This window comes from Bdellovibrio bacteriovorus (assembly GCF_002208115.1).
In the GTDB taxonomy this organism is placed as follows: domain Bacteria; phylum Bdellovibrionota; class Bdellovibrionia; order Bdellovibrionales; family Bdellovibrionaceae; genus Bdellovibrio; species Bdellovibrio bacteriovorus_C.
Window position 1 is genome coordinate 340,801 of record NZ_CP020946.1, and the last position, 55,697, is coordinate 396,497.

At 50.4% G+C, this 55,697-nt stretch carries 61 protein-coding genes and 1 riboswitch (2 of these 62 only partly in view); of the genes, 34 read left to right on the forward strand and 27 right to left on the reverse strand.

The features are described 5' to 3' along the window. From B9G79_RS01745 to B9G79_RS01765, 5 genes are all read right to left on the reverse strand, one after another. A protein-coding gene (locus tag B9G79_RS01745) for a hypothetical protein (protein ID WP_088564023.1) crosses the window boundary here: on the reverse strand, positions 1-784 show its 5' portion. It extends 149 nt beyond the left edge of the window; 784 of the gene's 933 nt are visible here — the first part of the coding sequence; it begins with the start codon at positions 782-784; its stop codon lies off the left edge, out of view. A gap of 101 nt (positions 785-885) precedes the next feature. Further along, complete coding sequence (locus tag B9G79_RS01750) at positions 886-2,259, reverse strand: HAD-IG family 5'-nucleotidase (RefSeq protein WP_088564024.1); 1,374 nt, start codon at positions 2,257-2,259, stop codon at positions 886-888. Positions 2,260-2,270: 11 nt separating this feature from the next. Further along, a complete protein-coding gene (locus B9G79_RS01755; RefSeq protein ID WP_232468983.1) occupies positions 2,271-2,672 on the reverse strand; it encodes a rhodanese-like domain-containing protein in 402 nt (133 codons plus the stop codon). 84 nt (positions 2,673-2,756) lie between these two features. Further along, a complete protein-coding gene (locus B9G79_RS01760; RefSeq protein ID WP_088566740.1) occupies positions 2,757-3,713 on the reverse strand; it encodes a hypothetical protein in 957 nt (318 codons plus the stop codon). Positions 3,714-3,833: 120 nt separating this feature from the next. Further along, positions 3,834-5,822, reverse strand: a complete 1,989-nt coding sequence (locus B9G79_RS01765; RefSeq protein ID WP_088564026.1) for a M13 family metallopeptidase — start codon at positions 5,820-5,822, stop codon at positions 3,834-3,836. Positions 5,823-5,840: 18 nt separating this feature from the next. Here B9G79_RS01765 and pif1 point away from each other — a divergent pair, with 18 nt between their 5' ends. From pif1 to B9G79_RS01800, 7 genes are all read left to right on the forward strand, one after another. Further along, positions 5,841-7,160, forward strand: coding sequence for an ATP-dependent DNA helicase Pif1 (pif1, locus tag B9G79_RS01770; protein ID WP_088564027.1), 1,320 nt, complete (start codon positions 5,841-5,843; stop codon positions 7,158-7,160). Between the two features lie 226 nt (positions 7,161-7,386). Then, on the forward strand, positions 7,387-8,301 hold the full coding sequence (locus tag B9G79_RS01775; protein WP_232468985.1) for a hypothetical protein: 915 nt from the start codon (positions 7,387-7,389) through the stop codon (positions 8,299-8,301). A gap of 345 nt (positions 8,302-8,646) precedes the next feature. Further along, entirely contained in the window at positions 8,647-9,705 is a 1,059-nt protein-coding gene (gene hppD, locus B9G79_RS01780) for a 4-hydroxyphenylpyruvate dioxygenase (RefSeq protein WP_088564028.1), read from the forward strand. Positions 9,706-9,713: 8 nt separating this feature from the next. Then, complete coding sequence (ribD, locus tag B9G79_RS01785; RefSeq protein ID WP_088564029.1) at positions 9,714-10,898, forward strand: bifunctional diaminohydroxyphosphoribosylaminopyrimidine deaminase/5-amino-6-(5-phosphoribosylamino)uracil reductase RibD; 1,185 nt, start codon at positions 9,714-9,716, stop codon at positions 10,896-10,898. Between the two features lie 43 nt (positions 10,899-10,941). Further along, a complete protein-coding gene (locus tag B9G79_RS18125) occupies positions 10,942-11,388 on the forward strand; it encodes a PspC domain-containing protein (RefSeq protein ID WP_157678706.1) in 447 nt (148 codons plus the stop codon). Positions 11,389-11,393: 5 nt separating this feature from the next. After that, positions 11,394-11,813, forward strand: coding sequence for a hypothetical protein (locus B9G79_RS01795; RefSeq protein WP_088564030.1), 420 nt, complete (start codon positions 11,394-11,396; stop codon positions 11,811-11,813). Next, positions 11,813-12,058 carry a hypothetical protein gene (locus B9G79_RS01800; protein WP_088564031.1) on the forward strand — a complete coding sequence of 82 codons (246 nt, stop codon included), beginning with the start codon at positions 11,813-11,815 and terminating at the stop codon, positions 12,056-12,058. Before B9G79_RS01795 ends, B9G79_RS01800 begins: the two co-directional genes overlap by 1 nt. 13 nt (positions 12,059-12,071) lie before the next feature. On the opposite strand, the gene B9G79_RS01805 is transcribed toward B9G79_RS01800, so the two are convergent. From B9G79_RS01805 to rfaD, 4 genes are all read right to left on the reverse strand, one after another. After that, positions 12,072-13,388, reverse strand: a complete 1,317-nt coding sequence (locus B9G79_RS01805) for an alkaline phosphatase D family protein (protein ID WP_232468987.1) — start codon at positions 13,386-13,388, stop codon at positions 12,072-12,074. 73 nt (positions 13,389-13,461) lie between these two features. Further along, positions 13,462-14,247: an RNA methyltransferase gene (locus tag B9G79_RS01810; RefSeq protein ID WP_088564033.1), complete on the reverse strand. Its 786-nt coding sequence runs from the start codon at positions 14,245-14,247 to the stop codon at positions 13,462-13,464. Between the two features lies 1 nt (position 14,248). Next, positions 14,249-15,991, reverse strand: coding sequence for an aromatic amino acid hydroxylase (locus tag B9G79_RS01815; protein ID WP_088564034.1), 1,743 nt, complete (start codon positions 15,989-15,991; stop codon positions 14,249-14,251). 13 nt (positions 15,992-16,004) lie between these two features. After that, a complete protein-coding gene (gene rfaD / locus B9G79_RS01820) occupies positions 16,005-16,973 on the reverse strand; it encodes an ADP-glyceromanno-heptose 6-epimerase (RefSeq protein WP_088564035.1) in 969 nt (322 codons plus the stop codon). Between the two features lie 212 nt (positions 16,974-17,185). Between rfaD and B9G79_RS01825 the strand changes: the two genes are divergently transcribed. The 3 genes from B9G79_RS01825 (at position 17,186) to B9G79_RS01835 (ending at position 19,838) form a co-directional block, all read left to right on the forward strand. Next, positions 17,186-18,706 (forward strand): S41 family peptidase, encoded by a 1,521-nt coding sequence (locus B9G79_RS01825; protein WP_088564036.1) that lies wholly within the window; start codon positions 17,186-17,188, stop codon positions 18,704-18,706. Beyond that, on the forward strand, positions 18,703-19,347 hold the full coding sequence (locus tag B9G79_RS01830; RefSeq protein WP_088564037.1) for an alpha/beta hydrolase: 645 nt from the start codon (positions 18,703-18,705) through the stop codon (positions 19,345-19,347). The genes B9G79_RS01825 and B9G79_RS01830 overlap by 4 nt, the downstream gene beginning before the upstream one ends. An 80-nt stretch (positions 19,348-19,427) precedes the next feature. Beyond that, positions 19,428-19,838 (forward strand): bacteriohemerythrin, encoded by a 411-nt coding sequence (locus B9G79_RS01835; protein ID WP_088564038.1) that lies wholly within the window; start codon positions 19,428-19,430, stop codon positions 19,836-19,838. Between the two features lie 42 nt (positions 19,839-19,880). Here B9G79_RS01835 and B9G79_RS01840 read toward each other — a convergent pair whose 3' ends face one another. After that, positions 19,881-21,737, reverse strand: coding sequence for a protein adenylyltransferase SelO family protein (locus tag B9G79_RS01840; RefSeq protein ID WP_088564039.1), 1,857 nt, complete (start codon positions 21,735-21,737; stop codon positions 19,881-19,883). A 124-nt stretch (positions 21,738-21,861) separates the two neighbouring features. Between B9G79_RS01840 and B9G79_RS01845 the strand changes: the two genes are divergently transcribed. Next, a complete protein-coding gene (locus B9G79_RS01845) occupies positions 21,862-22,488 on the forward strand; it encodes a hypothetical protein (RefSeq protein WP_088564040.1) in 627 nt (208 codons plus the stop codon). Positions 22,489-22,508: 20 nt separating this feature from the next. On the opposite strand, the gene B9G79_RS01850 is transcribed toward B9G79_RS01845, so the two are convergent. Next, entirely contained in the window at positions 22,509-23,045 is a 537-nt protein-coding gene (locus tag B9G79_RS01850) for a putative glycolipid-binding domain-containing protein (protein WP_088564041.1), read from the reverse strand. 135 nt (positions 23,046-23,180) lie between these two features. Here B9G79_RS01850 and B9G79_RS01855 point away from each other — a divergent pair, with 135 nt between their 5' ends. Both B9G79_RS01855 and B9G79_RS01860 read left to right on the forward strand, forming a co-directional pair. Continuing rightward, on the forward strand, positions 23,181-25,697 hold the full coding sequence (locus B9G79_RS01855; RefSeq protein ID WP_088564042.1) for a response regulator: 2,517 nt from the start codon (positions 23,181-23,183) through the stop codon (positions 25,695-25,697). A 1-nt stretch (position 25,698) separates the two neighbouring features. After that, positions 25,699-26,388, forward strand: coding sequence for a response regulator (locus B9G79_RS01860; protein WP_088564043.1), 690 nt, complete (start codon positions 25,699-25,701; stop codon positions 26,386-26,388). Here the strand turns inward: B9G79_RS01860 and B9G79_RS01865 are convergent. Together B9G79_RS01865 and B9G79_RS01870 are read right to left on the reverse strand one after the other, a co-directional pair. Next, entirely contained in the window at positions 26,385-27,548 is a 1,164-nt protein-coding gene (locus B9G79_RS01865) for a hypothetical protein (protein ID WP_088564044.1), read from the reverse strand. The two genes, B9G79_RS01860 and B9G79_RS01865, sit on opposite strands and share 4 nt — an antisense overlap. Before the next feature lie 2 nt (positions 27,549-27,550). After that, a complete protein-coding gene (locus B9G79_RS01870; RefSeq protein ID WP_088564045.1) occupies positions 27,551-28,078 on the reverse strand; it encodes a peroxiredoxin in 528 nt (175 codons plus the stop codon). A gap of 60 nt (positions 28,079-28,138) precedes the next feature. On the opposite strand from B9G79_RS01870, the gene B9G79_RS01875 reads away from it, so the two are divergent. After that, positions 28,139-28,906 (forward strand): exodeoxyribonuclease III, encoded by a 768-nt coding sequence (locus B9G79_RS01875; RefSeq protein ID WP_232468989.1) that lies wholly within the window; start codon positions 28,139-28,141, stop codon positions 28,904-28,906. A 16-nt stretch (positions 28,907-28,922) separates the two neighbouring features. Continuing rightward, positions 28,923-29,504 carry an FxsA family protein gene (locus B9G79_RS01880; RefSeq protein ID WP_088564047.1) on the forward strand — a complete coding sequence of 194 codons (582 nt, stop codon included), beginning with the start codon at positions 28,923-28,925 and terminating at the stop codon, positions 29,502-29,504. Between the two features lie 451 nt (positions 29,505-29,955). Here B9G79_RS01880 and B9G79_RS01885 read toward each other — a convergent pair whose 3' ends face one another. Then, entirely contained in the window at positions 29,956-31,248 is a 1,293-nt protein-coding gene (locus B9G79_RS01885; RefSeq protein WP_232468990.1) for a penicillin-binding transpeptidase domain-containing protein, read from the reverse strand. Positions 31,249-31,384: 136 nt separating this feature from the next. Between B9G79_RS01885 and B9G79_RS01890 the strand changes: the two genes are divergently transcribed. The 6 genes from B9G79_RS01890 to B9G79_RS01915 all read left to right on the forward strand — a co-directional run bounded on the left by B9G79_RS01890 (position 31,385) and on the right by B9G79_RS01915 (position 36,127). Further along, the gene (locus B9G79_RS01890; protein WP_011165850.1) at positions 31,385-31,993 is read left to right on the forward strand and encodes a TetR/AcrR family transcriptional regulator; all 609 of its coding nucleotides are present in this window, start codon (positions 31,385-31,387) and stop codon (positions 31,991-31,993) included. A gap of 89 nt (positions 31,994-32,082) precedes the next feature. Further along, positions 32,083-32,427 carry a hypothetical protein gene (locus tag B9G79_RS01895; RefSeq protein ID WP_088564049.1) on the forward strand — a complete coding sequence of 115 codons (345 nt, stop codon included), beginning with the start codon at positions 32,083-32,085 and terminating at the stop codon, positions 32,425-32,427. 464 nt (positions 32,428-32,891) lie between these two features. Next, entirely contained in the window at positions 32,892-33,263 is a 372-nt protein-coding gene (locus B9G79_RS01900; RefSeq protein WP_088564050.1) for a TraR/DksA family transcriptional regulator, read from the forward strand. A gap of 187 nt (positions 33,264-33,450) precedes the next feature. Continuing rightward, on the forward strand, positions 33,451-33,894 hold the full coding sequence (locus B9G79_RS01905; protein ID WP_088564051.1) for a hypothetical protein: 444 nt from the start codon (positions 33,451-33,453) through the stop codon (positions 33,892-33,894). A 339-nt stretch (positions 33,895-34,233) separates the two neighbouring features. Continuing rightward, the gene (locus tag B9G79_RS01910; RefSeq protein WP_088564052.1) at positions 34,234-35,172 is read left to right on the forward strand and encodes a hypothetical protein; all 939 of its coding nucleotides are present in this window, start codon (positions 34,234-34,236) and stop codon (positions 35,170-35,172) included. 31 nt (positions 35,173-35,203) lie between these two features. Then, entirely contained in the window at positions 35,204-36,127 is a 924-nt protein-coding gene (locus B9G79_RS01915) for a hypothetical protein (protein WP_088564053.1), read from the forward strand. Positions 36,128-36,200: 73 nt separating this feature from the next. Here the strand turns inward: B9G79_RS01915 and B9G79_RS01920 are convergent, their stop codons facing one another. Both B9G79_RS01920 and B9G79_RS01925 read right to left on the reverse strand, forming a co-directional pair. Continuing rightward, a complete protein-coding gene (locus B9G79_RS01920; RefSeq protein ID WP_088564054.1) occupies positions 36,201-36,698 on the reverse strand; it encodes a GAF domain-containing protein in 498 nt (165 codons plus the stop codon). 2 nt (positions 36,699-36,700) lie between these two features. After that, entirely contained in the window at positions 36,701-37,558 is an 858-nt protein-coding gene (locus B9G79_RS01925) for a LysR family transcriptional regulator (RefSeq protein WP_088566741.1), read from the reverse strand. A 122-nt stretch (positions 37,559-37,680) separates the two neighbouring features. On the opposite strand from B9G79_RS01925, the gene B9G79_RS01930 reads away from it, so the two are divergent. Continuing rightward, a complete protein-coding gene (locus B9G79_RS01930) occupies positions 37,681-38,379 on the forward strand; it encodes a pirin family protein (protein WP_088564055.1) in 699 nt (232 codons plus the stop codon). A 74-nt stretch (positions 38,380-38,453) separates the two neighbouring features. Here B9G79_RS01930 and B9G79_RS01935 read toward each other — a convergent pair whose 3' ends face one another. Further along, positions 38,454-38,840: a hypothetical protein gene (locus B9G79_RS01935; RefSeq protein WP_232468992.1), complete on the reverse strand. Its 387-nt coding sequence runs from the start codon at positions 38,838-38,840 to the stop codon at positions 38,454-38,456. A gap of 142 nt (positions 38,841-38,982) precedes the next feature. After that, positions 38,983-39,270, reverse strand: a complete 288-nt coding sequence (locus B9G79_RS01940; protein WP_088564056.1) for a hypothetical protein — start codon at positions 39,268-39,270, stop codon at positions 38,983-38,985. Between the two features lie 309 nt (positions 39,271-39,579). Here B9G79_RS01940 and B9G79_RS01945 point away from each other — a divergent pair, with 309 nt between their 5' ends. Then, complete coding sequence (locus B9G79_RS01945) at positions 39,580-40,044, forward strand: FHA domain-containing protein (RefSeq protein WP_088564057.1); 465 nt, start codon at positions 39,580-39,582, stop codon at positions 40,042-40,044. A 133-nt stretch (positions 40,045-40,177) separates the two neighbouring features. Then, positions 40,178-40,612 (forward strand): hypothetical protein, encoded by a 435-nt coding sequence (locus tag B9G79_RS01950; RefSeq protein ID WP_088564058.1) that lies wholly within the window; start codon positions 40,178-40,180, stop codon positions 40,610-40,612. A 17-nt stretch (positions 40,613-40,629) separates the two neighbouring features. Here the strand turns inward: B9G79_RS01950 and lexA are convergent, their stop codons facing one another. The 4 genes from lexA to B9G79_RS01970 form a co-directional block, all read right to left on the reverse strand. Then, entirely contained in the window at positions 40,630-41,346 is a 717-nt protein-coding gene (lexA, locus tag B9G79_RS01955) for a transcriptional repressor LexA (protein WP_226988073.1), read from the reverse strand. 122 nt (positions 41,347-41,468) lie between these two features. Continuing rightward, entirely contained in the window at positions 41,469-42,137 is a 669-nt protein-coding gene (locus B9G79_RS01960; protein ID WP_088564059.1) for a general secretion pathway protein GspD, read from the reverse strand. A gap of 57 nt (positions 42,138-42,194) precedes the next feature. Then, positions 42,195-42,536: a hypothetical protein gene (locus B9G79_RS01965; protein WP_088564060.1), complete on the reverse strand. Its 342-nt coding sequence runs from the start codon at positions 42,534-42,536 to the stop codon at positions 42,195-42,197. 103 nt (positions 42,537-42,639) lie between these two features. Next, positions 42,640-42,861 carry a hypothetical protein gene (locus tag B9G79_RS01970; protein ID WP_148278880.1) on the reverse strand — a complete coding sequence of 74 codons (222 nt, stop codon included), beginning with the start codon at positions 42,859-42,861 and terminating at the stop codon, positions 42,640-42,642. A 172-nt stretch (positions 42,862-43,033) separates the two neighbouring features. On the opposite strand from B9G79_RS01970, the gene B9G79_RS01975 reads away from it, so the two are divergent. Beyond that, positions 43,034-43,924, forward strand: coding sequence for a M14 family zinc carboxypeptidase (locus tag B9G79_RS01975; protein WP_088564061.1), 891 nt, complete (start codon positions 43,034-43,036; stop codon positions 43,922-43,924). A 12-nt stretch (positions 43,925-43,936) separates the two neighbouring features. Here the strand turns inward: B9G79_RS01975 and B9G79_RS01980 are convergent, their stop codons facing one another. After that, entirely contained in the window at positions 43,937-44,806 is an 870-nt protein-coding gene (locus B9G79_RS01980) for an endonuclease I family protein (protein ID WP_088566743.1), read from the reverse strand. Further along, positions 44,799-44,896, reverse strand: a riboswitch (purine riboswitch). (Overlaps the previous gene by 8 nt.) Before the next feature lie 134 nt (positions 44,897-45,030). Further along, positions 45,031-45,561 carry a hypothetical protein gene (locus B9G79_RS01985; protein ID WP_088564062.1) on the reverse strand — a complete coding sequence of 177 codons (531 nt, stop codon included), beginning with the start codon at positions 45,559-45,561 and terminating at the stop codon, positions 45,031-45,033. A gap of 179 nt (positions 45,562-45,740) precedes the next feature. Between B9G79_RS01985 and B9G79_RS01990 the strand changes: the two genes are divergently transcribed. Continuing rightward, positions 45,741-46,142 carry a hypothetical protein gene (locus B9G79_RS01990; protein WP_226988072.1) on the forward strand — a complete coding sequence of 134 codons (402 nt, stop codon included), beginning with the start codon at positions 45,741-45,743 and terminating at the stop codon, positions 46,140-46,142. Between the two features lie 11 nt (positions 46,143-46,153). On the opposite strand, the gene B9G79_RS01995 is transcribed toward B9G79_RS01990, so the two are convergent. The 3 genes from B9G79_RS01995 to B9G79_RS02010 form a co-directional block, all read right to left on the reverse strand. Continuing rightward, positions 46,154-46,519 carry an AgmX/PglI C-terminal domain-containing protein gene (locus B9G79_RS01995; protein ID WP_157678708.1) on the reverse strand — a complete coding sequence of 122 codons (366 nt, stop codon included), beginning with the start codon at positions 46,517-46,519 and terminating at the stop codon, positions 46,154-46,156. A gap of 358 nt (positions 46,520-46,877) precedes the next feature. Then, a complete protein-coding gene (locus B9G79_RS02005; RefSeq protein ID WP_011165832.1) occupies positions 46,878-47,834 on the reverse strand; it encodes an aldo/keto reductase family protein in 957 nt (318 codons plus the stop codon). Positions 47,835-47,863: 29 nt separating this feature from the next. Beyond that, positions 47,864-48,265 carry a hypothetical protein gene (locus B9G79_RS02010; RefSeq protein ID WP_011165831.1) on the reverse strand — a complete coding sequence of 134 codons (402 nt, stop codon included), beginning with the start codon at positions 48,263-48,265 and terminating at the stop codon, positions 47,864-47,866. 148 nt (positions 48,266-48,413) lie between these two features. On the opposite strand from B9G79_RS02010, the gene ung reads away from it, so the two are divergent. The 8 genes from ung to B9G79_RS02050 form a co-directional block, all read left to right on the forward strand. Continuing rightward, positions 48,414-49,103 (forward strand): uracil-DNA glycosylase, encoded by a 690-nt coding sequence (gene ung / locus B9G79_RS02015; RefSeq protein WP_088564065.1) that lies wholly within the window; start codon positions 48,414-48,416, stop codon positions 49,101-49,103. Between the two features lie 132 nt (positions 49,104-49,235). After that, positions 49,236-49,547 carry a hypothetical protein gene (locus tag B9G79_RS02020; protein WP_038448588.1) on the forward strand — a complete coding sequence of 104 codons (312 nt, stop codon included), beginning with the start codon at positions 49,236-49,238 and terminating at the stop codon, positions 49,545-49,547. A 41-nt stretch (positions 49,548-49,588) separates the two neighbouring features. Then, on the forward strand, positions 49,589-50,005 hold the full coding sequence (locus B9G79_RS02025; protein ID WP_011165828.1) for a hypothetical protein: 417 nt from the start codon (positions 49,589-49,591) through the stop codon (positions 50,003-50,005). Further along, complete coding sequence (locus B9G79_RS02030; protein WP_088564066.1) at positions 50,005-51,057, forward strand: 3-dehydroquinate synthase family protein; 1,053 nt, start codon at positions 50,005-50,007, stop codon at positions 51,055-51,057. The genes B9G79_RS02025 and B9G79_RS02030 overlap by 1 nt, the downstream gene beginning before the upstream one ends. Further along, positions 51,050-52,225, forward strand: a complete 1,176-nt coding sequence (locus B9G79_RS02035) for a 3-phosphoshikimate 1-carboxyvinyltransferase (protein ID WP_232468994.1) — start codon at positions 51,050-51,052, stop codon at positions 52,223-52,225. The genes B9G79_RS02030 and B9G79_RS02035 overlap by 8 nt, the downstream gene beginning before the upstream one ends. Further along, a complete protein-coding gene (locus B9G79_RS02040; RefSeq protein WP_088564068.1) occupies positions 52,222-54,048 on the forward strand; it encodes a shikimate kinase in 1,827 nt (608 codons plus the stop codon). Before B9G79_RS02035 ends, B9G79_RS02040 begins: the two co-directional genes overlap by 4 nt. Continuing rightward, positions 54,045-55,070, forward strand: coding sequence for a chorismate synthase (gene aroC, locus B9G79_RS02045; protein ID WP_088564069.1), 1,026 nt, complete (start codon positions 54,045-54,047; stop codon positions 55,068-55,070). Before B9G79_RS02040 ends, aroC begins: the two co-directional genes overlap by 4 nt. Positions 55,071-55,117: 47 nt before the next feature. Next, a protein-coding gene (locus tag B9G79_RS02050; protein ID WP_088564070.1) for a 1,4-dihydroxy-2-naphthoyl-CoA synthase crosses the window boundary here: on the forward strand, positions 55,118-55,697 show its 5' portion. 320 nt of this gene lie beyond the right edge of the window; only the first 580 of its 900 coding nucleotides appear in the window; it begins with the start codon at positions 55,118-55,120; the stop codon falls past the right edge of the window.

Here is a 55,697-nt window from a genome sequence, read left to right on the forward strand (position 1 = left end):
CGCTGCTGCCGGAAACGGTCATATAGTCCTGCAAAGGTCCGCTGGATGTCTGGGATCGGCTGATAACTTCACCGCTGTCCTTTTTGGAAAGAATGACCAGGGCATAGGCATCTTCCTTATTGGGCTGTCTAAGGCGGACGTCCCAGGTGATGAGCCAGTCTGACTTGTGTGTTTTGCGATCAAAGAAGGTGATCTCTCCATTGTAAACACCCTGGATGCCGCTGGAGTTTTTGGTTGAAAGGGGGGAGCTGGCAGTCAGCGTCGCAAACAGGTCTTTGATCTCCATTTTTTTCAGTTCTTCCAGCGCGAGGTTTTCGTCACGGACTTCAAGAAGTGTTTTTTCGTGGCTGATCCACTCGTTGCCGGTCTTTGAGGTGGCCACAGTTTGCGCCGCAGTCGGAGCGGCATCGGTGGGAACCGGGCTTGAGGTCATCGCAGCGGCAGCCGGTGTTTGGGCAGGCGCTGTGGGAATAATGCATGCGCCCTCCAGCATTGTCGGGCTTGTGGATTTAAACGCCAGCTTTACGCCCAGTTCGGCCAAAAAGACGGTGACGATCTTTCCCAGAATCTCGTCCGCCTTCTTGTAGCGCTCTTCGAGAGTTTTCAGATTCTGGTATTCTTCAAAGTCCTTCTGAGTCAGTGCAATCAGTTCGGATTTGACCTGATCGGCGATGACCGCCGATGCCGTCGAAGTCGGTGCGGTGGAGCGCCCGAGAGAAAACGAAACAACTGCGACGGCAGCAACAACCAGGACAATCAGAATCTGCGACGAATTTTTCTTCATTTGGAAATGGTACTTTGGGGCGTGGGCAAAGAAAATAAAAAAGCCATCCCCGAAGGGATGGCTTTGACGCGGCAGGGACCTGAATTAGAACCAGGAACCTTTTAGAAGATTTCGTGAGCCAGTGGGCGGCGAGGCGCACGGAAGTAGGTTCTTGGCGACAGATCCAGCAGATCGCTCAGCTTCTGCATGTAAACGCAGGCATAGCGGTCTAGTTGGTAGGCGAAGTAACTTTCTTCGTTGCCGGCTCTCATCAGTTGACCCCAGTTGGAGTTGTACATGGCCTGCTGCTTTTTGATCAGTTGGCTGATCTGGGCGTCGATCTCAGAAATAGTCTTCTGCAAAGTTTCGATCTGAGGTTCATTGGCCGCCACGGATTTTTCAATCTTGCGGGTCATGATGTCCGTCAGTTCATCTTCGAGAGGTTCTTTCTTTTTCATCAGGGTTTCGATTTCCTGATTGATCGGTTCAGCCTGCTTGTTGTTTTCAACTTCAACGTCAAGTTCCTCGATAACCATCGCGGTTCTCCAGTTGCAGTCCTTTTTCAAGCGCAGGATATCACCGTAGATATGGTCACCCACGTAAAGGATGTCATCCCCCGCCAGATCCAGATCGGCCGTGAATTTCTTCGCGTTACCGCCCTGATAGATCCCCGGAGTCAGCTTGCCTTCCATGTTGGTCATAGTGCCATCGGCCGGATTCACGCGCAGGTACTTCTGGTTTTCGTAGAAGAACTTCGGTTTGGAAGCAAACGTGATCACGAACTCAAACAGATCTTCCCAGGACTTGTGCTCTTTCAGGAATGGCTGAATCGCATAGTCCAAAAGCAGTTTCGTGTAGTGGAAGTCAGAGTTCGTCAACACGAAGATCTTTTTCCCGTGACGACGGAATTTTTCCAGCGTGTGCACCAGGGTTGGATCTTTGATGATGAAATGATCCAGGTTCTGTTTCACAACGTCTTTCAGGGAACCGTCGCGGTGAGCTTCATCCAAAGCATCCAGCACGTCGTCAGCAATCTGCGCGTATTCCGGATACTTGTTGGTTGTGTCCGAGTCTTTCAGTTCCACGATCTGAGCTATCAGATTCGCCAAAGAGATCGAGAAAGACGTGTCCACCGCCAGGTAGTCGGAATTGGACAGGTCAATGTAAGTGGACTTGTAAAGCTTCTGGTGGCTTTTGAAATCCAGCGGCTTCAGACCGTGATAGCTGGCACGAATCGCCGTGTAGCGGTTCAGCTTCAGCAGATTTCCCATCTTGCGGTCGATAACCAGGCCACGGATGGCGAAGTTATAGTCGAACACCAGCTTGCGCAAAGTTTCAGGATAACCGCGTTTGACCAGTTTATCGATCATCGTGGTGTGGGACAGGCGCTCAAAGTTTTCGCTGTTATAACGAACCAGTGTGTGGTCCATGTCCACGCCGATGTAGCGGATTTTTTTCAGATTCAATGTTCTGTTAACAAATACTTTTCCAGGCATATTTTCTTTTCTTACTTAGTAACAGGGAGCTGCAGATCATTCCAAAGAAGCATGCCCCCTTGCATGTTGTATACTTCTTCAAAGCCGTTCATCTTGGCAAAGGCTGTGGCCTTGGCAGAGCGACCGCCACTGCGGCAGATAAAGACCACAGTTTTGTCTTTGGGCAGGGAGCCCAGTTGCTCAGGGAGAGTGTCCAGTACCATCAGGGAGGAGCCTTCAACGTGACCCAGTTCGCCGATATATTCTTCAGGCTGGCGCACGTCGATCATCACCACGTTTGCCTTGTTCTGCAGAAGCTCCGCAGGGCCAATATCGTAGATTCCCTCAAAATGAGGATTTTCAGTTTTTGAAGTAAAGTTGACGAATTTCATTGTAACGTCTTCCTCCGGCATCAGAGCCAAGACTCTAACCATAGCACCTGCCGGAAAATACAGCAAGAACCAGTCAGGCTCGGCGCGCAGCAGATTTAGGTCCTAAGTTGTTTTAGGACCTGTAAATCAATTGGAAGCAGATGGCAGGATGGGAGTGGCCGCAGAGACACAGCGGAAACCCAGATGATTGGCGGTGTAAGACGCACTGTTGTCCAGATCGATCGAGAAAATCCCGGACTGTGTGCCATTGTAAAGACTGCCCCCGCGGGCGACGGCCCCACCCGGACTGCTGATCCAGGCAAACCCCATCCCGCAGAAGTCGTTGGTGTTGGGGTCGGCGCATTGCAGACTGGCGGCCGGGGCAAACAAGGTGGTGAAAGAATCCGCCAGCGTGATCAGTTCCGAGATATAAACATTCGAAGTGGCCGCACCAGCAGAATAGTCATCTTTGGTCCATTCCCACGAGTTCCCGGCGAAATCCCACAGGACTTTTCCGGTCGAAAGCTGGTGAGTGCGACGGTTTTCGTGCCAAAGCGTGGGACTGCAGACCGCATCCAGAGACGCAAGACTGTCGGGATTGGTGTCTTCATCCAAATCCAGGCCATAGCAAGGATGATCATCACCGCCCGCAGCCAGTAAGCCCCCGAAATCGTCGTTGAAGTGCCCCCGGTTCAAAGCGCCCGAAGTGACGGCCCCGGAATTCCAGTTGGTGGATACCGACGCCAGATTCTGCGCCAGTTGGTTCCACTGCGCATTGGAAATCAAGTCAAAATCCGCACCCAAAGCCTGGCAGGCCGCGACGGCATCGTCCCGGTCAATCGCACCCCACGGAGCCCCGCCAGCCTGCGAAGTTGCCACGGAACCCACGTCCTTCATTTCATACTTGGCAACACAAAAACCCGGAGGAGGAGAGCCCGCCGGCGCCGGAACATAGACATAGTTCTCCGGACAGGAATAAAGAGTTTCCTCGATCACGGCATCTTCGTCCGTGCTGCCGTCTTCTTTTTTCAAGTCCAGTGTGCAGGCGGAAAGCAGCAGGGAAAGCAGAGGTAAAATGGCGTATGGGAATATACGTTCAGTCATGCAGGACTCTTCGGTGTCCATTAAAGATTCGTAAAGAGCTATGCGATGAGTCTTCGTGAAATTCCGCGAGATAACGGATGGATCGTCTCAGACCGAAACGATCCGGAAACGTCTCTTGATTTACCAGATTTGCACTCGGTCTTTTTCCGGAAGAGTCATGGGATCTCCAGGCTTGCATTGGAAGGTTTCCGCAAATGCCGGCTGTTGTTTCACCTGTTCGTTGATGCGTGCCGGACCTGAAGAGTGCGGATCGGTTTTACGCAACAACTTGGCGTTGTCGGGGCGAATCACTTCGCACCACAGGCGTCCGTAAGCAACGAAGAAGTCCTTCTTGTCTTTTTCACTGCCTTTGCCGTCAGGGAATGCGGCGTTGTAGGCAAAAGTCAGCCCGACAAGGTCGGCCACGTTTTCGCCCAAAGTCAGTTTGCCGTCATGATCGGCCTTGTTGAACTGGTCAATCATCTTCTGGCCGCGCAGATTAAACTCCATGATGTCCTTGGTGGTCATCCAGGTGCGCAGGCGCCCCTGGGAATCATATTTGGAGCCGCTGTCATCAATACTATGGCCCAGTTCATGACCGACAACCGCACCCACGGCCCCCAGATTTTCAATCACCGAGCCGTCTTTGTCATAGAACGGGAACTGCAAAATTCCGATCGGCAGCACGAACTTGTTTTCGTTGGAGCTGTAGTAAGCGTTCACGGTTAGTGGGCTCATGCCCCAGGCGTCCATGTTGGCGGGTTCGCGCATTTCCTGCATGGATTTTTCCCAGCGGGCCTCGCGGTAAGTACGCAGGTTTTGAATGGCCTGTCTGCTGGAATACTTTTTCACCGGCAGGAAATCCCATTCGCGGTCGTTGTGGGGTTTAACCAGTTGCAGGCGCGCTGTGCGGATCTTTGCCAAGGCTTCTTTTCTGCCTTCCTTGGAAAGCCAGGTGTTTTTTTCCAGGCCCTGCAGGATGCTGGCGCGAATGCGTGATGCCACTTCGTTGACTTTGCTTTCGTCAAAATTCGGGAACACTTTTTCAATCAGAACCGCGTCGATTTCTTTCGAGAACAAACGGGTGGCCTCTGAAGTGCAGCGTTCCTGACGGACCGGGCGCTGGGCCGGGCCACCGAAGAACTTCTTTTCAAAGGCAAACTGTGAAGCAAAGAACTTCGGATAACCATCATCCATAATTCCGCTGAGTGCGCCATACAGATACGCATCTTTCCAGACTTGCAGATCCCGTTTTGGCAGTTCGGCATTCAGAAAGTCCAAAGATTCCGGAATCGGGGTGTTGACGGCCAGTTTTTCCGGCACGTATTTGAACAAAACATCCAGCTTCAGGTTCGGATACTTTTTCACCAGATCTTTTTGGGAGGCGACACGTTTTTCGCTCCAGCGCTGGTGACGAACTGCTGTTACCGGGAAGACTTTGATGAAATCCTGCTCCATGGCGATCTGGGCCTGGGCTTTTTTCACGGCCTCAGCTTTTTTGATTTTCGGATCGACGGACTGGAAAAAAAGCACCAGTTGCTTTTCATAGTCGGCCATCAGGTCCTTTTGCTCATAGTACTTGTGATCTGGAAGCTCCATCAGGCTTGAGTACAGCATGGCGTCGATCTCTTTGGGATTATCCAGATTGTTCGTCGGCCACAGACGGATCAGACCTCCCAGTCCGCGCGGCATTTGGGCGTGGGTGTAAAGAATGAATTCCTCTGTGGACTTGATTTGATCCAGCTCGGCTTTCAGTTTTTTTACTTCGGCTTTTTCATCCTTCGCCTTGGCGGTGGAATCCATGCACGCCAGATAGTAATCGCGAACCTGGGAGGTGCGTGCATCCAGATTTTTCTGGTGTGGAAGTTCTTTCATGAACTTCATCTGGGTTTCAAGCAGACGTTCACGGGAATCACTGAAGGCAAACAGGTGACGGCTGCGATCCTCGCGCAATTTGAAAGCGGATTCGGCTTTGGAGCAAACATACTGATGGAAGTTGTGGCACGGGCTGATCTCTGAATTCAGGGGAAATTCACGTTTGACCGGAATTTCGGAAGTGGATTTGGGAGCGGGTTTTGTGGCCTGCGCCATCAGAGGGGTCATCAGCAGGGGGAAGAGAAGTTTCAGCATCAACAACAGTCCTTTGTTATGAATTCGGAATCCAAATGCTATCGTTTTTATATTTGCTTCGCAAGACTGGGAAGTGGCATGATCGCAGGACCTATGCCTGTGCACGAAATCGAACTTTCCCCCGAACAAGCCTCTGCTTTGGATCTTTTAAGATCCGGAGAGAATGTTTTTTTGACGGGTGGGGCGGGCAGCGGAAAAAGCTTTCTGATTCGTCAGTTCATGCGTGAACTGGATCCGAAGGAAATGCCGATCCTGGCCAGCACCGGTGCCGCCGCCGTATTGTTGGGTGGTCGGACTTTTCACAGCTTCTTCGGCCTGGGTATTATGGAAGGTGGCGCAGATGCCACTTACGAACGGGCCAGCAAAGACAAACGCCTGATGTCCCGCCTGCGCAAGGTCGAAGGAGTGATCATTGATGAAATTTCAATGATTCCCGGTCAGGCCCTGATGATCGCCGAAGCTTTGTCGCAAAGAGCCCGGGAATCCAAGCTTCCCTGGGGTGGCCTGCGTGTGATCGCGGTGGGGGATTTTGCGCAACTGCCGCCCGTGACACAGACGGGGCAGCGCGACTGGTGTTTTCTGAACGGCGTCTGGGAAGCCAGTGGTTTTCAGACGGTGATGCTTTCGCATAATCAGCGGGTTTCAGACAATTTGTTTTTGGATGTGCTCAGCGACGTTCGTCACGGCAAGGTCACGGAACGTGTTCGTGAATTTCTGAATGAACATGTTCAGGATCACGACGAGGACGATCCGGGCACACGCCTGTTCCCGCGCAAGATCAACGCTGAAAAATTCAATGAACGAAAGCTTGCCGAAATTGACGAAACAGAAGTGGTGATTGAATCCATTTACAGCGGATCCGAACGTCACATCGAGACTTTGAAGAAGGCGTCGCCGATCGCGGAAAAGTTGATTTTAAAAATCGGTTGTCAGGTGATGTTCCTGCAAAACGATCCGCAGCGCCGCTGGGTCAATGGAACTCGCGGGACTGTCGTGGATATCACGGCGGATCAGATCACCGTACGCAAGGATCGCGGTCGCGAAGTTCAGGTCAGCAAATCCTCTTTTGCCATTCAGGATGCCGAAGGCAATATCATGGCGCAGGTCGAACAGTTCCCCCTGACGCTGGCGTACGCCACCACCATTCACAAAAGCCAGGGCGCCACGCTGGATGATCTGTGGTGTGATCTCAGTCAGTTGTGGGAGCCGGGGCAGGCGTATGTGGCGCTCAGTCGCCTTCGCAGCGCCAAGGGCCTGCACCTGATTGGGTGGAATCCGCGATCAATCATCGTCGATCCAAAAGTTTTGCAGTTTTATAAGCAGTTTGAAGGTCTTTAATGTTTTTGAAAGTAGTGCTTTTCACCTGGGTTTTCTCGGTAGCGTCTTCTGCATTTGCAATTTATTTTCCATTGCCAGCGGGGCATCGTGAGGCCTTTATGGGCAATGCCGGTGGTGCGATGGAGTCATCTCCGGGAAATGCATTGTACAATCCTGCGGGACTGGGTTTCGCTCTACGAATAAGTTGTCACTGTCGGTCAGTGGGACCGCGCTAACCAGTCATCAGATGAAAAACAGCAGCAGTGACTTGAGTCCCAGCGACTATTCTGTGCGCCCCTTGCTGGCTTCCGGAATTTATCCGATGGAGTGGGGGACCGGAGCTGTGTTTGTGGCAAGCCCGATGATGTTGAGCCTGGATGGTTTGTTGAATACGCAGGGTGGTTCCTACAATTCGTCCACACTGACCAGTTTGGACAGTCAGCTTTTGAAGGTCGGGGCCGCATTTGGCGCAGCCATCAACGACAGCATTTCATGGGGGATTTCTTCTGGCTTGCAGCTAGGGGACTCCAGAACTCACAGTTACAATAAGGTAAGTACGGGGGGAAATCTTTATGCCACCATATTTACCGAGACGGAAAACAAAAATAAAGGCCTCTTCATTTTGCCGGGGATCCAGATAAAGCCTGTGGCGAACTGGACGCTGGGTTTATCTGCTCAGTTCATACCTGTGATGCTGGAATCAAAGGCGGTGGATTATACGGCTGTTCACTATGTGGCGACTCCGAACACGGTGAATGAAGAGACGGTTTCTTATGAGCCGGTGAAGCAGTCCCCTTACTATCTGCGTTTGGCCAATGGCTTTAATCTGCTTGCTGGGAATGACGTGTTTGTTGATGTGACTTATACTTCCGAATCCTCGTTGAGGGACGCAGAGGGAGTTGTCGAGAATGAAGAGTCGTTCGTTGTCTATTCTGTTGGCTGGAGAAACAAAAGTTTTGAAAGCTGGCAGCCTATGGCGGGTTACAGTCATACTTCAATCAACAACAGTACAAATCATCTGACCAGTGCCGGAGTTGCGATTGTGCGTGGCCGAAGTGAGCTGATTCTGGGTGGCTATTACATGGCTTCGGTACCGAACGAGGATAATGTATTTGAGTATTCGAGCTACGGATTTATGTTCTCAAGCAACGTAGCTTACTAAAGAATCCACATCAGTTCGCGAAGCATGCCGATGGCGATGATGATTCCCAGTGTTTGTAAGACCAACACTATGTAGAACCAGGCAGGTTGTTTTTTCGATGGTGCTTTCGACATCAGCCCTCTTCATAATCCTCATCGGGTTTAGTTCAGAATGTGTAAACCAGATGAGGTTGAGATTTCATCACTGTAATCCCTCTGTGAACATCGCCTTTATGTCTGATCCAGCCCCTGGGTTGGGGGCGTAAAATTGATCTAAGTGTTTGATATACCTAAATTTATTCATGCTTGAATAATGCTTAATTTGGGGCTACTGTCAGCGCATCGTATATAAGTTGTAGGAGGAGCCATGGCTCAAGTTACCGAGAAAAATCCGGTGGGTCTGAACGGGGTCGATTTTATCGAATACTCCGGTCCTGATGCCCACTTTTTCGAACAAGTGTTCAAGCGCTATGCTTTTAAAGAAGTTGGCCAAGTTCATGGCAAAAACATCAAGCTTTTCCGTCAAGGCGACATCAATTTTATCCTGAACTGCGAACCTCAGACATTCGCTACGGACTTTGCAAAACTTCACGGGCCGTGCGTGAATGCAACCGGCTTCCGTGTTTTTGATGCGGATCAGGCCTTCAAAACGGCTGTGGCTCGCGGTGCGCGCCCCTACGACGGCAACGAACACCAAAAAGGCGCGACTCCTTTCCCGGCAATCTACGGCATTGGTGACTCTTTGATCTATTTCATGGATCAGAAGAACCAGGACAAGCTTTACAATGAAATTTTCCAGGTGAAACCTGAAGACAAAGCGCCCGTGGGCGTGGGTTTCACAGTTGTCGATCACTTCACCAACAACGTACCAAAAGGTGAAATGGACAAATGGCAGCGTTTCTATGAAGACGTTTTCGGCTTCTATGAGGCGAAATTCTTCGATATCCGCGGCAGCAAGACGGGCCTTCTGTCCCGTGCGATGAGATCTCCGTGCGGCAAATTCTCTGTGCCTATCAATGAGCCGACTGAAGAAAAATCCCAGATTCAGGAATACCTGGATGAATATAAAGGTTCCGGCATTCAGCACATCGCTTTGCTGACCAATGATATCAATTATTCTTTGGAGTCTTTGAAGAGCAGCGACATTCAGTTCCTGACGCCGCCTCCGCACACGTACTATGAAATGATTCCTGAGCGTGTACCGGGTGTGACGGAAGATATCAGCCGTCTTGAAAAGAATGCGATCCTGGTGGATGGCGACAAAACAGGAAAATATCTGTTGCAGATCTTCACGAAAAACACTTTCGGTCCGATCTTCTATGAACTGATTCAGCGTAAAGGCCACGATGGTTTCGGCGACGGAAACTTCCAGGCTTTGTTCGATGCTATCGAGCGCGATCAGCGTGACCGCGGTTATTTGACATAGGTGATTTGATGGAACTGATTCGTTCTTTGTCCCTGCCTGCCATTGGAACCAAGCTCACGGCTGAAGAAGCCATGAGCCTTGCCATCAGCGAGGCCTATAAGGGAGCAACGCGAGTCAGTCCCAACCCGCTGGTGGGTGCGGTGGTTCTGGATGCTCAAGGAGGATTTTTATCCGCCGGTCATCATGAATTTTACGGCGGCCCCCATGCGGAAGTGAATGCTCTGAAAAATCTTTCGCCGGAACAGCTTAAAGGCGCTCATGCCTTTGTTACGCTGGAGCCTTGTGCGCACGAAGGGAAAACCCCTTCCTGCGCCAAGATGATGGCAAAACTTCCACTGAAAAAAGTGACCTTTGGTTTGATCGATCCCAACCCGCTGGTGGCGGGGCAGGGCGCGGAAATTCTGCGCCAGGCGGGGATTGAAGCCGAGGTGTTTTCTTCGCCTCATCCGGCCCTGGATGCGAAAATCAAAACAGAGCTTGAAGAAGTCTGCGAAGCGTTCCTGTGGAACTTCCGCAAAAAGAAAGTCTTCGTTTCTTTGAAGATGGCTTCCAGCCTTGACGGGCAGGTGGCGCTTCGTTCGGGTGAAAGCCAGTGGATCACCGGTCCTGAATCCCGGGAATACGTTCACTACATCCGCGCCTGCCATGATGGAATCCTGGTGGGTAAAGGCACCATTGATTTTGATAATCCGTCTTTGAACATTCGTCACCCGCAGATCACGAAAAAGAACAAGGTCATCGTGGTCGATGGGGAAGCTGAGCTGCTGCCGAAATTCACCAATCTGAAACTTTCCGAAGTGCATGCCTCTGAGGATGTGATCTGGTGTGTGGCCGAAGAGCTGCGTGAAAAGGTTGAAAAACTGCGCGGCACTTTGGCGAAATCCCCGGACGTGGTTTACGTAAAAACCCGCGTGGGTGGCGATCTGGATCTGGAAGACCTTTTGGCGCAGCTTTATAAAAAAGGTCTTCGATCGGTGATGGTTGAAGGGGGCGCATTCACGGCCAGCTCCTTTGTTAGTTACCACCTTGTAAATCGACTTTATATGTTCCAGGCTCCTATCATCATGGGCTCTGGAGGCTCTCGGTCCTGGACGGAAAGCGTTCGTATTTCCACCATGACGGATAAGATCCACTTGAAGAACCCTCGTTATCTGACTTTCGGTAACGATTTCATGATCACGGGGACCTTATAGGTACAGCTTACTTTTCAAAGGCAGGGGTGCTAAAACCCTCCCTTTGCTTGAAGCAGTATTGATGGAGGCCGAAGTGACCGAACAAAACACACAGAAACTGGACTATCGTTGGGTTCGATCCGATAAAGGCGCCTTGGCTGGCGTTTGTAAGGGTTTGGGCGACGCTTTGGGTATCGAAACTTGGATACTGCGCGTCATTTGGCTGGTTGCGGTTCTCTGGTTTGGCAGTGGGATCGTGTTTTATTTGATCCTGGCAGTTTGCTTGCCCCGTGTCGACAGACTGGACCAAGCTCTAGATAGAAAGCTTCTTGGCGTGTGTGCTAGAATAGCTAAACGGTACCACATCGAGGTGGGAGTAGTAAGAACGGGATTTGTTCTGTTCTCGCTGGTCACTTTCGGTGCTGCGATCCTGGGTTACGGCCTTTGTTACTTTCTTATTCCCAAGGCTGACGAACCCGCAAGTCGCTCAAAGAGCGCAGGAGTATTTTAATATTTATGGGTGATGACAGTAGTAGGTCGATCGTAAAATCCCTGAAAAACGAATGGTCTTTGTTTTTGGAAGCTTTCCAGGGCGAAGACGCTGATGAAACTAAACCGTCGCAAGACGCCTTTGCCACGGGCCAACTGGAAGTTCTGGATCTGGAGCAGATCCGCGAAATGACCAAGGCTCTGGTCGAGGACCGCAAAAAGCTCAATCAAAAATTGGAGTCCCTGTCCAAAGAGATCGACCTGAATTCGGCGAAGCTGGAAAGCCTGCGCCTGGTTGGTGGTGAAGAGGACGAAACCATGTCCCGTATCAACGAACTGCATGATCTGGGTCAGAGCATGGCGCAAGCACTGCAGAAACTAGACAAGCAGCTTCGTAGTATCCGTGAACAGGAAGACAAACTGAATGAGGAGCTTCTGACATCCTAATGGGATGGTGGTTGCTTCTTCCTTTTATCGCTTCGGCTGACTTTGCCTTCACCGGCAAAGTCGTGAGCCTGCAAAAAAATCCCCTGAAAAACAACTATCTGGTGCGTATGGAAAGTGTCGATAATCCCTTGGAGGTCGACAAGGGCCCAGAGTACCTGTGTCTGCATAAGGCCATGAAGTCGCAAGACCCGGTGCTGTTCACCTTTGATGCGCGTCTTTTTAAAATTCGCACCTGCAAGCTTTGATCGTTTTCGTCTGCTATCTTTGCACTGTGCCGGCGTGACTGATCAGCAGTTTGCCGGTTCGTCCAAGGCAGTACAGGTCCGTCGACAAACCGTTTTTGACGGTCTCAGTTTTCATAATCATAAAATTATGCTTCCAGGTGTGAGTCAGTCTTCGCGGGTTTCGCATGTACCAGGCCGTGGGATAATTAATACTGTGCATGGCGCTGGAGGTGAATTCAAAGGTTCGATACCCCAGAAGCTGAGGTTCAATTTTTAAAACTTCACTGAAGTGCACATCCCCTGAGGCAAAGACCACGGGGGCTTCCAACCGGCGAAGTTTTCCGGTCAGATCAGAAAGGTTGCGCATGTATTCTTTCTGAAACGAATCGTTGCCGATATAGGATGAAAAATACTGACTGCCGTTCATCAGCCAGGAAGGTTTGTCATTCTCACCTAAAGTTTCAAGCAGCCATTCCTGCTGATCCGATCCCCACATCATGCCGCCGGTTCGGGGTTCATCGCGGAAGAAGCGGTCATCCATAAGAAAGAATCTTTGTCCAAATCCGGTCAGCACCGAACCGACCCCATGACCCTTGCGATAGCCAGCGACAGGTGTAGAGCCGAAGAAGCATTCAAAGATCCGTCGGGAGACATGCTTCATGGCATAGTGGCGATTTTCATTGTTTCGGCCATAGTCATGATCATCCCAGGTGGCCAAGGTTGGAATCAGCCGCGGTTGTCGGAAATGCGCCAGAGTCGTGCGCGTTTCGCAGTGGCGGCGCCACAGGTCTTTTTCCGTCCCGTCACTGCCCAGGTCGCAGTACACCGAGTCCCCCAGCACAAACACCAGTTCGGGAAGTTCGGCAAACATCCGGTCCCACATATTGCTGTTCTGGCTGTGATAGATGTCACAGGAACAACTGATCATTGCAAAGCGCAGATTTGTCTTTCGATTTAAAGGTAAACTTTTAAAGATCCGTTCGTCCAACACAGTGCCGCGGTCCTTATCGATGACCTGCAGGCGGTACAATTGGTCGGCCTGCAGTTTTTCCGCGATCAGCTTGTCGATGCCGTATCCGGAATGCTTGCGGTGCTCTTCATCCCATTTACGCACGGGAAGATCGCGCCCTTGCGAGTCTTTCACTCGGTAAGCGTAAGGATTTTTTCCTTCCGTCAGGATGGTGAACTGAGCCGAGATTTCGTTGGTCATGTTCTGGCAGATGGGAATTCGGCCGGTGTAAAGATCGGATTGATATTCATTGCCCGCCAGCGCAAGCCCCGCGGGGAGGCTTGTGTATATCAGCATGGATTTCGTGGCATTTTCCAGGAACTCGCGGCGTGACGTGCTCATCACATTATCATCGCGGTAAGAGTTCCTGCTTGGGGAGGCCTCTGTTCAAAAAACAGAGATGACAGATTTGTTACTAACGATCGCGGTTCTGGAATTCCTTCCATTCACGCAGTTTGCGAATGCTTTGTTGCAAAACGGTTTCCAGAATCACCAGTTCTTTTTTGGTCGGCGTGTTTTGCAAAAGCATACGACGAAGAACGGTGAAGACATTGATCTTTCTTTGGCGGGTCAGATCAAAGCCCATTTCTTCAAGCCAGGTTTTCAAAGTGGCCTCGGGATCAATGCCCTCGATGCCTTGGGGGGCGCGGCGAACTTTTCCGCCGTCCAGTTTCGTACGTTGTCCACCCCAGGTGCGGCGCAGACTGTACATGCCAAGCAGTGTGGCTTGCGCCAGATTCAAACTCCAGTTGTCACCAAATGTCGGGATGCAGGCGCAGAAGTTGGCGTGCTCAAGGTCTTCTCCGGCAAGTCCCCAGTCTTCGGGGCCGAAGACCAAGTGAACGACGTAAGGCACGTCACTTTCCACCTGGAACTGAGGGGCTTTGTCGGCGATGTCCTTAAGAACTTCATCGACATCACGCACTTGACGGCCTTTGCCATCGCGGGCGGTGAAGGCGACTTTGATGCTTTCGGGTTCTTGTTTCAGGAACTCGTCCCAGGAAGCATAAGTCGTGCGGTTTTGCAGGCCGGTTTGGCCGGTGGCCGCCGCTTGCTGGGCTTCATAGGTGATTTCGCACTTGGGATCAATCAGGATCAGCTTTTCAATCCCCATGTTGGACATAGCCCTTGAAGTGGCGCCGATGTTTCTTTCATAGATAGTGCGAACCAGAACAATACGAATCTCAAAAGGACGTTTCATTTTACAGGGCTCCAGCCAATACCAGGCCGTCAGAAATCAGGCCGTGGGTTTTTTCATCCTTCTTGGACAGAGTCGCCAGATCGTCTTCGATCTGTTTTTTTAGTTTCGATTCAGGGTGACGAGATAAAACAAGTTCCAAAGACTCCATCAGCAGCAGCCAGTCGGTCGGCATCAGGGTTTTGTGAATTGTCAGAACTTTTTCCAAAGCGTCAGTCAAGGCAGGCCCCTGAAATTTGTCTTCGCGGATCTTGCGAACCTGACCGTACAGGCTTTGTCTTTGCAGTTCTTCGTTGGAATACTTCGGGGCCGGAACACGTTTGGCCACGAAGTCAGTGGTTTCACCATAAGCTTCGCGATCTGCAGGCCCGCCAAACACTGACGGGACCGTGGATCCCACGGCCATGTCAAAGGTGCCCCACTCTGGAGCAAACAGCACGCGGCCGTTGAATTCCGCTTTGGCATCGGTCAAAGCCAGGACCAGGGTCTTTCCGTCTTTTTGCAGAACGGACTGAACCTTGCCGGTCACAACGACGCCAGAAACAAATTCAAGGCGCGTTTCTTTGCCCGCAACCACATTCAGTTCAGCCCACTGGCTGGCTGTGAATGTGGAAGGGCACTGATTTGGATACGCTTTCAGGAAGCCCACCGGAGTTCCGAATCCATGGGCATGATACTTTTGATCATGGCCGGGAAGTTCGTGATCCTGATAGGACAACTGCGAAGGCCCTTGCAAACGCAAATAAGCCAGGGCGCCGTTACTGTCGGTGATCGCTTCCACGATCTGACCGGAAATCTGCAGGCCGGAATTCAGCTCGGCCGTGTTCACGGACTGAGCTTCGATAGCTTTGTTTAAGCCCTTCAGGCCGCCGATACGGAAGGCCATCTGGTTCGCCATTTCATCCAGCACTCGCACCAAAGTTTTGAAATCCTTCGCCACGAACAATTGCGGCTGCGGTTCAGTAATGTCATAGGAAGTTTTAATGCAGTCCACAGTCAGAGGGATCTTTTTCACCTTCTGACTTAGGCACCACTTGGATTCACCGACACTGGAAAGCAAGCCCGCACCAAAGATCTTTGGATTGTCGAGCTCACCAATCAAACCGTATTCCGCCGTCCACCAGTTCATGCGGGACAGTTCAGACGCTTCTGAGATATGGCTGATGCTTTTACCAACCTTGTCCAGATGTTCTTCCGCCGCCTTGACCTGTTCAGGTGTGGAGGCCGGGTTTTCCTTGATGTCAGAAAGGTCACGGATGGCTTCGTAAAGATCCAGATCCTCTTTGCTGATGATGGCTTTCTTCGCGACCTGAGCATACTGGCGCAGGTAATCGGAAAACTCCGGATGAATTAGAATCGGGGCGTGACCCGCAGCTTCGTGAACAATGTCCGGGGCCGGGGTGTATAGCAAATGATCCAGGGTGCGCATGTCCGAAGCAATTGGCAGCACCCCAAGGGATTGCAGCTCCATGAAGGCTGCCGGCGGGATAAAGCCACTGACCGGCAATGCGCGCCAGCCGAATTCCTGGATTTTTTTACTGACGTCCTCAATGCGCGGAATGCGTTCGATATCGATGCCGGTTTTCTTCAAACCTTCGACGTAACATTCATGAGCATGTTTGGACAAAAAGGCCTTCAGTTGGCGCAAAACATAGCGCCACACAGCCTGATCAACGGGAGTGTACTTTTCGTAGTGTTGTTCTACGACGTATTTTCTTAAGTGTGGCGGTAGAAAGTCCGTCTCCATAGTGGTCTGCCTCTTACAGGTCTTTGTCGTCTTTGGACAGATAGTTCTGAATATAATCAGCGACGGCTTTTTCCAAAGGCCATTTCGCCGGGCTCATGCCCGCAGCCAGCCACTTGTCGGTTTTAGCTTCGGTGAAGTATTGATACTGGCCGCGGATGTTTTCAGGCATCTCAAGCCAGTTGATTTTCATGTCTTTCCCCATGGCCTTGAACACACCACTGGCCAGATCCAGCCACGTGCGTGGTTTTCCGAAGCCCATGTTGTAAACGCCATTCTTTGGTTTCTTGTCCATCAGCTCGGCCATCCAGCCGGTGACGTCCTTCACATAAACGAAGTCACGCATGAATTCGCCGTCTTTATAGTTCGGGTCTGCGGATTTGAACAGTCCCAACGCGCCGGTGTCCTTGATCTGATTGTAGGCTTTAAAGGCCACGCTGGACATGGCGCCTTTGTGGTATTCATTCGGACCAAAGACGTTGAAGAACTTAAGTCCATACCAGTGTGGAGGAGTTTTTGTCTGCTTCACCGCCCAGCGGTCAAATAGAACTTTGGATTCACCGTACAGATTCAGCGGACGCAGTTTTTCAGGATCGGTGGTGTCGTCAAAGCCCAGTTCACCTGCTCCGTAAGTTGCAGCACTGGAGGCATAGATCATGGATTTGCCATGTTCTGCGCACCATTCAAAGATTCTTTGTGTGTAGTAAGTGTTGTTCTCCCACAGGAACTCTTTGTTGGTTTCTGTCGTGGAAGAGCAGGCGCCCATATGGATGATCCAGGTGACTTTCTTTTTTGCTTCCTCGGTTTCAAGGAACGGCCACAAGTCATCCTTCAAAAGGAACTTGGTGATTTTTTGTTTGCGAAGAAGATTGCGTTCGGAAAGACCGACCGAGTCCACCGCGACGATATCGGTAAGACCTTTTTGGTTCAGTTCCCACACCATCACACTGCCAATAAAACCGTTTGCGCCTGTTACAATAATCATAGTGATTTTAAGGTATTACAGGGGGTCGAAAAGCTCAAGGCCGGGGGCGTTGTTCAGGGCCTGTGCGAACAGGAAATTTCTTCCAAAATGGGGGTGAAAAACGGCACCTAGAGCCGATTAATTCGATCTGGGCGGGCACGGTGGTTGCTCTCTAGGAGCGGGTCGGGAGGGCCGAAGTGCTCAGTTCACCACGTTTTTTCATAATCTCATTGATGGTTTTGGTCTTGGGGGCCAGCCTGTATCTTGTGCGTCTTTCAGGTAAAGACGTCAGCAAGGTGAAGTCCGGTGAAGACTATTGGGCCGAGACCGGCTTGGGGCCGGCAGCCCTGGAAGACCTGCTTCAGGATCAGACCTGTGGCAGTTCCGAACGCTACTTCCTGGCTTGTGCCAATGCCATTCTGACAGTTGCCAATCGCTACAATCTGAGCCTGAATTTGCAAGGGGAGCTGGTCCCAGTTCACGAAGCCTTGTCTGCCGACATGAGCTCTGAGAAAAAACAGTTGGAACCGTGGAAAGAATATTTCACTTCACACACTGCCAAAGCCACACAGATCTCTTTCCTGAAAGCATGGGAACAACTGAAGGCTGAATATATCAAACCCAAACAAAGCTCCATGATGGTGGGCCTGGGGTTGAATGGTTTTATCTCGGTCTTCCGTGATCCACACACTTACTTTATGCCGGTCAATCAGTTCCAGGAAGTGATCTCCAGAGCCGACAGTCGTTCGGTCACTTTGGGAATCACGTTGGGCAGCCACAAAGGCCAGTACGTTGTGCGCAAGCTGACCGAAGGCAGTCCCGCGAAAGCTTCCGGCATTCAAAAAGGGGATGTGCTGATTTCCATCAACGGCACCCCTGTTAAAGGTCTGATGCAGCCGCGCGTTTCTGAATTGTTGAAAGGTGAAGTCGGCGATGTGGTTCGCATCCGTGTTGAGCGTGATGGCGAAACCTTGAAGTTCCGCCTGCGCCGCCAGGAAATCACTGTGGCCACGGTTTCCACCCGAGTGATCGAAGGCATCAAGCCTATTGCGGTGATTGGTATCAACAAGTTTGCCCGTGGCGCCTGTGAAAAGGTGAAAGAGTCGCTTGAGATCGTCAAACGTTCCCACGTGCGTGGTTTGTTATTGGATTTGCGTGACAATCCAGGCGGTCAGATGGAAGAAGCCGCTTGTATTGCGAGTCTTTTTGTAGGACCTGAAAATAAGATCTTCGAAGTTCGTTATCTGGATCCAAGCAAAAAGGCTGAAGTCTTCTATGGTGGCGAGGAAAAGCATTTTGATATGCCAATGGCTGTACTGGTGAATGCAGCCTCTGCCAGTGCTTCTGAAATCGTGGCCGGGGCTTTGCGTGACCTCAATCGCGCCGTGCTGGTGGGTGAAAGAACTTTCGGAAAAGGTTCTTTCCAAGAGGGTGAATACTGGTCCCAGAACAAGAAGATCGCTTTGTTTGAAACCAAAGGCTTCTACTACCTGCCATCGGGCCGCTCCCCACAGATGAAGGGGCTGGAGCCGGATGTGGCGGTGAATTTTGAAGAGATCTCTGTCGTGCGCGAGGCGGAGCAGTTCATCAATCCGCTGCGGGCACCGGAACGTCAGGTGCGTGCGATGGCGCAATCCATGTCCAGCAGTGAATGTCTGGACTTGGAAGACGGTTCTCCTTCTGATGATTTACAACTGACAAAAGCTCGTCAGGTTCTTTTCTGTACAAAGGCTGTGGCGAGGGCGGGGCTATGATTACGACGACACTTTTTAAACACAAATTTATTCCGGCAAAAAGAAAATCCGAGTACCTGATGATCGTGCTGCACGGTCGTGGTGACAGTATCAAGCCGTTCTTTTCATTTGATGAAGAACTAAATCTGCCTGAAATGAATTATCTGCTGCTGAATGCGCCCCGCAAGTTTCTGGATGGCTACACCTGGTATGGAGAACCTCCGTATCAGGCCAACGGCGTGATGAAGATCCGTGAAAAGCTTTTTGATCTTTTAAACGATCTTGAAAATCAGGGTTGGGACAGTGAAAAGATCTTCCTGTTTGGCTTTTCGCAAGGCTGCCTGATCAGTGCGGATGTTGGTTTGAACTATCCCAAGAAGCTGGCCGGTGTGGTCGGTATCAGCGGCTATTTCAACTTCTATCCCCGTTGGAGAAACAATCTTTCGTTGGATGCGAAGAAAACCCCGTGGCTTTTCACCCACGGTCACCAGGATGATATTCTGCCTCTGGAAGAGACCAAGTACGGTGTCGACAAACTGAAGGACGCGGGTCTGAAAGTGGAGTGGGTTGAAATGGACAAAGACCATTCCCTGAAAGATGAAGAGTATCCCATTATAAGACGCTGGGTTCGCGACCAGCTTTCTGATTTAAGAAAAAATTGAACAACATGACGGCCATCATGCAGAAGTAAATCCACCCCACCGAGAAGTTGGATGTAACCAACAACTTCTCGAGGTGAAAGATGGCTGAATCATTCTTTAAATGGGACCAGGAGCGACTAACCACACATGTGGACGCCATGGACCATGAACATCAAAAACTAATCCAAATCATGAACCGTCTGTATGAGCGTAACGAAGCCAAGGCCTCCAAGGCCGAACTTACGTCCATCGTGCGTGAACTGGCCAGTTGGACCGTGACTCACTTTGACCACGAGGAAAAGTTCTTCGACACCCTGGCGTATTCACAGGCCGCCGTTCACAAGAAGATCCACCGGGATCTGATCGAGCGTCTGAAGGGGCACCAGGCAGAATTTGAAAAAACCGGGGTGCTGACACCAGCCTTCTTCCAGTTCCTGAAAACCTGGCTGACCGCGCACATTATGGGGATTGACACCAAGTACGGTGAAATCGCCGCCAAGAAGTCGGCTTAAAAGGCAGAAAACAAAAAGGCACCCGGTGGGTGCCTTTTTGTTTTAGATGGATTCCTTGTGTTCTTCCACCAGACTGAGCAGCCGGGCATAAAGATCCATTTTGACCGCCGGGGTCTGTTGCAGTTCCTTATAGAAACGGCCTGTTGGAATTTCCGGCATTCCGTTTTGTTCAAAGACCAGCTTGTCGATGATCTTCTGGATCTGCTCCATGCTCAGGCCCTTTTTCTTTTCGGTGATGATTTCTTCAACCATCTCGATCAGGGCGTTGCCGGTGATGCGTTTTTCTGAATTCAGCTTTTCAGCGCGGTCAGAAATGCCTTTAAGAATATGCTCGGGCTTGTTTTTACCAGCCGCCGTCTGAACCAGCTCGCGGTACAGGGACTGGAAGTTTTCAATATGACGACGCTGCTTTTCACCCATGCGGGCATCACGGTTCTTGGCAAAACCGGACAGCACCGTCTTAAAGAAATTGTTTTCAGTCATCCAGCGTTTTTCAAAAGGCAGCGGACTGTCCTGAAGGAACTTTGGATAGTCCCTCATGATCGTGCGCATATTGTACAGCGCGGGGTGATTTACTCCGTCAGCGACTTTTTCGGTATTGCCGCTGACTTTGCACCTTTCAAAGAATGAATACTCTTTGTCAAAGCGGGCAAACAGACCGTCTTTGGCCAAAATATGACTGCGCTGGGTTTCATTAAAGCCCATGCGATAAAGAAGTCTTTCGGCGCGTTTGTTATCAAAGACCTTGTTGAAGTTCTGCACCGCCGGGTGGTGGGCAAATTCACGCAAAGGCTTTTTCTTTTTGGTTTTAAGGTAATCCACCATTTGCGCAAAGACCTGCACAATCAGACGGGCTTTTTGTTTTTGCTCGTTCAGATTGGTCGAGAATCTTTCCACGTCATCATAGCGGTATTTGTCATGGCGAATACCAAACTGACGAACACTGCCATAATCAATGATGCCGGCATCAGCCAGAACGTTGTCACCGTCCCAGTCAAGCCACGCAAAGATATAGTCCGTATCCAGCAGGGCGGTGAATTCACCGAAGGCCTTGGATACTTCATGCAGCATTTCATCGTATTTGGCGCTGCCTTTGGGTTTAATATCCCAGGCTTTGTTCATCACCTGACGGTCAATCAGATAGTCTGTGGCAGATTTCAGGTTATCCAGACGCTCTTGCTTCAGATAAAGGAACAAGTGGGCCGGACGGATCAGGTTTTGAGCCGCACGAACGCCAATGCCGTAACCTTTGCCCAGATCAATCACACACAAAACACGTTCAGTGCGCACGCCTTGCAGGTGCATCACTTCAGCCAGAATCGAAGCGCCCAGCAGTTCATCAATTTCAGCCAGACCGCAGCCATAGCCAAATTCAGTGCCGCCGGTTTTTAGTGGCTTTTGCGCCGCCACGGCGCCTGGAGCAAGGCACGTCACACCCGTGCCGCGGCTGGAAACATCCCAGGTCGTACCGCGATGGTAAACAGTGCCGTTCCAGATGCCACGCCCGTCGCCCGAGGTTTTGCCCTGTTTGTTCGAGTGTTGCAGTTGCAGATAGCGGGTGGCCATGTATTCGTGGGGACGGATGGTGTCAGGATCAATGCGACGGTGAGTGAGTTCGTCGTATTCGTTGATGATTTGCAGAGAGAAAGTCTCAATCAGTTTTTCCTGAAGATCATCCGTCATTTGATGAGGATGGTCGGAAGGGATCAGTCCCATTTCTTTGGCGAGAATGAAATTGAAATAGGCGACTTTGCCAGTTTGCAGTTCACGCACTTTATAAGATACAAAGCCGTCTTTTACTGCTTCCATCCAAGGATGCACGCCGTTGAGCTGATCAAAGGACGAATAAAAGTTCGTCACTTGTTGTAACTTTCTCGCGCCGCTATGTTTCATCGTCATGAGATTCCACACTCCTTGTAGAAAAATGAGACACTCTTCATATCGGCAAGCCAGGCCTGCACTTTAATATTAAGCCCTAAAAAAGTTATTCCGAATACTAGACTGGACATAATAAGGGGACTTCATGAAGACATCTGGCTTTTTACTTCTAGTGCTGATCTCAACGACCTCCTTTGCCCTGAAGCGCGACCCGCCGGGAAAGCTGCTGCGACCGCAGTTTTCAGCTTCGCAACCTTGCGAGAACCGTCCCGACTTCCTGACTGAGATCCGCAGTGAGTTCGTCGGTTCCCTGAAGCACCTGCCAGAAACGGTTTTGGTGGCCCGGGATGTGGAATATTATGTGGAAGGCAAGGCTGACGCGGAAAATCTGCGCATGCATGGTTACCAGTCCTTTATGAAAGCTCCCGCAACGCCAGCCAAAGTCCTTTGTGGCAGCACCGCTCAGGACCTTAGCCAGAGGTTTTCTTTGATGGCTCCCACTTTGATCGACACTCACAAGGAAAACCGCGTGGGACAAAGCTTGTGGCAGTTTCAGTTGCTGACGGACTCTCAGCGTTTTTCATTCTGGAATTTGAAGACTGCGGGCCTGCGCGGGGGTGAAAGCCTGGAGGACTGGATCAAAAGCAGCGGAGCTCAGTATAAGATCTATCAAAAGACCCACACCGAGTATGAGTTGATGCTGATTAAAACTGAGGGCAACGTGACTCAGTATCTGTCCGTTCGCTATGACTCGGTTCCGAATCTGAAATAGCGCTGGCCTTTGGTGGGGGATTAAAGGCGACGACGGAAGTAGCCTGGATATTCCAGCACTAGACAGTCTTTATCCACTGTGAGGTCCGCGCTGAAGTGGACCTCTTTTGTTTTGGCATCGATGGATTCAAAGCGATAGATGCTTTGTTCCGGTGTGTTCTTCAGTTCGGTATATCGCTGGCTGGCTTTTTTGGTTTTAAACTGCAAAGCATCAACCCAGGTCACTTCAATTTCATAGACTTGCAAAAACTGCGAGCGCATCCATTGAATTGGCAGGGTGTTGGTGAATGGAGACGGAAAAATATCCACAAACAGGGAATCAATCAGGTCCGAAACGCCGACCTTTTGGTTCGGATGGGTTAACGACTGCACGTGAAAGTTCTGTACGCTGTAGGAATCATCCATGGTGATGCTGTACTTGATGCGCTGAAGTTTTCCGGCTGAATCAGGGTAAACCAGCAGGGAGTCAGCGAAGATGTTATCTCCGGCTGTTTTCAGCACCAGATGTTCAAACCCGACTCCCTTCAGGGATTCCCATACAACGTCCTGCACTTGCATACCCACCACCTCGTACGTCTAACAGGATAACACAGAGAGATTTGTCTGGTCCGGGAAAATGTTCGGGAAACTGCCAAACGTTTTGACAGCTCGGATTTCCGCTTCATGGTGAGATCCAAAATCCGATAAGAATACATGGGCTCAGCATCGTTTCTTAAAAATCTGCTGACACGCTTTGGAGTGGAGTTCGGTCTGATGGGTCTCATCGGGTTGGGGCTTCTTACGTTCCAGCACCCCGAGCTTTTAAAGCTGAGCCAGTACTCTGAACGACCTTTGAGTGAACTGACCGAAGTGCTTCGCACAACAGAGCAGATTCTGGTGCGCGCCGAAGCGGCCCAGGATCGATTCCTGGTGTCCCGTCAGCCCACCGACTTGCAGTCTTATAACAGTGAAATCACCGCTTTGAACGGGCAACTGGCCAGAATGTCGCAATTGGTGCGCAACAAACCCCGCGAACACGCCATGGCCGTAAAGCTGGGGCATCTGATTCGGGCGCACATTGAAACGGCCAACACGCAAGTGATGAATCCGCAGCGCCGTCCGGCGCAGACCGAAGAGTCTTTGGATAAAACCCGCTATCAGATCCGCCATCAACTGGTCGAGATGCAGGCGGCGTCCGCACCCGCGATTAAATTCAAACCCACCAAAGAAGGTAAGAACTTCCTGCTGGGCTTGTGTGCGGCGATTGCTTTGATCGTGGTCAGTCGTGTTTTGCAAAGAAAAGAACAGCGCGAAACCCGCAAGGCTGTGGAAGCCCTGCAGGGAAAATCCATTCTGCTGGATACAATCCTGAATTCCATGAGCGAGGCCCTGATCGTCGTGGATCAGAATGGCTGGTTTACCCATTACAATGCAGCCGCGCAACGAATCATCGGCTCCCGGATCAAGGAAATTGCAACTGATTCCAGTGTGGAACAGTTGGGGTTCTTTAATCTTGAGGCCGGTCGCCCGTTCACGCGGAAAGAGCTGCCGTTGTATCGTGCGCTTAGTGGTGATCGCGTGGATGATCAGGAGATTTTTGTTCAAAATGCCGAGCATCCAGACGGAATTTATATTTCTCTTTCCAGCCGTCCGCTGAACGACATTGACGGCGGCATATCCGGCGCCCTGATTGTGTTTAAGGATATCAGCCGTCGCAAGATGGTCGAACAGGAATGGATCCGCGCCCGTGAGGCCGCGTTAGAGGCGTCTCAGAAAAAATCGGATTTCCTTGCGGCGATGAGCCACGAAATCCGCACGCCGATGAATGGCGTGATCGGTATGACGACGTTGTTGGCGGACACGCATCTGAATCCGGAACAGACCGACTATGTCGGAAATATCAAACGTTCGGCGGAGTCCTTGTTGATGCTGATCAATGATCTTTTGGATCATTCAAAAATCGAAGCGGGCAAGATCCGCCTGGATCCGCAGCCGCTGGATCTGCAGTTCCTGGTGGAAGACGTGCTGGAGATGTTCAAGCCCACGGTGGCGGAAAAGAACATCGGTCTTGAGTGCCGCTTTGATGGCCGGAATCTTTGGCATTACCGCGCCGATGCCGGACGCCTGCGCCAGATTCTGGTGAATCTGATGGGGAACGCGGTGAAGTTCACGGAAAAAGGCTTTGTCCGTCTGGAAGTTTCCAGTCGTGGCGACAGCGACGGCAAAACGGCATTGTTGTTTGAAATTAAGGACACCGGTCAGGGACTGCAAGAGCATGAAAAGCGCTCGCTGTTCCAGAAGTACTTCCAGGCAAAAGCCGGAATGAAGTTTGGTGGCACAGGGTTGGGGCTTTCCATTTGTAAACAGCTTGTGGATCTGATGGGTGGCGAGATTGGCGTTGAAAGTGTGCCCGGTGTCGGATCCAATTTCTGGTTTATGGTGAACCTTGAAGAATGCGCGGGGGAAGTGCAGCTGCAGAGTTCAGAGATTCGTTTTGCCAAGATTTTCTCAGGCCATGTGCTGGTCGCTGAAGATCAGATCGTCAATCAGCGGGTGGCTGAAAGTTATCTGACCAAGCTGGGTTTGAAAGTGGAAATCGCCGGCAACGGTCAGATCGCTTTGGAAAAAGCCCGCAGCAAGTCCTATGACTTGATCTTTATGGACTGCCAGATGCCAGTCTTAAATGGCTATGAAGCGACAAAGCAGCTTCGCCTGTTGGAAAACACCCTGGGCCGCAAAACCCCGGTGGTGGCGCTCACAGCCGAGGGCACCAGTGGTGAACGAAAGAGCTGCTATGAAGCAGGCATGGACGACTTTTTGACGAAGCCTTTGGAGCTTCATAAACTGATCGCGACCTTGCATCGCTGGTTGAAGCCGTCAGAGAAAAATCTGGATCTGAAAGCTTTGGAGAGTCTGAAAGATCTGATTTCAAATGATCGCAGCCTGACAGAAGTGCTGATCGAGGATCTGGAGCAAACAGGGCCTGTGTTGTTGCACGAAATTCGTGAGGGTATCGAGGCCAGGAACCTGGAAAAGATCTCTGAAGCGGCCCACGCTCTGAAATCCAGTGCGGCGACTTTGGGGGCCAAACAGGTGTCTGAGCTTTGTCAGAAGCTGGAGGATCTGCAGGACTTTACCGAAGCAGAGTTTTTACTGAAACAGACGGAACGCAAGTTTTTTGAAAGTCTTTCGGAGTTAAAGACATACTCCTCCAGAGTGAGGGCGGCATAAGATGGCTAAAATACTGATCGTGGATGATCAAAAAAGTGTGTTACTGACTTTAGAGGCTCTGTTGATCAAGGACAATCACCTGGTCACGGCCTGCATGAATTCGATTGATGCTTTGGATAAGCTGACCAATGAACATTTTGATCTGATGATCACAGATGCCATCATGCCGGGCGGAGCCACCGGTTATGCCCTGATTCGCACGGTTCGCAGCAATCCCCAACTGGCGCACCTGCCGGTGATTTTGCTGACGGGGAAGAGGGAAAAGGCTGATATCGAACGAGGCATTGAATCCGGCGCGAATGACTATGTGGTGAAACCAGTGGACCCGGAGCTGCTTTCTGCCAAGATTCAAAACCTGCTGGCGAAAACTGAGAAAGACACTGCTCACTTTGTTGAAGCCCCCGTGCATGCGAAGGCCGAATGGGAAACCAAGACAGAGATCATGGCGGTGTCTGAGCTGGGGATGACAATCAAATCAAACATTCCGATGCCTTTGGGGATGGTGACCCGAATTTCCAGCAGCCTTTATGAAGACATTGGTATCAGCAAGGTGCCGTTGAGAATTACGGCCTGCGAGGAAACCAAAACCGCGACCGAAACCTTTTATAAGATCCAGGTGCATTTTGTTGGTTTGACGGAAAAAGAACTGACACCACTGCGTCTGTGGATTCGTTCCAAAAAGACGTTTTAGAGTTTCACCGTCGCAAAGCCGCCGTAGGTGGTGCGCAGATTCGTGACCTGTCCCTGATAGAGTCTTGCCAGAACCATTTGCATACGCCCCTGATAAGCATAACAACGCAGATCATACTTGAAAGCCTGAGGTCCTTCCGGCGTTTCAAAGGTTTGTTCCGGAGCTGGCATGTATTCCTGCGCAATCATATCCTGACCCACGATCTTGTCATAGGTGCTGCGGCTGATGGTGCCGCCGCGATAGGACTGTTTGGAGCCAAAGGCGTTTTTCGGTTTAAAGAAGAACTTTTTGCGATTGCCCCAGATTTCGTCGGCACGCTCGGTGCTGATATCAAAGGATTCCGGCACCGCTGTGCGAACCAGGTTCAGATCCTCGCCAGTAAGACCCTGGCTTTCAAGGAATCCAGGGGTGCCCCAGTCGATCAGGCGCTGCTTATCAGCCAGCATCAGATATTCAAACGGATTCGGTGACAGGCACGCGTCACGGCTCAGGAACTTTTCACGCAAAACAGAACTGGAGGGTTCGGTCAGGAAAAAGTCTGTGTGACGGTTGTAAATAAAGTCCGGATGGAAGTCCTTGAACAGCTCGCGATAGTCGACAATGCGGGAATCCCAGCCGAAGGATTTGAACAGCTCGTTGTAAGCCAGGAACTCAACATACAGTCTTTGCTGGAAAGGGGCATCGTCGGTGATCGCCACTTTGAAGCCGGGGCCGGCTTTTTTCCCCTGCAGCTCCATTTCCGTTTCGATGGAGCGGCGAATTTCTTCAGGATTGAAATCGGGAACCGGAAGAGAATGCCCCTTCATGCGGTACATTTCATAGCCCAGGATCAGAAAAGCGGCGTTGGTGTTCACTTCGATGAGCTTCAGATTCTGATGCTCGTCCAGGTGAAAATCATAGCTCATCATGATGGATTTATTGCCCGGGTCCTTCAGACCTTTTTCGGCAATCAAAGACTGGTAGTGCTGCAGATAAGAGGGCTGCTGGCGCATGTTGTACAGAGCAGAGATGATCTTTTGCGCCTTCTGAATCACGTCCGGGGACAGAGCCACGGTAAACGGTGAAATCAGATTTTCAGAAACGATGTCCTCAAGAGGCTCTTTTTCAAGCCCCTTGTAGGAAGAACGAAGCTGCTGGATATAGTCAGCCTTCAGATTCATGGTTACTTCAGTGGAGTGATGTGTTCGTCGCCCACTTTCCAGCCGGCCTGGCAAAGCTCTCCGGTCTGGCAGCCCTGAAGCACGCGCAGGATTTCTTTAGCATCACGGCCCACGGATGTATTGTGGATGCCCATGTACTGAATTTTTTGGTCTGGATCGATGATGAAGGTGCCGCGGGTCGCAATACCACGATCTTCAAACAGCACGCCGTAATCACGGGCAATACGTTTTGTCAGATCGGCCATCAGTGGATAACCCAGGTTTCCAAGGTCATCACGCAACCAGCGTTTGTGAGAGTGTACAGAGTCCACGCTGCAACCGATAACAGTCGCACCCGCATTGTGGAATTCCTTCAGGTGCTCGCGGAACTGAGTCAGTTCCGTCGGGCATACGAAAGTGAAATCCAGCGGATAGAAGAACAGAACCACCCATTTACCTTTGAAGTCGTTCAGTGAAATATCTGTAACTTCGCCGCCATCAAACACAGCCTGAGCTGCAAAGTGCGGAGCGGGTTGATTAATCATTGGCATAGATGTGTCTCCTTGCTATTAATTGATGCCTTTGATGGTGTGGAAACTCAAGGAGAAACTGTGAAAATCATCTCTTGGAATGTGAATGGAATTAGGGCTTGTCACAAGAAAGGTCTTCTCGATTTTGTGAACAGGGAAAAGCCGGATATTTTCTGTATTCAGGAGACAAAAGCTCACATTGATCAGGTGGAAAATGAACTGAAGAAACTCACCTGGAATCATTCTTACTGGTCCTCGGCTGTTAAAAAAGGTTATTCGGGCGTGGCGACGTTTGTGAATGAAGAGCCAAAAAACGTGGAATACGGCTGGGGTATTTCTGAATACCAGTCAGAAGGCCGCATCATCATTTCCGATCACGGTCCTTTTGATCTGTACAACATCTATTTCCCGAACGGCGGTTCCGGCGATGTTCGTCATAACTTCAAGCAACAATTTCTGAAAGATCTGAATCTGCATCTGAAAGAAAAGCTGGCGACCGGACGTCAGGTGGTTGTGGTCGGGGATTATAACGTGGCTCACGAGGCCATCGACGTCCATGATCCTGTCCGTCTGTCCAAAGTCAGCGGCTTCTTCCCTGAAGAACGTGCCTGGTTTGATTCATTCGTGGACCTTGGTTTCATCGACACCTTCCGTTATTTCAAGCCGTCCGAAGCAAAGCGTTACTCCTGGTGGGATTATCGCCAAATGGCACGCATTTCAAACCGCGGCTGGAGAATTGACTACATCTGTGTCTCAAAAGGCCTTGAGAAATACCTGGCTTCAGCAGATATTCTCGACCAAGTCGAAGGCTCGGACCACTGCCCGGTCGTAGCCACTTTGGATATCTAGAAAAAGGGGTCCACAAATGATCATGATTCCATTTCCATTCATCGTTGCAGAGCTGGTGATCTTTTTCCTGGCCGTGCAAGAGTGGGGTTTCCTGAACACGCTGGGCCTGTACTTGCTGCCCTGCCTGCTGGGCTTCCTGATCATGACCACCGTAGGCCGCGTGGCTTTGATGAGCCTGCAAACCTCCATGATGCGCGGGCAACAACCCGGAAATAAAATCCTTCATTCCGGCGCTTTGTTCCTGTCAGGTTTGCTGTTCCTGATTCCAAGCTTCTTCGCCCGAGTCGTTGCAGTGGTTTTGTTCCTTCCAGGTCTTCGCCATCTGGCCATCTGGAGATTCAAAACCTACATGGCCAAAAAAATGTCCCAGGGCTCTGCCAGAGTCTTCAATTTCGGCGGCGGACCTTTCGGCTTCGGCGCAGGAATGGGCGGCATGGGTAACGGCCAAGCCAACAACGGCTTCCGCTACTACGAATTCAGAAATCAAGGCGGCGGCTTCGAAGAAGTAAGAGAAGAACGCGAAATTCAGGCCGAAGTATTGGACGTAACACCTCTAGAGATCACCCACGAAGACAGCAAACCAAAAGAAGACAAATAAGCGAGCTTCCCCAATTCAGAGGCCTTTGAAGGACCTCAAGAACCAGTAAAACTAGTCTTAAGATCCGTTTAAAGCTCCTCAAAAAACGACGAACATTACTTTGCGTAAGTAGTTTGTTCGGCATTCGAACCTCCTCGGAAAACGAAGAGGCTCAAATTCCATAAAAAGCGAAATGAGGAAGCTCATTTCGCTTTTTGCATTTCACATACCCAATCTTCCCAAACCCTCGAAGCAGTCTCATAGCGCTCGTGCGCAATTTTGCTCCAACCTAAAATGATCTGATTGTCCTACCAAGCTGTCGTTGTGGCAGAGGGAGGATAAAGACGAATCCGCTGCAAGTTCCGCAGCGAAAACAAAAAACGCCGGCGGAAGCCAGCGTTAATAGTGTAGAGCGAGGATGTGTTCGAAGCGGCGGGGTCGGCTTTAGCCTCTCTCTGCCGCATCCGGGAGCCTACTTGGTGGAAGAAACCACGCGCCCGTTTTTAGGTTGGTTCGAAACCACTGGGCCGAAGTATTTGCGGAACATGGACTGACCCAAATGCGCAGATTTAACTGTCCAGAATTTTTTGTTCACAGTGATAGCAGCAACCGCGATCTTGCGTTCGCCATCTTGGGCGTAGCCCACGAACCAGTCAGTGCGACCTCTTGGGTTGTCGCCAGTCAGGTGACCGGTTTTACCGCCCATTTCGATTTCACGGAACTTGCGGTCTTTGGTGATCGGGCGGAACGAGCGGCGGGAGGTTCCTGCCAGGACTGTTCTTTCCATCAGCTCTCGCACTTTCGCGGCGGATTCTTTGGTCATGATCGTGCCGTTGTTCAAAGTTGAACCCTCGTAAAGGGATTCGCCTTTTTCATCAGTCACATTGCGCACAAGGTAAGGGATTACAACCTGACCGTCGTTGGCGACAGCAGCGGCGATCATTGCGCCTTGAACCGGGCTCATGCGGTTGGTTTTGTTGTAACCGGAAGCCACTTCAGCCATTTCAAAGCCTTTGCCTGGCGGAACGTAAGCCACACCCATTTCAACCGGGAAGTCCGCGGGGATTTCCTGATTGAACATGAAGCGGTTGGCGTATTCGTTCAGGTCTTCGGGGTGCAGGTTTTCGATGCTCAGACGACCGAAAGCCGTGTTGATCGAGCGGGCGAAGGCGTCTTTCAGGGTGATCACGTTGGTCCAACGGGTCACTTTGTCAGAAAGAACGTTTTTCTTGTACAGAGTGTAAGCGCCGCCGTTGTAGCGGATCTTGCTTTCAGGGCTGACGCCGGCTTTATCAACTGCCGCTGTGGCCGTGACAACCTTGAAAACGGAAGCGGCCGGGAACGTGGCCTGCAGATTCAGGTTCGGAGCATCGGCATCGTCACGCTGGAAGCTCGACATTACCAGAACTTCTCCGGTCATTGCGTCGATCATAAAGACCGCGCCATAGTCAGGCTTGTAGGATTTCAGCAGGCGGTCGGCTTCACGTTGAAGAGTGTCGTCGATGGTGTAGTTCAATTTCACGGCCTGCTCTTCGCCGTTCCATGGGATCTTAAGAGACTCTGGCAGATCATTGGCGCGAACTTTCGAGCCAATGGCTTTTGCCAACTGAGTGCGCTGTTCAAGTTGAGATTTGATTTTCTTGTGAGCTTGAACCTCTTGGCTGTCCGCAGAGGACGTAAAACCTAACAGAGAATAAAGGCCTACCAGGCAAGCTCCTGAAAAAACGAGCAGTTTTAGCAACTTATAATTGTTTTTAGATGACATTATTTTATGGTAGCACCAATTTTTTAACGCTTTCAAGGGCATTCTCAGAAGAAGTCACTGGAAATGCCATTCTGGTGCGCTTTTCAGGCCTATTCCTCGTGACTCTCGAGGGGACTTGGACTAAAGACTAATAAGCATGAAGACCAAAGAACGCATTCTCGTCACCTCCATCGAACTCTTCAATCGCAGCGGCGTTGTGGCTATCACGACAAATCATATCGCGAAAGCCATGGATATCAGCCCCGGCAACCTGTATTTCCACTATGACAACAAGGAAGAGATCCTGATTGAGCTGTTTAAGAGAATGGCGAAAGAGACCTACGACGTCTGGCGCCCCAGCCGTGCCAAGAAGTCGACTCCGCTGGTCTTCATCAGCGACAACTTCGAGTTGTACTGGCGCTATCGTTTCTTCCACCGCGAAATGTACGCCCTTCGCCGCCGTGACCAGCAACTGGCGAAGATGTGGCGCAACCACATCCAGAAAATGATGAAACTGATGGTCATCCTTTACCGCCAGTGGGTGAAGGACGGCAAAATGGTGAAGATCGCCGAAGTTTCTGAAATGCAGTACATCGCCGAATCCCTGCTGGCGATGGCGACGACCTTCCTGCAGTTCTTTGAATCCGCAGAAAAGCAGCCCGGCAAGCGCAGCATCGAGCGTGGTAAACGCCACGTGGCCCGTCTGTTGTTGCCATATACTTCTGGCGAAACAAAGAACGAGTTTGAAAAATTTCTAAAGTCCTAGCCTAAAATGTCACCTGAGGGCGAATATAAGCCGTTCTCAGCTGGCAGACTCATTGCTTTAGGTCAGAGTCATCAACGAAAGGCTCTGACATGAAAACCATCGCCACATTCTTCGCCGTGATTCTGTTTGCTTCCAATTCCATGGCGGCTTCCCAGTGTGCAGAGCTTAAAAAAGAACTTCAGGCCATGCAGAAGGCTCAGGCCCAGATCATGGCAAGCCTGGTGAACAATCACGAAACTTTCGCGTCTTCTTTGGAGGAATACTCCACGACAATGAAAACAGCCAAGGGGTCGGCTGTGAAAGCCGTCTCGAAAGAGATGGATCAATCCGCTCAAGCCTTCCGCACTCGCGGAGTTCAGGGGAAAAAGATGGCCACACAACTTAACGCCGCAACCGGGGATTTGCTGGCGCGTGTGGCTTCTTGTCTTAATTAGTCTTTATATATGCCTGTGGGACGCTTCTCGGGGGAGAAGCGATCCTGAATCGTGCAAGGCGACCTCATAGCAGGTCGCCTTCTTTATTTCTGGGCCTTGTTCTAAGGGCTTTCAACGACTGTCAGTCGGCAAACTCGCTTCAATCTGAGATTCTTCGAGGGAAAAAGCCCCTTTCTATTTTCATTTCGCAAACTGAGGGCTAGAATTCTAACGCGTTGCGAGTTTGAGCGGGCGATCTAATCAAAATTGGGATTATAATTGTAAGAAGATGACTTGGAGATGGGTTTTTGAGGTCAGCCGCTATGGCGCTCCCATGGCCGCAGTTAAGGATTCGTCAGGATTTACAACGCTTTATTTAATTTTAAGTTAATGTAAGATTTTTTGCTTGCAAAAATTACAGGTCTAGAACTTAATAGGTCAGTTCCAAATTGGCACTTAAGCTGGAAGGAACTCGAGGGGGCAATATGGCTATCTCTGAAAAGCTGGTGACTGAATGTCGTACAAAGCTTTTGCAAACGAAGCAGGATATCCTCAATAGAGTGAAAGAAGCTCGTTTGAACTTGGACCAGAATGAGGAAAAGGGCGGCGATGAAGGCGACCAAACGGTTCGCGTTTTGGCTGAACAAGAATTCCTCAGCATGCATGAAAGACTGCGTGGTCAACTGATGGAAATCGAAAGCGCCTTGGCTCGCATTGAGGGCGGCACATTCGGTTACTGCGAAGAGACTGAAGAGGCGATTGAGCCTGAAAGACTTCGCGCTATTCCTTGGACTCGCCTGAGCATCGAAGGTGCTGAGATCCGCGAATCCATGAATAAACGCTACGCTCGCGGCTAAACCGTCAGCTCAAACGTATTTGATTTAGTATTATCTCGAGGGGATTAGAAGGGATGGCGCATGCTTGCGACCATCCCTTTGTTTTTTTAAGATTACCTGTAAATTTACCACTACTTAACTCGTTGCGTTGGTTTTGGGGTGGGGCTGTGCTAGAACGCCCTCATCAAAACAACCAAGGAGTTAAAAGATGAAAGTTCTTTCCGCTGTCGCTGCATTGTTGGTGGCCTCTTCCGCTCAAGCCTGGAGCAGCAAATATGTAGACGTTGTAAACGGCCGTACCGTGGCTGTTAAAGCCGTAGATGCTTCCAATCAGGATGGCATCGTTTCTTTGCGCGTGGTTGTTAAAAACCAGGCTTTGAATCTGATTGATCCAAAAGGTGTTGTGACTTCCGAACAAGATGGTTTCACTTGCGACGTTGAGCGCGTGATTCTTTTGAACAGCTCTTATGATTCCGCTTCCAAAACTTATACTCAGGATTATGAATTGAAAGTTTCCTGGACACCGGGCGCGGACTGGAGCTCTTGCACAGTTCAGGTTCAACATCCTTCTTTGAAAAACAACAGCGTTGTTCTTTATGTTGAAGGCAACACGACTTCTCCGATCGAAGAAGACTATCGCGACCTTTACTAGTCGTTAGATAAATCAAAATTTGAAAGCCGGTTTGTGAAATGCAAGCCGGCTTTTTTCGTTTTAAGAACCCACTGCTCCGTTTCTGAAGAACAGAGAACACACGAGCGATCCCCCTGTTAAGGGGGTGCGCACGGACAGTTGTGTTTTGCTGGCGATAAAAATACGACACGATTTCGTGCCCGTGAAACCCGCGCTGGCAGAGTGTTTCGTGCTTTTGGTTTTTAAAATCACGCGTACAAAAGATTTGCGCGCGAGTCATGCAAATCAAAACTAAATTCAAAATTATTTGACCTCATTGTCGCACGTCAGGCACACGCATCTAAAGCACGCGTTCAAGCTTTGCAAAAAGCAGAGTTCCTGAAAGATTCTCAAACTGTTTTCGAGAATCCGGCGCACGTAAACTCTTTGGGTAAATACCTGACACTTGAAATGGGTGGATCCACAAACACGGCGGCTCCAAAAGCTGAAGGTGGTTTGTTCGGTGAAGAGCTGGGCGCAAACATGGGTGTATACGTAGGTCACTTGAGCCCGATCCAGCAAAGCCTGCGCGCAGGTGCGGTAGCTTCTGAAAATCAGAACAACCCGGTTGAAGTGTTCTATGCCAAAGACGGCTGGGGTGCTTCTGTGGCGTTGTCCAACTCTGAAGACAAAACCACTGACGTGAAAGAACAGTACCTGGCAGTTCGTTACGGTGTGGACCGCGACGGCATGGAGTTCTCTGGTACGGTTGAAGCTATCGCCGTGACTGAGACTGGCACCGACAAAACTGTGGGCGCTCCTTACATCACTTTGAACTTTGAAAAAGAGATGGGCGCAACTGGTTACTTCTTCAGTAAATTCAACTGGGGTTCCGGCAAATACGAAGCGGCTGCGGGTGACACTGACGTGAAAGACCTGGGCGCTGAAGTGGGTGTTTTGAGCCGTCAGATCAAGAATGTTTACTATGGTGTTTCTTTGGCTTACGCAAAACGTGAACTGGGTTCTGAGATCACGGCTTTGAACCTGCCAATCTTCGCGGGTGTTGAAGCAGAAGTGACTTCCTGGGCGGTGGTTCGTGCGTCTGTTTCCCAAAGCTTCCTGCTAAGCAGTGTTCAGGATAAAAATCAGGCGGCTCCGGCTGATGGCGTGATCACAAATAAAAATGACACGACTGTCGCTGCGGGTGTTGGTTTGAAATACAACAACTTCGCATTGGACGGTGTTGTTGCTGGTTCCACAACCGGTCAAATCAACGGTAACGACGTTCTGACTCAAGCTTCTATCACTTACAACTTCTAATCCTGAGATCGAACTCAGAAAGGAGTATGTTATGAAGAAAAGTATTCTTGCGGTGGCGGGCTTGGGCCTGCTGCTGAACGGATGCGGCGGGGGCGGTGGGGCTCTGACAGCGGCTGGTGGCAATGTCACCTTGGCGCAGGCTTCAAAGATCTTCACGGCTCAAGGGGTTTCCACGGCGCTGGCAAGTCTGGTGCCGTCTGAAAACGCGGTAAGCCCGGTGCAAATGCCGGTGGGGTTCCTGGGTGCATTTGATTCCTGCACCAAAAAGAATCCGGAAACTCCGGTGGACGAGGATGGCGACGACATTCCTCTGACGCTGGAAGTGAAATACAACTGCGATCGCATTTCCGGTGACGGTGACTCTGGTTACGCGAAAAGAGTCGGCGCTTACAAGATCGTGGACTTCAAAGATGCGGCAGGCGCTGAAAACAAGGGCTGGGGCGGTGGATATCGTTATGATTTCGACTTCTCTAATTCTTACATCGCTTCCCATGAAGAGTTCACGGATATTTACAACGGCTTCTTTGAGGTGAAAAAGACCTCCAGCACGTTGGGTTACAACTCTGCTTACACCGGCACGGTTGATGGTCACGCGAAAACGCCTGTGGCTTTCAACTGGAACTGGAAATGGCAAAGTCAGTGGGAAAACACCTACACTCCGGACGACATGGCTCAGCCTTACGCCAAAGGCAGCGCCAAGTTTGACGGCTTCTTCGGGGTTTCCGGGGTTATGGAACCGGACAACAATGGCAAGCAGGTCGAAGTGAAAGTGGTGTTCGCACTGAAATCAAAGGGTCTGAAGTATGATCGCGCCTGCGCCCGTCACTGGAGCGAAGGCAGCATCAGCTATATCGACGGATCCAATAATGAAATCCGTTACGAATATTCCTGCACGGATATGAAGGTTTATTTTAACGGCAAAGAAGAAACGATGACTCTGACACGCATGAATTAGCATCCTCATGCGTCGTGTGAGACTAAATCCATTGAAAGCCCCACAGTCCGTTTCGGGCTGTGGGGTTCTTCATTTAAGCGAACTTTTCCGGCCACTGGGTTTTTCTTAAAAGAATCTCTGCAAATTTCTCCAGACCCTTTTGGTCTTCTTGATCAAAGCGGTTTAAGACCGGCGCATCGACATCCAAAACTCCCAGCAGTTTTCCGTTATGAATCAACGGCACCACGATTTCAGATTTAGAGGCGGCATCAGACACGATGTGCCCTGGGAACTGATCCACGTCTGCCACCAGTTGAGTTTGCAGTGTTTTTGCCGCGGTTCCGCACACACCTTTTCCGATCGCGATGCGCGTGCAGGCAGGCAGTCCCTGGAAAGAGCTGAGCAGCAGTTCGTTGTTATGAAGCAAATAAAATCCCACCCAGTTGATCTCGGGCAGGTGCTGTTTCAGCAGGGCTGCAAAGTTCGCAAGATTCACGAACCATTCTTTTTCGGCCAGGCCTTCGGCTTCGGAGTGCAGCTCTTTATAGAACTTGGTTTTATCTGAATAGTTGATGGACGTGTGCTGTTGCATATCTATCTCCCTTGAGTGGACCGTTTCTGAAAGGCATTCCAAACTGAACGGGCCGTGACGCCGATAGGGCGGTTTTTGGGACGGACCAAACATAGCTCAAGATGGGTCTCAGAAGCGATGGATTTATCAATCAGCACCAGATTTTTTTCTTTGGTGCATTCGCTTTTGGCGATGCGGCCCCAGCCGACACCACCTTCGATCATTTTCACTTTGGTGTGGTGATCGGGGACGTAGATCTTGTGGCCGGGTTCTTTGCTGGGTTTGATCTGGCTGTTATAGACCAGAATCTGGGGGTGCTTCATCAGGAAGTCCTTGGTGGGGCTGCGTTTTTCCTGCAGCAGACGGCGCGACACGGCCGCCACCAGGGTGACGTCTTCCAGGAAGATACTTTCCAGATCTTCGCTGTTTTTGGGGGAAGGCGCGATCGCAAGATCAATTTCACCCTCCAGCAGGCGTTCGTATCCGCCTTGCAGGATGGATTTACTAAAAATCAGATTTACCGGCAACGTGGGGCGGGCGCACTCCAGAGCGATTATCTCCAGCACTTCGGTGGAAATCAGGGGGTCGGCGGAAATATGCAGTTCTGTATCAGCTTTTTGGCGTCCCAGTTCGATACCGACACGGGTGGTGTATTGGGCGGATTCCAGAGTGTTCTTTGCCACAGCATAAAAGGCCTGGCCTTCGGGGGTCAGCTTCACCTTGTATTCAGAGCGGTCAAAGATCTGAAGGCCCAGTTCGTCCTCCAGATTCTTGATAGCAACGCTTAAGGCGGGCTGAGAGCGGCCCACCCTGTCGGCAGCCGCACGGAAGCTTCCACATTCGATAACGGCTTTAATGAACTCCAGCTGGTCTAAATTCACGGTTTCCTCATGATAATTAAAAGCTATCAAGATGATAAAATCTTTCAAATTTTATTTATCGTCTGAAAGCCGTAAAGTCTATTACGAAAGACAAACACGACTTTTAAAAAAGGGAGCAACATATGATTCAGGTAAGAAAATCCAACGAACGCGGTCTGGCTCAACACGGATGGCTGAACTCCAAACACACTTTCTCTTTTGCCGAATACTATGACGAAAACTTCATGGGTTATGGCCCGCTACGTGTGATAAACGAAGACCGCATTGAAGGCGGCACGGGTTTCGACACTCATCCTCACCGTGACATGGAAATCATTTCCTATGTGATCGACGGCGAGCTAGCGCATAAAGATTCAATGGGTAACGTGGCCGTGATCAAACCAGGCGAAGTGCAACGCATGAGCGCGGGCACGGGGATTCGTCACTCTGAATACAACAACATCCCGGGCAAGGAAACTCACTTCCTGCAAATCTGGATCAAGCCAGACAAAGTCGGGGTAGAGCCAGGCTATGCGCAGAAGAACTTTGCTGACAGCTTCGGTTGCAGTGATTTGATTCTGGTGGCTTCGCACAAGGGCCGTGGTGGTTCCATCACCATGAATCAGGATGTGGACATGTATGTGGCAAAAGCCCAGGATGCTGGTGAAAAAAATCACAAGACCTATCCGCACAGACATCTGTGGGTGCAGGTGATTAAAGGTGATGTGCAGGTGGATTCAAAATCCCTGACGGCAGGTGACGGTGCGGCGATCACGGATGTGGAAACACTGAAGCTTTCCTGGGGTAAAGGCGCAGAGTTCATTCTGTTCGACATGCCTTAGTCGTAAAGCAATACGATTTGGAAATAAAAAAAGCGCCCATGTTGAAGAAACGGGGCGCTTTTTGTTTTTGAAAATTAAAGGCCGTGTTTAGCCATGCCTTCTTTCAGCATCTGGCAGCCTTCTTTATATATACCACTGCCGATTTCCTGAACCTGGTTTTGAAGTTCCGTCTTACAGGTCACGTCCGCATATTTCGGGAACAATCTTTTGCAGGAGGCATTTGTTTCTTTCATCTGATTCAGGATCAGTTGTTCATTTGGAATACCACCAAGCATGGATTGCAGGTGGGCGAACTCAAGAGCTACGTCATTATACAAAGTCAGGTATTCCTGAGTGCAGTATCCGTTGGCATCAACGCTTTGAGCTTTCGCAGAATCCTTGGAATCACTGCCGCCACCACCGGCGCAGGCTGTCAGCATGGACATAACAAGAACGGTGCTTAGAAGTTGGATGGTTTTCATTTTAAATCCCCTTTGTTTTCTGTCCCAGTTTTCAGAAGCTGGAACTAAATTTTAGAAAAACAGCGGGAATTCTTCGTCCCCGCTGCGGTATCCGATATGGACGACTCGCGGAGACGTAAAAGCAATGGCAGTGCCAGGGGGACTATTTTAAATCTTCAAATTCTTTAATCTCATCCTTTTCTGGTGGTAACGAGAGGTATCTTTTACTGTCTACTTCATTGCGGAGACGAACAATTCTCAGGTCGTCTAGCCCTTTAACTCCTTTAGAGATGCCACGGCTATCTCTTTCAATGAAATATTCTGAAGATACGAGAAGGTAAGGAAGGGTTGATGTAAGATCGTTGGATGTACCTTCGCTGGATGTAGTGACTTTCCACAATGGAGTGATCTTCTTACTTTCCGTAAATTTCTCAAGGTCGATTGCAGTCATGGAAATGTAACGTTTGAAGGTGGTAATTTGTTCGGTGTGAGTGCGCTGTCCGGCGTAGTTTAATGAGGAGGGAGTTGTTGTTGTGAGTTCCCCGACCTTACTTCCCCAGCTATTTGTAACTGTTGTTGTGTGACTTTTTGATGGAACAAAGTCATAGACGGGAGTCGAGAATATCTTGGTCTCAATTTTTGGGTCACTTACTCCATACTTTATTAGAATTGCGATGTTTGCGTCTTCCGGACGCTCAGAAATTGAGTAGCCTCTACCTTTTAGCCCCCCTTTTTTTTTTAGATGTGTAAGAGACAGGTATTGAATATAGCTAATAAGCTTGTATCCATTTCAATAGCTGAAGACGCTATTCCGTTCATGTTCTTTGTTGCCCGCCTGTCGCCAGACCGCGGTCATGCGAAGGACTTCGATGCCATCATGCGCCATTATGGACGACGCTGTATCTTTCTGACCGTGCCTAATATTCAGATATCCTCATACAAGAATGAGGATATGCCAGGGCACGCCAGCTTAACATTTAGCGAGGCAGGCTATGTTCTTGTGCAGGACTACAATTCTTCAAATGGCACATATGTTGGGCTGGGGGCGGAGGACATTGAGCGGTATTTGAAGAAGTTTGATGGATCGAAGGATGCGGAAACTATAACTGTGGATTTTGGCAGTTCCAGTTTGGTCCCTCGTCCACCTCACGGTCAGGTTAAGATAGGAAACTATTTGGGTTTGGAATTGGCGCGATCTTTCAGCATCTTGGTTCTCATGAAGTAATACTGCCGATGGTTTTGAGTGTTTTTTGAGCCTTTATTAGTAAAACCTTTTAGAAGGGTTTTCCAATGCTTCCTTATATGAGCGGATTGTCATCAAGGCATTTGTACTAAAATTTATATTTAGAAAGGCACGCATGAACTACATAGTTGAATTGTATATTTATGGAGTCGGGTTGGCGGTCATCAGCTCCTTGGTCGTGTTGTGGTTTGAAAATGAGAGGCACTCTAGGGCTGGCGTGTTGCAAGAAAGACTTAAGGCAGTTGGAAAGTGGTATTGTCCATTTACTGGGGAGTTGTTGCCATACTCTTCAGAACTTGCTCATGAATACAGGATGAAACAACAAAGCTCTCAGAAAAAAAATTTGAGTAGCATCCTATTTTTGGTGCTCTTTTCTTGGTTAGGAGTCTCTTATCAGGCCATTTTGATCTATCCGGTAATCTGGAGGCATTTTTTAGCCCTAAGAAATGGAAAGATTGGCCGTCTTTGTGATAGCAGCCGACTGATAACGGACTCAGATCTGATCCTATATATCGATCAAATTAATTGGTCTAATTTGGAAGATAAATGAAACTGTTTACAGTTTAATTAGAATTTACGGATCAGGCCGACAACGATCCCACGGATTTCAACCTCATCAGGGGTATACCACATGGATTTCATCGTTGAATTGGATGGGCGCAATTCCACCATCTTATCTGCGTCCCCAGTTTCCGGGCGGGGGCGCAGATAGAAGCGTTTCACGGTGGCTTCATTATCTACCGTTGCCACAATGATGTCGCCGTTGTTGGCGGAATTCTGTTTCTGAATCAAAATGATGTCTTCATCAAAGATCCCGTCTTCAATCATGGAATCGCCCTGCACCTTCAGCGCAAAGGATTTGGAAGGATTTCTGACCATGGAAGGGGGGACGTCCACGAACTCGTCGTGTTTGATGGCTTCAATAGGTTGGCCTGCCGCCACTTTCCCAAGAAGGGGAAGTGACAGGATCTCGTCACGAGCCTGGAGGAGCTGAGTGCGAGGAGATCCTGTCTTCGTCGAGACCGTTTTCGATTGCAGCTGATCCTGAACCGCCGAAGCGGAGTGGAGCACCTGAATGGCTCGCTTCAAGTTCTGGGGATTTGAGATATATCCCTTGTTCGTCAACTGCTTCAGATAATTCTGAACCGAGTTGAACGAAGCCAGACCGAAGTGATCCTTAATTTCTTGATATGACGGCGAAACTCCTGAACTTAAGATGTGCGCCTCGATAAACTCGAGGACGGATTTTTCTTTCGGTGTCAGTGGTGGGAGGGGCGTTTTCATCGTCATAACTTACATATGAAATTACAGTGTAAATTATATGTAAGTCAATAGCCTATTTTTATAAAAAGAAAGGACCAGCCCTTGGGCCAGTCCTTCGTCGTTTTTCGCGCTGGAAGCGGGTTTTATTGCTTCTCAGGGGCTTTTCCAGCCTCGTCATGCTTCGGTGCCGGGCCTTTGTGCGCTGGGCCGTTTGAAGGGCCATGATGGCGGCGGGAAGCATCCACCAGCTTTTTGGTGGCTGGGTCCACCGGTTTATCAACAGCCTTCAGGATTTCAGCGATGCGGTTCAGGTTCGTTGCCCAGTCGGTGAAGATGATCTGGTTGGCCGCCGCATTCACATTCATCTCGCCATCACGCGAAGGCAGGATGCGCAGATCGCGATTCAGATCCAAAACAGAAACATGCTTCAGCGTCGCCACCCAGGTGTACATGCGCTGCGGGAATACGGACGGAACTTCCGAACTGACCTCGATCAAATCACGCTGCACATTACGCGCGGATTTCACCACCATCACGTCGTTTTGTTTGCTGATCGCAAAGCCGTTGGTGGCAAGGGCGATGGAAAGCTGATTGAACGCTTCAGCCGGCTCCAGAGCCTCTTGATTATAGATTGAGATTTTTCCGCGCACGCCCGGATCAATAATGAACTTCTGACCCGTGGCCTTCGAGTAAATCTCGATCACCTTGGTCAGTTCCTCGTTATTGAAATACATTTTGATTTTGTCGGCAGCAGACGCCTGGGACAGAGTAAGAATGGAAACAAACAAACTTGAGATAACGTACTTAAGCATGGATCCTCCTAGCGCTGTTTAGGCTAGGAGACCTTCCAAAGACGGGCAAGTCCAGCTTTACAGCAGACCCGCCACGCAAGATGCCAGCGCTTGTTCAGCGTAAGGGGATAAAACCATGCGGACGTGGTTGTCGCGAGTGGTGGATTCAGTATAAAGATCGCTGACGTCGTTCATATGCTCAATCAGGCAGCCGGCCTTCTGGGATTTGATTTCCATTTTAACCAGGCACTTTTTATTGCGCACAGAGCAGCGGATGTCGTTGTAATGAACTCCAGGGGTCAGGTTTTCCTGATTCAGGGTCGCCAGCAGCGTGGTCTCGTCCTGAGACGACAAAAAGGCCTGGGCAGGAGATGCTGCCAAAGCCATGATTGCGGCAAGTGCGATAGTGATTTGTTTCATAGAAGCCTCCTTGTTTCTAACTATGCTTCAAGAGCTAGTTGTAACAAGCAGACCATCATAGGTAAAAGGTATATAAAGAATTCAGATATGCACGTAACGAATGTTATTCGTTGCGTGGGCATTCTTTCTTTTCGTCCTTACAGACCGGTTTGATATCGGCAATCACGGGCTGTGACTCGGAAGCCACTTGGCGGGTGATCACAGGGATCGGTGTGGAGTTTTTTGCGTGGCTTACTGGCGCCATCGAGCAGTTTTGATAAAACAGTATCACGACGGGATTGATTACCAGCATCGCTACGAAACTAAAACTACCTCTATTCAACATACTTGCCTCCACACTGAGTCCTAATGGTCACACCCTTTCTTTTACGGACGAAAGCCTGCAAGACTTTAGTCAATTTGTAAGGATTCTCAGCTTGATTCAAAAAAAGCCACTTTCTCATCTTGAGAGAATTCGCAGACACAGCGATAATGATTGCTGAGTGGTTAAGAGGACTATGAAAGCATTAATTTTTAGCGCGATCCTTATGACAGTTGTTGGGGCGAAGGCGAACTTCCCTGATCTTCAGCAAGACTGTATCAATGAGCTCAAAAAATTTCCGGGCGCTTGGGACGACAAGCTTTTGCATCAGGCTTGTGCCAAGGTGCAAATCGACACTCAGTGCGTGAGTGCGGAAGGCCGGCCTATCTATCATTATGAAAAGATCTCTTCCACCCCTGGAGCCAAAAAGGTTCTGGTGTTCAGTATGATTCACGGAGATGAAACGCCGGCAGGCACCGTGGGCCGTTACTGGATGGAGCGTCTGGAAGGCATCGATCCGCGCAATTCCTGGCGTGTGATTCCGGTGTTGAACCCGGATGGCGTGAAATACAAAACCCGCTACAACGCGAACAAGATTGATATCAACCGCAACTTCCCAACCAAAGATTGGGATGCGGGGGCTTTGACTGCGTGGAGGCGTTCTACGGGCTCCAACCCACGCCGTTTCCCGGGTAAAGAAGGTGGCAGTGAGCCAGAAACCAAGTGCGCGATGAAGCACCTTGGTGACTTCCAGCCGGATTTTATCGTATCTGTTCACACACCGCTCAAAGTTTTGGATTACGACGGACCGAAAGTGAAATCTCCGCCCAAGTTTGATTACCTTCCTTGGAAGTCCCTGGGGAACTACCCTGGGTCCTTGGGTCGTTACATGTGGGTCGAGCGTTCAACACCGGTGCTGACGATGGAACTGAAAGACAATCTGCCGCCGAATCTGGCGCCGTTTGATCAGCTTCAGGATATTATCGGGACGCTGGTGAAATACGAAACCTCTGCAGAGCAAAAAAAAGAGGAGACTTCCACAGCCTCCTCTCCAACGAGCTTTTTACCTGTCGCCTTGGAACACTAGTTCCAGGGCTTTCTAGAAATCACCGATAGAATCTTCAAGACCCGGGAAATCGATGAACGGGTTTCTGTTCCCTTGCATCTTGTGGATCTCGTCGTTGCGGCTGATTTCTTCATCATCAATTGGATCTTCTTTGGACCACTTGCGCAAAGTCGCTTCCTGACGGGAATCAATTGGCAGGTCATATCTTACAGAGAAATAGAACAAAGCGCGAGCCACGTTGCCGCGGTGATTTGCCGGTGGCATGAACACGTCAGCGCCACCCTGAGCTGCGCGACCGAAACGGGATACTCTGCATTTCAGGGGTTTTCTGTCCTGAACAACTTCACCAAATGGGTTGTTGCCGCGGATAGAGTTCATTTCATTGTCAGTAGGATACAAGTGGTGCATGTCAGCTTTCTGCATGCTCTTGTTGTGGCGGCCAGAGAACTTGGATTGCGGCCAGGTGTGCTCAGTGTTCACAATGTTGCCATCGGGAATTCTGCCCGGAGCCGGAGCATTGCCGCCGCGGAAATCAGCAGAGCCACGGATAGAGTCGCAGTAAACGTCCTTCACGGCATAGTCCCCGTGACCTTCATCAACCAAATAGAAAGAACCCAGAAGGAAGGTGCGAGCGCCGTCGTAACCCAGAGAAACATGCTGATAGCAGTTGTCGCCGCTGCAGCCGTTCACGATCTGATCGTAGCTGCCGTTCACACGAAGGTGGAAACTGCGAAGAACAAACTGAATGTTCTTTTTCAGATCGTCGTTGGAAATTCCGGAAGCCAGATCGTGGTGGAATTTTTCGCCATAATAAGGAACATCGCCGGAAGAAGGAGCTGCAAAAACGAATTGCCCACAAAGCGTGGATACCAGCACCAGAAGAGAAACTGCGGTCAACTTCACAAAGAACCTCCATAGTCAGGCATTTGAGGTGCCTGGTAGAAACGCTGCGCCCTATTCGCAGCATATACGGGGAAACACTATGAAGTTATTTCCAAAAGATTCCGTGGTTGCAACAACTTAATGAAAACCAACCGTATACAAACAAATTTGCGCGGTGCGGAGGTGTCATATTCGACAAATTATCGGAAACAGGGCGGTTTTTAGCCCTGCTTTTTAAGATTTTTTCAGAAAACTCTCTGGCATTTCAGGCGCAGGTCCCAGATTTTTTTCCACTCATTTTGGAATATCAAAGCCGCTTCGCGGGACTGAACAGTCAGGCGGGCCTGCAGGGATCTTTTGTCCAACTGAAGCTGATTGAGGACATCCGGGGTGTAGGTCAAGGTGGAGCCCTCTTCCAGGGCTTTCATGGTCAGGAACTCTGGGGATTCCTGCATCTCTTCTCCCGCCCAGGCGTGAATGTAGGTGGAGTTCAGGAACTTGGTGTGAAGACCCTCGGAGCGGTTATAGATGTTTTCATATTGGGAAAGCGGGATGTACTTCAGTTCGGCTTTGGCGTAGCGCTGGCCATCACGGTAAGGCACCGAACCAATACAGACTTCCACCTTGTGCATTTGAAGTTTGGCCAGATCCGGCTTCGTGACTTCGCAGGCGTAACCTTCGTCAGCGGGCCAGTCGGATGTCAGAAACTCTTGGCAGTTGTGGGCCCAGGACAGGGCCGGGAACAAAAGCATGGCAAGTACAAGCAGGCGGTTCATGGGTACTCCTGAAAGCGCTGGTTATACCTTAAAGGCCGTGGGCCTTCCAGATGGTGGCCGAGGCGCCTGAAAAAGATTCCGGACTGCTCAAGGTTCAGACAGGTGACAGCGGCTTTCGCGGTGAATCTTGTCGCTGCCAAAGCGTTATGGAATACTGCCGATGTTTCTGGAGGGGTTCCTTGGTTAAGTATTTGATGATGGAGATTGAAAAGTCTCAGCTTATGAAGGCTGTGCATGACAACAACAGCCTGGTGCTGGATCTGGAGTGCATTCTGAGTGTGGTGGATGAAACCACCGACGTTCTGGAAAGAGCCAACAGCAGTGTCACCACTAAAATCACCATCAAAAATCCCCGCCTGAACCGCGTGCCACCTGTGGGCTACGTGTCTGAAGGTCAACTGGAAATCGACGACAAACCAAAAGGTTTCCTGCCACTGAATCTGGAATACAAAGGCGACTTCCGCCTAAGTCTGACCCTCGGCCCGGATGAGTTCGAGACCGAAGGTGATGAGATCATTATCAAGACCGAGAACTCGGAGATTCCGTCGGGGTATCGTAAAATTCCCGCGATGGGGTGGTAGACTCGCTAATCTTATTTCACGATTAACTCAAGGCTGACCTTGGTTCGGGAGTCTTCGGCGGAAGGTGGAAACTTCATCGCCTTGATTTTGGAGATAATGCAGTCTTCAAATGCAGGATCTTTGAAGTTCATTTCGCGAATGCGCGGATTCTTTACAAAGCCATCTTCATTTTGAATCCAAACAAGCGTTGCTCTTCCATCCAGGCCCGGCGATCTCTTTACTGCATCTTGGATGCAGGACTTGAAAGCACCTTGATTTTGATCGAGCGTGCGGTTGGTCGCTTTTTCCGTCGCGTCCAATCGTTCTTCGCGCGTAGGTACATTTGAACAAGAAGCTAGAGCTAGCATCATCAGGGTGAGGATAACTTTTTCTTTCAATTAAAACTCCCGTTATTGGTCGGTCTCGTTGTTGTTCTTTCCACTTCGTTTATGGGCGATCCACGATAATGCAGCAAATGCTGGAAAAATAATAAATGAATATAGGACATGCGTCTTAGCTTCGGGGCCGCATGTAGTTTCCCAAGTACCTAACCCGCTCGCGATACATTGATCCAACGAGTAATCGAATAAAATAACGATCGGGACCAGTAGAATAATAAGGTAGAAAAATATGGCTGATTTTTCTTTATAGGTGGGCATGGTTCTATCTTCTGTGATTTATTTTGGCGGGTACAGTCAAATAGTAGTGAAAGAAAAAGGCTGCGGGGGATTTCCCGGCAGCCTTTTGTTTGTCTCATTAGTAAGCGAAAATCTTTTTAATGTCTTTGTCGATCTCTGGTGTGATTTCAACCTTCAAGGCGCCCAGATTTTCCTGCAGTTGTTCGATGCTGGTTGCGCCCAGGATCACGCTGCTGACTCCCGGTTGGGCGGCGGTCCATGCCAGTGCCAATTGCGTGCGGCTGCATTCCAGTTTGTCGGCGATGCCTTTAAGTTCCCACACGCGCTGACTGTTCTTTTCGGTATAGAAGGTGTCCTTCAACCAGTCGATGCGCGACAGGCGGCCTTCGCTGACGCCCTTGTCGTATTTTCCGGTCAGCATGCCAGACGCAAGCGGCGACCAGGTGACTAGGCCCATGCCGTGTTGTTGGGCTTTGGGTTGCACATTGGTTTCAAACTTGTCGCGCACAAGCAGGTTGTACTGCGGCTGTTCGACTTGCGGTTTGTAGTAACCACCCTTGTCGCAGATGTCCATGGCTTCCTGAATCTGTTCAGCGGTCCATTCGCTGGTTCCCCAGTACAGAATCTTTCCGTGATGAATTAAATCATCCATGATGCGCACTGTTTCTTCCACCGGGGTTTCCGGGTCATAACGATGGCAGAAATAGATATCCAGATAATCCGTACCGATTCGTTGCAATGACTTGTTCACGGATTCCAGAATGTGTTTGCGGGAAAGACCCTTGTCGTTGATGTCTTCACTCATCGGCCAGAAGACTTTTGATGAAATCACCAGCTCGTGGCGCGGGAAATCTTTTAAAGCTCCGCCCATGATGCGTTCGGATTCGCCTTTGGCGTAGATGTCGGCGATGTCGAAGAAATTGATTCCGGCTTCATAAGCCAGGCGCAGAATGCTGCGGACGGAAGTGAAGTCTTTGACGGTGCCACCAAAGGTGGTCCATCCACCCAGAGAATAGGTGCCGATTTTAAGACCGCAACGGCCAACGCTGCGGTAAGGCATATTGGGATTGAACATCAGGGCCTCCTTGCAGAAGCCCCATTATCTTAATGAAGAACCGGATGTTGCAAGTAATGATTGATTTCGATGATTCGGTCTTGCTGACTGACCACGGAATCCTGAATCGCCACCAGCTTTTGCATCAGATTGTCTTTAGCAAGCCTAATGGCTTCGAAGATATCCTCGTGGACGCCTTCAGCCTCGGCCTTCGCGCCGCCCTCGTTTAAGACGATGGCAATACGATACAGTTTCTTCAGACCCTCGCGGGTGAATTCGCGCCCGTCTGTTTCATACTGGAGCGCAAGTTTTCGGGGATCCCGGGCTACTACCGCAACCACAGTCTGTGGAGTCACAAAGTGTTCAAACTCTGCGATCTGCTGGTAGATAAAGGACTTAACCTCAGGATTTTGCTCAATAAGCTCAATGGTGGGGTTGAGAAGGGTCGTCATAGGCGGCCTCCTTTTCCTCGTAGTTATAGTGTAACAATGGGGTCGAATTTTGTCTGGTCAAGAAGACTGGCACCGAAAAAATAATTTGAAATCGAATAGGTTTGCATTAGAATCCCGAACCTGGACCATAGACCTGTGTCAGATTGAGATGGAAAATATTAAGTCAGAAATCAAATTAGACTCATCTTGGAAGCAGCATCTTCACCTCGAATTTGAAACCGAGCGCATGAAGAAGCTGAAAAACTTTTTATCTGCTGAATACAAGGCGGGTAAAACGATTTATCCCCGTGGCGATGACTATTTTGCGGCGATGAATCTGACTCCTTTTGACAAAGTGAAAGTGGTGATCGTCGGGCAGGATCCTTATCATGGCCCCGGTCAGGCGCACGGACTTTGTTTTTCTGTGCAAGACGGCGTTCGTTTTCCTCCGTCTCTTAGAAACATCTTTAAAGAACTTCACGACGACGTGGGCGCGACCATTCCACAAAGTGGCTCCTTGACCAAATGGGCTCAAGAAGGTGTGTTGTTGCTAAATGCCGTGCTGACAGTCGAGGACGGAAAGGCCGCTGCCCATCAAGGCAAGGGCTGGGAAGAGTTCACCGACAAGATCATCCACGTGCTGAACGAAGAAAAAGAAAATCTGGTGTTCATTCTGTGGGGTTCTTACGCGCAGAAAAAAGCGTCCTTCGTGGATCGTAAAAAACACCTGGTGCTAGAGGCTGTGCATCCATCGCCATTGTCCGCTCACCGCGGATTCTTTGGGACTAAGCCCTTCTCCAAAACCAATGCCTATCTGAAATCCAAGGGTATTGGCGAAATCAACTGGAACCTGGTTTAACTCCTTCGGGGGGCGTCCAAAATAGATCCATCCCGGTGTTTTATATCAAGCCTGCAAGGGTAAAAGCTCTAGTCTTCACTGGGGACCTTGGCTAAGATATAAGAAGGTCTCAATTATTCACCAGGAGGATTTATGAGATGGCTTGTTATGGTGGCTTTCGTGGCACCCGTCTTTACAGGCTTGAATCCGGCACAGGCGGGTCCGTCGATCCGTTTGGTCGCAAGTGAACACTCCACCATCACCGCAGACACCGTTAAAAGCATCCGTGCCGATGGCAACGGGCTGCTGGTGGTCTTTACGAAAACAGCCGGAACCTATTATCTGGATCGTGATGTCATCAACTTTGAGACCTACCGCAGAAAGCTGGAAGAAAGTCTGAAAAATCAGAAGCCTGTCAGCGTCAAGGCCGAGCAGCATCAGCTCAATATTGTTGAAGTAAAATAAGGCCCCGTTGTAAACTGGTCTCCGTCGTAAGGAGACCTTTTATGCGTCATATTGCTGCTGCTTTTGTAGTGTTGTCCCTAGCTTCCCAATCCTTTGCCACTTCCGCTGAAGAAGTGAAAACCAAAACCGCTGAAGCAGCCACTGCTGCGGCTGATTACACCAAAGAACAAAAAGAGCAGTTCCAAAAAGACATGGAAGAAAATCTGGCGAAAATGAAAAAAGAAATCGCCGAGATGAAAGAAGCTGCCTCCAAGAAAACCGGCGAAGCAAAAACTGAGTACAACGATCAGATCAAAGCTTTGGAAAAAAAGCAGGAAGAAATGAAGAAAGATCTGGCGAAGATGAAGAAAAGCTCTGGCAAAGCCTGGGGCGAAATGAAAAACGGAATGAGCAAAGCGTGGGATGCGATCTCTGATTCCTACGGTAAAGCCAAAGCCCACCTGTCAGAAGAAAAATAATGAAAAAAAGCGCACTGCTCTTCACCACAGAATTACCTCGTCCCGCAGACCTGGGGGAAGAGCTGTTGTTGGTCCACGACGAGATCTTGCCTCGTAAATCCAAAGCCTTTAAAAAATGGATGGCACAGTTTCCACTGCGTTATCCGGTGAAGGCCGGGGAATCTCTTAAATCCGTTCAGAACTTTTCCGAACACATCACCAAGATCGTCAAGCTGTGTGAAGGCGCTTCCAGCCGGCGTTTGACGGTGGTGGTGGCCGGAGGCGGCAGTGTCGGGGACTTTGGCGGCTTTGTTGCCAGCATCCTGAAGCGTGGCGTGCGTCTGGTGCACATGCCCAGCACCTGGCTTTCGGCGATTGATTCTGCTCATGGTGGCAAGACCGCTTTGAATGTGGGATCAGCGAAAAACCAGATCGGCACTTTCTATCCCGCTGACAAGATTGTTTTGTCTCGTTCGTTGCTGATGGCTCAGCCAGATGCCCGAGCCTTTGAAGGTTTTGGCGAACTGCTTAAGATCGCTTTGATTGCCGGGGGACCGCTGTGGCGGGATCTGGCGAAAGAATACGAAGTGAATGCGGCGGTGCTGTGGAAATACCTTTCCAGTGCCATTGATGCCAAATACAAAGTTGTCGCCAAGGACCCGGAGGAAAAATCCGGTCATCGTCATATCCTGAACCTGGGGCATACTTTGGGTCATGTGCTGGAAACCCAGTACGAAATGCCACACGGGGTGGCGATCAATTACGGGCTGGAGTTTGCTTTGCGCTTCAGCTTGCACAAAAAAATCATCACACCTGCTGAGTACGAAAAGCTGATGCTGTCGCCTGTAATGGGTTATCTGCTGTCACCCGTGCGTGATGAGTTGCTGCAGACCAAAGAATCGGTTCTGCGCGAATTCAGAAAGCAGCTTCTTAGTGACAAGAAAAAGACTTCGTCAGAAGTTTTGCGTTTCGTTTTCTTAAAAAAGCCCGGCCAGTGTGTCGTGCGTGAAGTCAGTGTGGATGACATCCTGGTGGAAGTCTGCCGTCAGAAAGAAGATGAACTCAATGGCTGATTTCCGATTTCAGGGCGAGATTCCTGGTTCCAAATCCATTTTCAATCGCGCTTTGATCGTAAAAAGCTATTTCCCGGTGCTGGATCTGCAGGGGCATTCCGAATGTGACGACGTCGTTCACATGCGTGAGGGTCTTAAAGAAATCCGCGAACGCAGTCGTATTGATTGCGGCGAAGGCGGCACCACGTTCCGCTTTATGGCGCTTCGGGCATCCCGCATGCGCGGGGTTCATACGCTTGAGGCCACACCTCGTCTGTTGCAAAGACCGCAAAAAGGTTTGCTGGATTTGTTGTCTCAGCTGGGTGTGCAAACCCAAATCAAGAATCGCGAAATGTTCGTGGTGTCTGAAGGGTGGAAGCGTCCGCGCGCCCCATTGAAAGTAAACACCTCTGAATCCAGTCAGTATGCTTCGGCTTTGATTCTGAACTGCTGGCTTTTGGATTTCGATCTGGAATTTGAACTGGTCGGCGACAAGGTTTCTGAATCGTACTTCCAGTTGACCGTGCAGATGCTGAAAGAATTGGGCATGCGCATGCAGGTTCAGGGCAACAAGTACCTGATCCCGGCCGGCCAGCGTATCAGCAAGCTTGAATACCGTGTGGAATCGGATCTGAGTTCGGCATTCACCATGGCGTCTGCTGGCGCCTTGGTGGGGGGAGCCAAACTTTTGAACTATCCGGTGAAAAGCTCCCAGCCGGACGGCGTCTTTGTCGAGATCTTCAAGCAAATGAATATCGAAACAGAAATGGTCGAAGGCGCTTTGTGTGTGAAGCCTTCCACAGGCTTGCGTGCGGTGAATTGGGATCTTTATCAGTCCCCGGATCTGTTCCCGGTGCTGGCGGTGCTTTGCAGTTGGGCCAATGGCAGCTCCAAGCTTTTCAATGCGCCTCATTTGGCGGCGAAAGAAAGTAATCGCATTGCCAAGATTGCTGATTTGTTTGAACGCCTGGGCATTTCCCATGAAGTCTTGCCGGATGGCATGATCATTCACGGCAACCCCCAGCAAAGCCTTAAAAAAGGCATCACTTTTGATTCTGATCAGGATCATCGCATGGTGATGGCGGCCACATTGATGAAGCTAAAAGGCCATGACATCACCATCGAAAACCCCGAGGCCATCAATAAGAGTTTTCCTGAGTTCTGGGACATGATAGGTATCAAGGCATGATTACAGTCGTCGTTGGCCACCGCGGAACCGGAAAAACTGAAATGATGAAGCGTCTGCAGATATACCTGCGAGACGAGTCCGCGGAGATCATTGACCTGGATGAATCCATCGAAGAAAAAATCGGAAAAACCATCCCCGAACTTTTCTTAGAGCACGGCGAGGCCTATTTCCGCGAGTTGGAGCGCCAGCTTTTCCTTGAGACTTTGCAAAAGCCCCACACGCAGATGTTCCTGGTGCTGGGGGCGGGCTTTGATCTGTCCGTGATCCCAGAAAACGTGCGCGTGCTGTGGGTTCGTCGTACCACCGATCTTGATGGTAGAATCTTCTTGAACCGCCCACGCCTGAACCCGGAATTATCTCCGCTGGAAGAATTCCACAAGCGCGCCGTTGTGCGCGAAGCCCGTTATCGTGAACGAGCCGATGAGGTCTATCTGATGCCGGAAGGTCTTTTTGAAAATCGCCATCACGCCATGGCCGTTGAAAAAGCTCTTTTGACTCACAGTTTGTATGACATCGGTGGCGCGGTGACGATCCCGTCCGAAGTCTTTGCGACGGAAAAGCGCTGGGAACTTTTTAAAGCCCGCTTCGTGAACCGAGGTGTGGGTTTGTTTGAGCTGCGCGATGATTTGCTGACCTTTGAACAGATCCAGCGCGTGGTGCAGGAAATGGCCAGCGAGCGCCTGCTGTACTCTTTCCGTAAGGCCCCGGAAAACGCCGAAGCTCTGATGCAGGAGCCTTTGATTGCGGTTTTGAATCGTGTCGCCTGGATTGACTGGCCGGTGGAGCTGGGATCACCCGAAGATCTTTTGCGGGTGATTTCATCCGATAAATTGATTTTGTCTTTGCACGATGACTCCCGCAAAGAAATGTGGCAGCAGTTTTCTCATCAAGCGGCACAGTTGAAATATGCACCGATGGTCGACACCTTCAGTGAGCTGAAGACGGGCCACGAATGGCAGCAGGGCGAACCTTCCCGCCGCAGTTTCTTGCCGCGGTCCCCGGATGGTCGCTGGGAATGGTATCGCCGTTTGCAAAAAGGTCATCAACTGATCAATTTCTGGCGCGAAGGGGATGGCACTGCGGGGGATCAACCTTCGCTCTGGGCATGGATGATGACTCCGACGGGGGTGAATGGTTTTGCTGCGGTTCTGGGTGATCCCGTTCGTCACAGCTATACTCCGCTGGAACATTCTGATTTCTTCCACAAAATGAATTTGCCGGTCTTCGCAGTCGCTATTTCCCGTGAAGAGTGGGATCAGGCCTTCCCGGTGGTGCAAGGCATGGGGCTTCGTTATGCGGCGGTCACGTCCCCTCACAAAGAAAACGCCGCCAAAGTCTGCAAACATGAAACCCTGAAGGCCGTGAACACTCTTTTCTGGAATGAAAAGACCAGATCATGGCAGGGGACCTCCACCGACGATCAGGGCTTTATGGAACTGATCGAGGGTGTTGGTATGATTGCGCCTTTGCAAAAAGAAATTTCCGTCTGGGGCGGGGGTGGCGTGCTGGAAATGATTGAAAAAGCCCTGCCGCACGCAAGCTTCATTTCTTCGCGCACGGGGAAGCCCCGCGCAGGGTCTGAAGATGCCGAAACCCTTTTGCCCAAGATTGTGATCTGGGCTGCACCTCGCGGACCGGAAACCCAGATGCCACCTGCACACTGGAATCCGGCGATGGTGTTTGATTTAAATTACAAAGAAGATTCCATGGGCCGTGAATATGCCCAGCGCTGTGGCGCCAATTATCAGTCCGGGCTTGTGATGTTCACAGCCCAGGCGCAAGGACAGCGAATGTTCTGGCGCAAGTCCGAGGAGAACGCATGAGTGCAAGTCAGTTCGGTTCCCGTTTTGTGATCACGACTTTCGGTGAAAGCCATGGGACTGCTTTGGGCGTGGTGATTGACGGCTGTCCGGCCGGAGTGAATTTTGACGAAGCACTTCTAAAAAAAGAACTGGAACGCCGTCGTCCCGGTCATCATGGTTCGGGTCAGATTGTGTCCGGTCGTCAGGAAGCAGATGCTCCGGAAGTTCTGAGCGGCGTTTTCGACGGTAAAACCCTGGGCACGCCGATGGCGATCATTGTGCGCAATCAGGATGCAAGATCTCAGGATTATTCTGCCATCAAGAATTCCCCGCGTGCGGGCCATGCCGATGACATGTGGAAGAATAAATTCGGTCACAGCGATCATCGTGGGGGCGGCCGGTCTTCCGGTCGTGAGACGGTGTCCCGCGTGATGGCGGGGTCTGTGGCGCAGATGATGATGAAACACGTCAGTGCGCCAACCAAAGTGATTGGTTATGCCTCACAAATTGGTCCGATGACCTTGACCGATGCCGAACGCAAAGAAGTCAGCAAGAAAGACATCGATTCCTTCCAGGCAAGATTCCCCTCCAGCCGCGATCAGGAAGTGGCCGCGCTTTTAAAGAAAGCCCAGGACAACGGCGAAAGCCACGGCGGCGTGGCCGAGATTCTGATTCAGAATCCACCAGCCCATTTGGGTCAACCGGTGTTTCATAAACTGAAATCCGATCTGGCGATGGCTTTCTTGAGTGTCGGGGCCACCAATGGCTTTGAGCTGGGGCTGGGCTTTGAGTCCGCCGAAGTCAAAGGCACGGAATTCCATCAGGGCCCTCAGGACGCCTATGGCGGCATCCGCGGCGGGATTTCCACCGGGGAAAGCATTCTGCTGCGGGTTTCCTTTAAGCCCACAAGTTCGATTCTGGATGTGGCAAAAAAAGGCCGCCACGATCCCTGCATCGTGACCCGTGCGATCCCGGTGCTGGAGGCCATGACATGGCTGGTGTTGGCAGACCACTATTTGTGGTCTAAAACTGATCGCATCTAGAATTTATTTACAGACATCAGCTGCGGCGTCAAACAAGAGGTACTAAAATGGTTTCTGATATTTTCAATCCAGAGTGGTGGACGGAAGTTCCTGGTTTTAACTTCAAGGACATTACTTATCACCGCGCCAAAGATCAGGGCACAGTTCGTATTGCCTTCAATCGCCCTGAAGTGCGTAATGCCTTCCGTCCGCAAACTGTAGACGAACTATATACCGCTTTAGAGCATGCACGCATCACGGCTGACGTGGGTGTGGTTCTGATCACAGGTAACGGTCCTTCGCCGAAAGATGGTGGCTGGGCGTTCTGTTCTGGTGGTGATCAGCGCATTCGCGGTAAAGACGGCTACAAGTACGAGGAAAAAGAAGCTCAAGGCAAGATGGATCTGGCTCGTCTGGGTCGTTTGCACATACTGGAAGTTCAGCGTCTGATTCGTTTCATGCCGAAAGTGGTTGTGGCAGTTGTTCCCGGCTGGTCCGTGGGTGGCGGGCATTCTTTGCATGTGGTGTGTGACATGACGATCGCCAGCCAAGAGCATGCGATCTTCAAACAAACGGATCCGGACGTGGCAAGCTTCGATTCCGGTTACGGCTCTGCGTACCTGGCTCGTATGGTGGGTCAGAAGCGGG

Coding starts and splice junctions, on each gene's coding strand:
- B9G79_RS01885 (WP_232468990.1), bottom strand. CDS start 31,248: ATGTCATCTAAAAACAATTATAAGTTGCTAAAACTGCTCGTTTTTTCA.
- B9G79_RS01775 (WP_232468985.1), top strand. CDS start 7,387: ATGAAAAACAGCAGCAGTGACTTGAGTCCCAGCGACTATTCTGTGCGC.
- B9G79_RS01795 (WP_088564030.1), top strand. CDS start 11,394: ATGGGTGATGACAGTAGTAGGTCGATCGTAAAATCCCTGAAAAACGAA.
- B9G79_RS01835 (WP_088564038.1), top strand. CDS start 19,428: ATGGCTGAATCATTCTTTAAATGGGACCAGGAGCGACTAACCACACAT.
- B9G79_RS01985 (WP_088564062.1), bottom strand. CDS start 45,561: ATGAACCGCCTGCTTGTACTTGCCATGCTTTTGTTCCCGGCCCTGTCC.
- B9G79_RS01805 (WP_232468987.1), bottom strand. CDS start 13,388: ATGAGCACGTCACGCCGCGAGTTCCTGGAAAATGCCACGAAATCCATG.
- B9G79_RS01870 (WP_088564045.1), bottom strand. CDS start 28,078: ATGCCAATGATTAATCAACCCGCTCCGCACTTTGCAGCTCAGGCTGTG.
- B9G79_RS01970 (WP_148278880.1), bottom strand. CDS start 42,861: ATGTTGAATAGAGGTAGTTTTAGTTTCGTAGCGATGCTGGTAATCAAT.
- pif1 (WP_088564027.1), top strand. CDS start 5,841: ATGAATTCGGAATCCAAATGCTATCGTTTTTATATTTGCTTCGCAAGA.
- B9G79_RS01880 (WP_088564047.1), top strand. CDS start 28,923: ATGATCATGATTCCATTTCCATTCATCGTTGCAGAGCTGGTGATCTTT.
- B9G79_RS01840 (WP_088564039.1), bottom strand. CDS start 21,737: ATGACGATGAAACATAGCGGCGCGAGAAAGTTACAACAAGTGACGAAC.
- B9G79_RS01750 (WP_088564024.1), bottom strand. CDS start 2,259: ATGCCTGGAAAAGTATTTGTTAACAGAACATTGAATCTGAAAAAAATC.
- B9G79_RS01825 (WP_088564036.1), top strand. CDS start 17,186: ATGGTTTTGGTCTTGGGGGCCAGCCTGTATCTTGTGCGTCTTTCAGGT.
- hppD (WP_088564028.1), top strand. CDS start 8,647: ATGGCTCAAGTTACCGAGAAAAATCCGGTGGGTCTGAACGGGGTCGAT.
- B9G79_RS01830 (WP_088564037.1), top strand. CDS start 18,703: ATGATTACGACGACACTTTTTAAACACAAATTTATTCCGGCAAAAAGA.
- B9G79_RS02005 (WP_011165832.1), bottom strand. CDS start 47,834: ATGTTCAATCCCAATATGCCTTACCGCAGCGTTGGCCGTTGCGGTCTT.
- B9G79_RS01900 (WP_088564050.1), top strand. CDS start 32,892: ATGGCTATCTCTGAAAAGCTGGTGACTGAATGTCGTACAAAGCTTTTG.
- B9G79_RS02020 (WP_038448588.1), top strand. CDS start 49,236: ATGAGATGGCTTGTTATGGTGGCTTTCGTGGCACCCGTCTTTACAGGC.
- B9G79_RS01915 (WP_088564053.1), top strand. CDS start 35,204: ATGAAGAAAAGTATTCTTGCGGTGGCGGGCTTGGGCCTGCTGCTGAAC.
- B9G79_RS01920 (WP_088564054.1), bottom strand. CDS start 36,698: ATGCAACAGCACACGTCCATCAACTATTCAGATAAAACCAAGTTCTAT.
- B9G79_RS02025 (WP_011165828.1), top strand. CDS start 49,589: ATGCGTCATATTGCTGCTGCTTTTGTAGTGTTGTCCCTAGCTTCCCAA.
- B9G79_RS01850 (WP_088564041.1), bottom strand. CDS start 23,045: ATGCAAGTGCAGGACGTTGTATGGGAATCCCTGAAGGGAGTCGGGTTT.
- B9G79_RS01865 (WP_088564044.1), bottom strand. CDS start 27,548: ATGAATCTGAAGGCTGACTATATCCAGCAGCTTCGTTCTTCCTACAAG.
- B9G79_RS01930 (WP_088564055.1), top strand. CDS start 37,681: ATGATTCAGGTAAGAAAATCCAACGAACGCGGTCTGGCTCAACACGGA.
- B9G79_RS02030 (WP_088564066.1), top strand. CDS start 50,005: ATGAAAAAAAGCGCACTGCTCTTCACCACAGAATTACCTCGTCCCGCA.
- lexA (WP_226988073.1), bottom strand. CDS start 41,346: ATGAAAACGCCCCTCCCACCACTGACACCGAAAGAAAAATCCGTCCTC.
- rfaD (WP_088564035.1), bottom strand. CDS start 16,973: ATGATTATTGTAACAGGCGCAAACGGTTTTATTGGCAGTGTGATGGTG.
- B9G79_RS02040 (WP_088564068.1), top strand. CDS start 52,222: ATGATTACAGTCGTCGTTGGCCACCGCGGAACCGGAAAAACTGAAATG.
- B9G79_RS01895 (WP_088564049.1), top strand. CDS start 32,083: ATGAAAACCATCGCCACATTCTTCGCCGTGATTCTGTTTGCTTCCAAT.
- B9G79_RS01755 (WP_232468983.1), bottom strand. CDS start 2,672: ATGGTTAGAGTCTTGGCTCTGATGCCGGAGGAAGACGTTACAATGAAA.
- B9G79_RS01765 (WP_088564026.1), bottom strand. CDS start 5,822: ATGCTGAAACTTCTCTTCCCCCTGCTGATGACCCCTCTGATGGCGCAG.
- B9G79_RS01855 (WP_088564042.1), top strand. CDS start 23,181: ATGGGCTCAGCATCGTTTCTTAAAAATCTGCTGACACGCTTTGGAGTG.
- B9G79_RS02010 (WP_011165831.1), bottom strand. CDS start 48,265: ATGACGACCCTTCTCAACCCCACCATTGAGCTTATTGAGCAAAATCCT.
- B9G79_RS01950 (WP_088564058.1), top strand. CDS start 40,178: ATGAACTACATAGTTGAATTGTATATTTATGGAGTCGGGTTGGCGGTC.
- B9G79_RS01760 (WP_088566740.1), bottom strand. CDS start 3,713: ATGACTGAACGTATATTCCCATACGCCATTTTACCTCTGCTTTCCCTG.
- B9G79_RS01810 (WP_088564033.1), bottom strand. CDS start 14,247: ATGAAACGTCCTTTTGAGATTCGTATTGTTCTGGTTCGCACTATCTAT.
- aroC (WP_088564069.1), top strand. CDS start 54,045: ATGAGTGCAAGTCAGTTCGGTTCCCGTTTTGTGATCACGACTTTCGGT.
- B9G79_RS01940 (WP_088564056.1), bottom strand. CDS start 39,270: ATGACTGCAATCGACCTTGAGAAATTTACGGAAAGTAAGAAGATCACT.
- B9G79_RS01965 (WP_088564060.1), bottom strand. CDS start 42,536: ATGAAACAAATCACTATCGCACTTGCCGCAATCATGGCTTTGGCAGCA.
- B9G79_RS01935 (WP_232468992.1), bottom strand. CDS start 38,840: ATGAAAACCATCCAACTTCTAAGCACCGTTCTTGTTATGTCCATGCTG.
- B9G79_RS01800 (WP_088564031.1), top strand. CDS start 11,813: ATGGGATGGTGGTTGCTTCTTCCTTTTATCGCTTCGGCTGACTTTGCC.
- B9G79_RS01905 (WP_088564051.1), top strand. CDS start 33,451: ATGAAAGTTCTTTCCGCTGTCGCTGCATTGTTGGTGGCCTCTTCCGCT.
- B9G79_RS01890 (WP_011165850.1), top strand. CDS start 31,385: ATGAAGACCAAAGAACGCATTCTCGTCACCTCCATCGAACTCTTCAAT.
- ribD (WP_088564029.1), top strand. CDS start 9,714: ATGGAACTGATTCGTTCTTTGTCCCTGCCTGCCATTGGAACCAAGCTC.
- B9G79_RS01860 (WP_088564043.1), top strand. CDS start 25,699: ATGGCTAAAATACTGATCGTGGATGATCAAAAAAGTGTGTTACTGACT.
- B9G79_RS01845 (WP_088564040.1), top strand. CDS start 21,862: ATGAAGACATCTGGCTTTTTACTTCTAGTGCTGATCTCAACGACCTCC.
- B9G79_RS01815 (WP_088564034.1), bottom strand. CDS start 15,991: ATGGAGACGGACTTTCTACCGCCACACTTAAGAAAATACGTCGTAGAA.
- B9G79_RS01960 (WP_088564059.1), bottom strand. CDS start 42,137: ATGCTTAAGTACGTTATCTCAAGTTTGTTTGTTTCCATTCTTACTCTG.
- B9G79_RS02035 (WP_232468994.1), top strand. CDS start 51,050: ATGGCTGATTTCCGATTTCAGGGCGAGATTCCTGGTTCCAAATCCATT.
- B9G79_RS01975 (WP_088564061.1), top strand. CDS start 43,034: ATGAAAGCATTAATTTTTAGCGCGATCCTTATGACAGTTGTTGGGGCG.
- ung (WP_088564065.1), top strand. CDS start 48,414: ATGGAAAATATTAAGTCAGAAATCAAATTAGACTCATCTTGGAAGCAG.